The organism is Pseudoalteromonas sp. QJM3NY_22, from assembly GCF_056173065.1.
This window is the reverse complement of the sequence record NZ_CM149655.1, coordinates 1,038,089-1,095,759: the sequence shown is the minus strand read 5'-3', so window position 1 is coordinate 1,095,759 and position 57,671 is coordinate 1,038,089. Positions and strand designations below refer to the sequence as shown.

52 protein-coding genes, 1 tRNA gene and 2 pseudogenes (2 of these 55 running past the window's edge) are annotated in these 57,671 nt (G+C 39.4%); 17 read left to right on the top strand and 38 right to left on the bottom strand.

The genetic code is table 11. From position 1 onward, the window contains the following. The 11 genes from rpoS to AC0VZ4_RS04840 form a co-directional block, all read right to left on the bottom strand. Positions 1–134, bottom strand: the beginning of a protein-coding gene (gene rpoS, locus AC0VZ4_RS04890; RefSeq protein WP_475441078.1) for an RNA polymerase sigma factor RpoS. Its footprint begins 841 nt before the window's first position; only the first 134 of its 975 coding nucleotides appear in the window; it begins with the start codon at positions 132–134; the stop codon falls past the left edge of the window. 35 nt (positions 135–169) lie between these two features. Continuing rightward, positions 170–994 carry a peptidoglycan DD-metalloendopeptidase family protein gene (locus AC0VZ4_RS04885; RefSeq protein WP_475441077.1) on the bottom strand — a complete coding sequence of 275 codons (825 nt, stop codon included), beginning with the start codon at positions 992–994 and terminating at the stop codon, positions 170–172. 40 nt (positions 995–1,034) lie between these two features. Then, positions 1,035–1,613 (bottom strand): YqaA family protein, encoded by a 579-nt coding sequence (locus AC0VZ4_RS04880; RefSeq protein WP_033028947.1) that lies wholly within the window; start codon positions 1,611–1,613, stop codon positions 1,035–1,037. 9 nt (positions 1,614–1,622) lie between these two features. Continuing rightward, on the bottom strand, positions 1,623–2,261 hold the full coding sequence (locus AC0VZ4_RS04875; protein WP_033028946.1) for a protein-L-isoaspartate(D-aspartate) O-methyltransferase: 639 nt from the start codon (positions 2,259–2,261) through the stop codon (positions 1,623–1,625). After that, positions 2,251–3,015, bottom strand: coding sequence for a 5'/3'-nucleotidase SurE (surE, locus tag AC0VZ4_RS04870; RefSeq protein WP_007376071.1), 765 nt, complete (start codon positions 3,013–3,015; stop codon positions 2,251–2,253). Before surE ends, AC0VZ4_RS04875 begins: the two co-directional genes overlap by 11 nt. After that, complete coding sequence (truD, locus tag AC0VZ4_RS04865; protein WP_475441076.1) at positions 2,996–4,048, bottom strand: tRNA pseudouridine(13) synthase TruD; 1,053 nt, start codon at positions 4,046–4,048, stop codon at positions 2,996–2,998. The genes surE and truD overlap by 20 nt, the downstream gene beginning before the upstream one ends. After that, positions 4,045–4,542 (bottom strand): 2-C-methyl-D-erythritol 2,4-cyclodiphosphate synthase, encoded by a 498-nt coding sequence (gene ispF / locus AC0VZ4_RS04860; protein ID WP_007376069.1) that lies wholly within the window; start codon positions 4,540–4,542, stop codon positions 4,045–4,047. Before ispF ends, truD begins: the two co-directional genes overlap by 4 nt. Beyond that, positions 4,539–5,240, bottom strand: a complete 702-nt coding sequence (gene ispD / locus AC0VZ4_RS04855) for a 2-C-methyl-D-erythritol 4-phosphate cytidylyltransferase (protein ID WP_475441075.1) — start codon at positions 5,238–5,240, stop codon at positions 4,539–4,541. Before ispD ends, ispF begins: the two co-directional genes overlap by 4 nt. Next, positions 5,230–5,517 (bottom strand): cell division protein FtsB, encoded by a 288-nt coding sequence (ftsB, locus tag AC0VZ4_RS04850; protein WP_007376067.1) that lies wholly within the window; start codon positions 5,515–5,517, stop codon positions 5,230–5,232. Before ftsB ends, ispD begins: the two co-directional genes overlap by 11 nt. 40 nt (positions 5,518–5,557) lie before the next feature. Further along, the gene (locus AC0VZ4_RS04845; protein ID WP_475441074.1) at positions 5,558–6,190 is read right to left on the bottom strand and encodes a hypothetical protein; all 633 of its coding nucleotides are present in this window, start codon (positions 6,188–6,190) and stop codon (positions 5,558–5,560) included. Between the two features lie 74 nt (positions 6,191–6,264). Continuing rightward, positions 6,265–6,744: a DUF2947 domain-containing protein gene (locus tag AC0VZ4_RS04840; RefSeq protein WP_002958965.1), complete on the bottom strand. Its 480-nt coding sequence runs from the start codon at positions 6,742–6,744 to the stop codon at positions 6,265–6,267. Positions 6,745–6,804: 60 nt separating this feature from the next. Here AC0VZ4_RS04840 and AC0VZ4_RS04835 point away from each other — a divergent pair, with 60 nt between their 5' ends. The 5 genes from AC0VZ4_RS04835 (at position 6,805) to AC0VZ4_RS04815 (ending at position 12,202) form a co-directional block, all read left to right on the top strand. Then, complete coding sequence (locus AC0VZ4_RS04835; RefSeq protein WP_475441073.1) at positions 6,805–7,044, top strand: DUF1653 domain-containing protein; 240 nt, start codon at positions 6,805–6,807, stop codon at positions 7,042–7,044. Between the two features lie 52 nt (positions 7,045–7,096). Further along, complete coding sequence (locus AC0VZ4_RS04830) at positions 7,097–7,945, top strand: AAA family ATPase (RefSeq protein WP_475441072.1); 849 nt, start codon at positions 7,097–7,099, stop codon at positions 7,943–7,945. Position 7,946: 1 nt separating this feature from the next. Further along, positions 7,947–9,134, top strand: a complete 1,188-nt coding sequence (locus tag AC0VZ4_RS04825; RefSeq protein ID WP_475441071.1) for a vWA domain-containing protein — start codon at positions 7,947–7,949, stop codon at positions 9,132–9,134. Position 9,135: 1 nt separating this feature from the next. Beyond that, the gene (locus AC0VZ4_RS04820; protein ID WP_475441070.1) at positions 9,136–9,558 is read left to right on the top strand and encodes a hypothetical protein; all 423 of its coding nucleotides are present in this window, start codon (positions 9,136–9,138) and stop codon (positions 9,556–9,558) included. 343 nt (positions 9,559–9,901) lie between these two features. Beyond that, entirely contained in the window at positions 9,902–12,202 is a 2,301-nt protein-coding gene (locus AC0VZ4_RS04815; protein WP_475441069.1) for a methyl-accepting chemotaxis protein, read from the top strand. Between the two features lie 136 nt (positions 12,203–12,338). On the opposite strand, the gene AC0VZ4_RS04810 is transcribed toward AC0VZ4_RS04815, so the two are convergent. The 9 genes from AC0VZ4_RS04810 to tkt form a co-directional block, all read right to left on the bottom strand. Next, a complete protein-coding gene (locus AC0VZ4_RS04810) occupies positions 12,339–12,794 on the bottom strand; it encodes a GNAT family N-acetyltransferase (RefSeq protein ID WP_007376060.1) in 456 nt (151 codons plus the stop codon). A 71-nt stretch (positions 12,795–12,865) separates the two neighbouring features. Continuing rightward, the gene (locus AC0VZ4_RS04805) at positions 12,866–14,041 is read right to left on the bottom strand and encodes an NRAMP family divalent metal transporter (RefSeq protein ID WP_475441617.1); all 1,176 of its coding nucleotides are present in this window, start codon (positions 14,039–14,041) and stop codon (positions 12,866–12,868) included. Positions 14,042–14,243: 202 nt separating this feature from the next. Next, the gene (gene hpf, locus AC0VZ4_RS04800; protein ID WP_007584763.1) at positions 14,244–14,600 is read right to left on the bottom strand and encodes a ribosome hibernation-promoting factor, HPF/YfiA family; all 357 of its coding nucleotides are present in this window, start codon (positions 14,598–14,600) and stop codon (positions 14,244–14,246) included. 177 nt (positions 14,601–14,777) lie between these two features. Then, entirely contained in the window at positions 14,778–15,092 is a 315-nt protein-coding gene (ppnP, locus tag AC0VZ4_RS04795; protein ID WP_002958974.1) for a pyrimidine/purine nucleoside phosphorylase, read from the bottom strand. 379 nt (positions 15,093–15,471) lie between these two features. Next, a complete protein-coding gene (locus AC0VZ4_RS04790; RefSeq protein ID WP_475441068.1) occupies positions 15,472–16,296 on the bottom strand; it encodes a hypothetical protein in 825 nt (274 codons plus the stop codon). Continuing rightward, on the bottom strand, positions 16,271–17,095 hold the full coding sequence (locus AC0VZ4_RS04785) for a hypothetical protein (protein WP_475441067.1): 825 nt from the start codon (positions 17,093–17,095) through the stop codon (positions 16,271–16,273). The genes AC0VZ4_RS04790 and AC0VZ4_RS04785 overlap by 26 nt, the downstream gene beginning before the upstream one ends. Next, positions 17,070–17,876 (bottom strand): hypothetical protein, encoded by an 807-nt coding sequence (locus AC0VZ4_RS04780; protein ID WP_475441066.1) that lies wholly within the window; start codon positions 17,874–17,876, stop codon positions 17,070–17,072. The genes AC0VZ4_RS04785 and AC0VZ4_RS04780 overlap by 26 nt, the downstream gene beginning before the upstream one ends. Next, a complete protein-coding gene (locus AC0VZ4_RS04775) occupies positions 17,873–19,063 on the bottom strand; it encodes a hypothetical protein (RefSeq protein WP_475441065.1) in 1,191 nt (396 codons plus the stop codon). The genes AC0VZ4_RS04780 and AC0VZ4_RS04775 overlap by 4 nt, the downstream gene beginning before the upstream one ends. Before the next feature lie 395 nt (positions 19,064–19,458). Then, positions 19,459–21,450, bottom strand: a complete 1,992-nt coding sequence (gene tkt, locus AC0VZ4_RS04770) for a transketolase (protein WP_475441064.1) — start codon at positions 21,448–21,450, stop codon at positions 19,459–19,461. A 302-nt stretch (positions 21,451–21,752) separates the two neighbouring features. Here tkt and metK point away from each other — a divergent pair, with 302 nt between their 5' ends. Then, positions 21,753–22,904, top strand: a complete 1,152-nt coding sequence (gene metK, locus AC0VZ4_RS04765) for a methionine adenosyltransferase (protein ID WP_138586947.1) — start codon at positions 21,753–21,755, stop codon at positions 22,902–22,904. A gap of 163 nt (positions 22,905–23,067) precedes the next feature. On the opposite strand, the gene AC0VZ4_RS04760 is transcribed toward metK, so the two are convergent. Further along, the gene (locus AC0VZ4_RS04760) at positions 23,068–25,059 is read right to left on the bottom strand and encodes an LTA synthase family protein (RefSeq protein WP_475441063.1); all 1,992 of its coding nucleotides are present in this window, start codon (positions 25,057–25,059) and stop codon (positions 23,068–23,070) included. 181 nt (positions 25,060–25,240) lie between these two features. Between AC0VZ4_RS04760 and AC0VZ4_RS04755 the strand changes: the two genes are divergently transcribed. Genes AC0VZ4_RS04755 through serA form a run of 4 tightly spaced genes read left to right on the top strand, consistent with a single transcriptional unit; the run spans position 25,241 to position 28,351 of the window. Continuing rightward, positions 25,241–25,789, top strand: a complete 549-nt coding sequence (locus AC0VZ4_RS04755; RefSeq protein ID WP_475441062.1) for a hypothetical protein — start codon at positions 25,241–25,243, stop codon at positions 25,787–25,789. A gap of 19 nt (positions 25,790–25,808) precedes the next feature. After that, on the top strand, positions 25,809–26,405 hold the full coding sequence (locus tag AC0VZ4_RS04750; RefSeq protein ID WP_475441061.1) for a 5-formyltetrahydrofolate cyclo-ligase: 597 nt from the start codon (positions 25,809–25,811) through the stop codon (positions 26,403–26,405). A gap of 53 nt (positions 26,406–26,458) precedes the next feature. Then, positions 26,459–27,112, top strand: a complete 654-nt coding sequence (gene rpiA, locus AC0VZ4_RS04745; protein WP_475441060.1) for a ribose-5-phosphate isomerase RpiA — start codon at positions 26,459–26,461, stop codon at positions 27,110–27,112. Positions 27,113–27,121: 9 nt separating this feature from the next. Further along, positions 27,122–28,351 (top strand): phosphoglycerate dehydrogenase, encoded by a 1,230-nt coding sequence (gene serA, locus AC0VZ4_RS04740; protein WP_007377804.1) that lies wholly within the window; start codon positions 27,122–27,124, stop codon positions 28,349–28,351. A 603-nt stretch (positions 28,352–28,954) separates the two neighbouring features. Here the strand turns inward: serA and AC0VZ4_RS04735 are convergent. Together AC0VZ4_RS04735 and radA are read right to left on the bottom strand one after the other, a co-directional pair. Further along, positions 28,955–29,887: a YbhB/YbcL family Raf kinase inhibitor-like protein gene (locus AC0VZ4_RS04735; protein WP_475441059.1), complete on the bottom strand. Its 933-nt coding sequence runs from the start codon at positions 29,885–29,887 to the stop codon at positions 28,955–28,957. Positions 29,888–29,974: 87 nt separating this feature from the next. Next, entirely contained in the window at positions 29,975–31,360 is a 1,386-nt protein-coding gene (radA, locus tag AC0VZ4_RS04730) for a DNA repair protein RadA (protein ID WP_457934803.1), read from the bottom strand. 356 nt (positions 31,361–31,716) lie between these two features. Between radA and AC0VZ4_RS04725 the strand changes: the two genes are divergently transcribed. Continuing rightward, on the top strand, positions 31,717–34,194 hold the full coding sequence (locus AC0VZ4_RS04725; RefSeq protein ID WP_475441058.1) for a PilZ domain-containing protein: 2,478 nt from the start codon (positions 31,717–31,719) through the stop codon (positions 34,192–34,194). A 19-nt stretch (positions 34,195–34,213) separates the two neighbouring features. On the opposite strand, the gene serB is transcribed toward AC0VZ4_RS04725, so the two are convergent. After that, positions 34,214–35,242, bottom strand: a complete 1,029-nt coding sequence (serB, locus tag AC0VZ4_RS04720) for a phosphoserine phosphatase SerB (protein WP_342863480.1) — start codon at positions 35,240–35,242, stop codon at positions 34,214–34,216. A 148-nt stretch (positions 35,243–35,390) separates the two neighbouring features. Here serB and AC0VZ4_RS04715 point away from each other — a divergent pair, with 148 nt between their 5' ends. Beyond that, positions 35,391–36,011 (top strand): AhpA/YtjB family protein, encoded by a 621-nt coding sequence (locus tag AC0VZ4_RS04715; protein WP_008137440.1) that lies wholly within the window; start codon positions 35,391–35,393, stop codon positions 36,009–36,011. Here AC0VZ4_RS04715 and AC0VZ4_RS04710 read toward each other — a convergent pair. The 4 genes from AC0VZ4_RS04710 to prfC all read right to left on the bottom strand — a co-directional run bounded on the left by AC0VZ4_RS04710 (position 35,978) and on the right by prfC (position 41,130). Next, entirely contained in the window at positions 35,978–36,745 is a 768-nt protein-coding gene (locus tag AC0VZ4_RS04710) for a TatD family hydrolase (RefSeq protein WP_475441057.1), read from the bottom strand. The genes AC0VZ4_RS04715 and AC0VZ4_RS04710 overlap by 34 nt on opposite strands. Positions 36,746–36,766: 21 nt before the next feature. Continuing rightward, a complete protein-coding gene (gene pdxH / locus AC0VZ4_RS04705; RefSeq protein WP_475441056.1) occupies positions 36,767–37,405 on the bottom strand; it encodes a pyridoxamine 5'-phosphate oxidase in 639 nt (212 codons plus the stop codon). Between the two features lie 332 nt (positions 37,406–37,737). Then, positions 37,738–39,480 (bottom strand): arginine--tRNA ligase, encoded by a 1,743-nt coding sequence (gene argS / locus AC0VZ4_RS04700; protein WP_475441055.1) that lies wholly within the window; start codon positions 39,478–39,480, stop codon positions 37,738–37,740. A gap of 60 nt (positions 39,481–39,540) precedes the next feature. Continuing rightward, positions 39,541–41,130, bottom strand: coding sequence for a peptide chain release factor 3 (gene prfC / locus AC0VZ4_RS04695; RefSeq protein ID WP_007377813.1), 1,590 nt, complete (start codon positions 41,128–41,130; stop codon positions 39,541–39,543). A 559-nt stretch (positions 41,131–41,689) separates the two neighbouring features. Here prfC and AC0VZ4_RS04690 point away from each other — a divergent pair. Further along, entirely contained in the window at positions 41,690–44,362 is a 2,673-nt protein-coding gene (locus tag AC0VZ4_RS04690; protein ID WP_475441054.1) for a hybrid sensor histidine kinase/response regulator, read from the top strand. Between the two features lie 13 nt (positions 44,363–44,375). Here the strand turns inward: AC0VZ4_RS04690 and rimI are convergent, their stop codons facing one another. The 5 genes from rimI to guaB all read right to left on the bottom strand — a co-directional run bounded on the left by rimI (position 44,376) and on the right by guaB (position 48,808). After that, on the bottom strand, positions 44,376–44,843 hold the full coding sequence (rimI, locus tag AC0VZ4_RS04685) for a ribosomal protein S18-alanine N-acetyltransferase (RefSeq protein ID WP_475441616.1): 468 nt from the start codon (positions 44,841–44,843) through the stop codon (positions 44,376–44,378). Continuing rightward, positions 44,830–45,195, bottom strand: coding sequence for a hypothetical protein (locus tag AC0VZ4_RS04680; protein ID WP_475441053.1), 366 nt, complete (start codon positions 45,193–45,195; stop codon positions 44,830–44,832). The genes rimI and AC0VZ4_RS04680 overlap by 14 nt, the downstream gene beginning before the upstream one ends. A gap of 65 nt (positions 45,196–45,260) precedes the next feature. Further along, a tRNA-Trp gene (locus AC0VZ4_RS04675) sits at positions 45,261–45,337 on the bottom strand. A gap of 154 nt (positions 45,338–45,491) precedes the next feature. Beyond that, entirely contained in the window at positions 45,492–47,069 is a 1,578-nt protein-coding gene (gene guaA, locus AC0VZ4_RS04670; RefSeq protein ID WP_033028923.1) for a glutamine-hydrolyzing GMP synthase, read from the bottom strand. A 269-nt stretch (positions 47,070–47,338) separates the two neighbouring features. Further along, positions 47,339–48,808, bottom strand: a complete 1,470-nt coding sequence (guaB, locus tag AC0VZ4_RS04665; protein ID WP_475441052.1) for an IMP dehydrogenase — start codon at positions 48,806–48,808, stop codon at positions 47,339–47,341. Between the two features lie 147 nt (positions 48,809–48,955). On the opposite strand from guaB, the gene xseA reads away from it, so the two are divergent. Further along, positions 48,956–50,290 (top strand): exodeoxyribonuclease VII large subunit, encoded by a 1,335-nt coding sequence (gene xseA, locus AC0VZ4_RS04660; RefSeq protein WP_475441051.1) that lies wholly within the window; start codon positions 48,956–48,958, stop codon positions 50,288–50,290. A gap of 24 nt (positions 50,291–50,314) precedes the next feature. Here xseA and AC0VZ4_RS04655 read toward each other — a convergent pair whose 3' ends face one another. The 4 genes from AC0VZ4_RS04655 to AC0VZ4_RS04640 all read right to left on the bottom strand — a co-directional run bounded on the left by AC0VZ4_RS04655 (position 50,315) and on the right by AC0VZ4_RS04640 (position 54,375). Further along, positions 50,315–50,959 carry a hypothetical protein gene (locus tag AC0VZ4_RS04655; RefSeq protein ID WP_475441050.1) on the bottom strand — a complete coding sequence of 215 codons (645 nt, stop codon included), beginning with the start codon at positions 50,957–50,959 and terminating at the stop codon, positions 50,315–50,317. 16 nt (positions 50,960–50,975) lie between these two features. Continuing rightward, entirely contained in the window at positions 50,976–51,794 is an 819-nt protein-coding gene (gene cysE / locus AC0VZ4_RS04650) for a serine O-acetyltransferase (RefSeq protein ID WP_475441049.1), read from the bottom strand. A gap of 123 nt (positions 51,795–51,917) precedes the next feature. Then, complete coding sequence (locus AC0VZ4_RS04645; protein ID WP_475441048.1) at positions 51,918–52,844, bottom strand: sensor domain-containing diguanylate cyclase; 927 nt, start codon at positions 52,842–52,844, stop codon at positions 51,918–51,920. A 313-nt stretch (positions 52,845–53,157) separates the two neighbouring features. After that, positions 53,158–54,375 carry an IS4 family transposase gene (locus tag AC0VZ4_RS04640; RefSeq protein ID WP_475441047.1) on the bottom strand — a complete coding sequence of 406 codons (1,218 nt, stop codon included), beginning with the start codon at positions 54,373–54,375 and terminating at the stop codon, positions 53,158–53,160. A gap of 120 nt (positions 54,376–54,495) precedes the next feature. Here AC0VZ4_RS04640 and AC0VZ4_RS04635 point away from each other — a divergent pair. Both AC0VZ4_RS04635 and AC0VZ4_RS04630 read left to right on the top strand, forming a co-directional pair. Further along, positions 54,496–54,902: pseudogene (locus tag AC0VZ4_RS04635) on the top strand (hypothetical protein). 1 nt (position 54,903) lies between these two features. Then, entirely contained in the window at positions 54,904–55,218 is a 315-nt protein-coding gene (locus tag AC0VZ4_RS04630) for a helix-turn-helix transcriptional regulator (RefSeq protein WP_475441046.1), read from the top strand. A gap of 81 nt (positions 55,219–55,299) precedes the next feature. On the opposite strand, the pseudogene AC0VZ4_RS04625 reads toward AC0VZ4_RS04630, so the two are convergent. Next, a pseudogene (locus AC0VZ4_RS04625) lies at positions 55,300–57,204 on the bottom strand (M16 family metallopeptidase); the annotation flags it as partial. Between the two features lie 86 nt (positions 57,205–57,290). Between AC0VZ4_RS04625 and AC0VZ4_RS04620 the strand changes: the two are divergent. Further along, positions 57,291–57,671 carry the beginning of an IS5 family transposase gene (locus AC0VZ4_RS04620; protein WP_475439680.1) on the top strand. The gene runs 381 nt beyond the window's last position, so only the first 381 of its 762 coding nucleotides appear in the window; its start codon is at positions 57,291–57,293; its stop codon lies off the right edge, out of view.

Genomic DNA, 57,671 nt, shown 5'->3' with positions numbered 1-57,671 from the left:
TTAGTGACTTCTTCTTTGGCAAAAATATCTTCTTCGTCTACCTTTTCAAGTAGTGATGTGGTTTCTTCAACGGCGGTGTCATCAAACTTTTCGTCATTCGTATTATTTGTGTCAAGTTTTGCAGTGTTAGCCATAAGCCTTCTCCAGAGCAATTATCAATACCTAAAAATTAGGGTAGGTATTTAGCAGGATTGACAGCTTGCCCTCGGTAGCGAATTTCAAAACGAAGTGCCGTAACCGAAGATTCTGAATTACCAATTTCTGCTATTTTTTGTCCAGCCTTAATTTTCTGCTTTTCTTTAACAAGTAATTTCGAGTTATGTGCATAAGCACTTAGGTAATCATCATTATGTTTCAATATGATTAAACTACCATAACCTCGAAGTGCGTTACCCGCGTACACCACCGTTCCTTGTGCCGCGGCTAATACTGAAGCCCCTTTTTTATTAGTAATCTGTAAGCCTTTGTATCCGTTTTCCTTATTAGAAAAGCGTTTAGTAATTTTACCTTTTGCTGGCCAAAACCACTTCACCTTACTACTCGACAAATACTTTTTATTACTAACTTTGTTACTGGCTTGTTTTTGAACATACTCTCGTTGTTTTGGCTGATCAAGCTCTTTCTTTAATTTTTTGTTATTTTTTTGTGTGCTTTTTCTAGACTTTTTACTCGAATTCGTATATTTTTTCGACTTTTTATTTTCTGACTGCAATGGTATTAAAGAGATATCTTGTCCAGGATATATTACATAAGGTGATGAAATAGAATTGTTTTTTGCTAATTTACGAAAATCTTGACCTGCACTAAAAGCAATTGAATATAAAGTATCTCCTTTTTGAACTTTATACTTATTACCACTAATGTTAATTTTATGATCTAAATAGTTAACATTATTATTTAGGCTGCTGACTGGTGCTGGAACATGACGAGACGAGCAGCCAAAAAGCAAAATACTAATAAATAAAGCAACATAACGCATAAATTGTTTATTCATTGTATTTAGCTCCTTATGTAAAAAAGTTATTTTATAAAGCTTAACGCAACAAAAAGTACGCTACTGCAATTAATACTACTAATCCCCAACCAAGTATTTCAATATATTGACGTAATTTTTGCTCCATCTTAGCTCCGCCCCACTTCATTAAAGCTGAAACTAAAAAGAATCGCGCACCGCGCCCGATGGCAGATGCAATTAAAAAAGGCAAAAAGGCCATTTGTAAAACACCCGCGCCAATCGTAAATACTTTATAAGGTATAGGTGAAAAACCAGCTAAAAAAACAACCCAAACACCGTAATCTTTAAACCAGTTTAATGCGACATCAAACTTTTCTTGCCAGTGCATTTGTGCAATTAATGGCTCAACAACGGGTTCAAATAACCAAAAGCCGAGTAAATACCCAATTATTCCGCCAACAACCGATGCGATTGTGGCAAAACTTGCAAAGCGCCATGCTTTTTTAGGTTGAGCAAGCGACATAGGCGCAAGCATAACATCAGGTGGGATTGGGAAAAAAACAGACTCAGCAAAGCTCATTGCAGCCAAATAACGCTCGGCATGGCGATGCTTGGCCCATACAAGGGCCATATCATATAACTTAGTAAACAACTTCAAAATGAATTCCTATTCAATATCGCCAGGTACCAGTGGTACAAACCTAACTGGTGCAATAACATGTTCTGTGTAATCGTCGCCGTTGCGAATAACCATTATTAATTTTTGATCACTTTCACCAATTGGGGCTAATAACACGCCACCATCAGCCAATTGAGCAAGTAAATCTTTTGGCACTTTAGAGGCCGCAGCCGTCACTATAATACCGTCAAACGGCGCTTGTGACTGCCAACCTTGCCAGCCATCACCATGCTTCATCGACACATTATATAAATCGAGTTGATGTAACCGGCGTTTGGCTTGCCATTGCAAGGCTTTGATACGCTCAACTGAATAAATTTTAGTGAACGTTTTAGCTAAAATTGCAGTTTGGTAACCAGACCCAGTACCAATTTCCAGTACTTTATTGCGAACACCCGCAAGGCGAAGTAGCTCAGTCATACGGGCAACAATATAAGGTTGCGATATAGTTTGCCCCTGCCCGATGGGTAACGCTGTATTCTCATACGCTTTATGTTGCAACACGTCATCAATAAAAACATGGCGCGGAATATTCGCAATAGCACTAAGCACTTGGGTATCTTCTACGCCTTCGCGCTGTAGTAAATCAGATAACGCTTTGGCGCTGCGCGTATAATTAGCGAGCACGGTTTATCTCCAAATCGGCAAGCCAGTCTCCTACCGCTTCTAAGCTATCTTTAGCGGTCATATCAACACTTAATGGCGTAACTGAGGCATAGCCATTATTGATTGCGTAAAAGTCGGTGCCTTCACCTGCATCACTTTCGGTGCCAAGCGATCCATACCAATAAATATCACGACCCCAGGGATCCGTTTGTTTGGTCATGGTTTCGGCTTTATGACGAGCGCCTAAACGTGTTACTTGCACCCCTTTTAATTCACTTAGTGGAATATCTGGCACATTAATATTTATTATTTGATCTTTTGGAAGCGGATGCGAAGCCAAGCCCTTAATAATATTTACGGTAACAGCAGCGGCTGTTTCAAAATGCTCGCCTTTATGTGAGCAAAGCGATACCGCAATTGCAGGTAAGCCCAAATGACGTCCTTCAGTCGCGGCAGCCACTGTGCCAGAATACAGCGTGTCGTCACCTAAGTTGGCACCATGATTAATACCAGCAACAACTAGATCTGGTTTTTCATCAACCAACTGATTTACACCTAAATGTACACAATCTGTAGGCGTGCCATTAACCGACATAAAACCATTTTCGAGTGTCGTCGCTCGTAGTGGGTTCATTAATGTTAAAGAATTACTTGCGCCACTGCAGTTACGATCGGGCGCAACAAGAGTTACCTCTGCAATTTGTATAAGCGCCTGATATAAAACCGCAATGCCTTTGGCATTTACGCCATCATCGTTACTTAACAGTATCTTCATTTATGCCATTATCCTTTTCTTTGCGCTCTCGTGGGCTTGCATCTGTATAATCCACCAGCTCGCGTAATAATGCGGTTGCAAAACATCCTTTAGGCAAACCAAAACTCAGCTTTAAACTCGTTTCATCTATGGTCTCAACCGTTAAGTTTTGCGGAATTAAACGCAGCATTCTGCGCTCATTTTTAAGGCCGAGTTCACCCAAGCCATCGCACCATGCTTGGTAAGGTACAAGCCATACTTTTTCTTGCTCGGTTAAGCCTTTTTCACTTTTACCCACCATAGGTGCCGACATCATAATATCGCCAGTGGCTAATCGCTCAATGTTTTCATCGTTAATCGCATCTTCAAAAAATGCATTACTGCCGCTGAGCATAAATACTTCACGGTGCATTGTTTTAGCTAAACCATGCTCTTTTACACGCAGGCTCACTAACTGATTAAATACATGCGATCGTGCTGCTGAAATAATAATACCGCGCAACTTTTTATCGCGAATACGCTCACCGGCAAACATTTTTTCAGCCATAACTAAGTTATGACCACCATGACCAAAGCGCTGCTCGCCAAAGTAATTAGGCACGCCTGCGCGTACTGCGTTAATACGGCATAGAATATCAAGAGGCTTGGTTACATTACGAAGCGTAATAGTAAATTTATTACCTTTGTGGCAGCCCGTACGTAACTTACGGTCGTGGCGCTGTTGCGAAACAATAAAAATACTCTCGCTATTCAAGTCGCTAAAATCGATAGGCTTTTTAATCGGTACTTTTACACTAAACCACTGCGAGCACACACCGTGGCGATCTTTCATGCCTGCGTAACTTACGTCTCGCGGTGAAACACCCGCACGCTGCGCAATTAGCTTTGCAACGTATTGCGTGTTTTCGCCTTTTTTAACCACCTGCAAACACACGTGTTCGCCACTGCCGGTAAATTCTATACCTAAGTCTTCATCAACCATAAAGTCTTCAGCAGTGGTTTTAAAATCAGCTTTAGAAAGCGGTGCACCGTATAAATAATTTAAATCGCTCATGCGTTTTTTGTACTCGCAAGCTCTTTACTCATAATAACCACCGCATGGCTCGAAATACCTTCTTTGCGCCCTTCAAAGCCTAGCTTTTCAGTGGTAGTGGCTTTAACGTTAATTTGGCAAAGGTCACAATTTAAATCACTGGCTAAATTAGCACGCATAGCTTGAATATGTGGCAGCATTTTTGGCGCTTGCGCAACAATAGTCACATCGCCATTGCCAAGTACATAACCTTGCTCTTTAGCTAAGCCCACCACATGGCGAAGTAAAATACGACTGTCGATATTTTCATACTCACTAGCTGTATCGGGAAAGTGCTTACCAATATCACCCATAGCAAGGGAGCCTAAAATAGCATCACATAATGCATGAATAGCAACATCGCCATCGGAGTGCGCTAAAAAGCCCTGTGGGTAATCAATTTTTTCACCACAAATAGTTAACGGGCCTTCGCCGCCAAATTTATGTACGTCAAAACCATGGCCAATTCGTATCATAATGCACTCTCGTTTTGTTGTTTATGTAATAAAAACCCAGCCAAATCTAAATCCTCTGGTGTGGTTATTTTAATATTGTCGCTGCGCCCTGCCACAAGCTTTACCGGTTTGCCCGCCCATTCAATAGCACTGGCTTCATCGGTAATAGTTGCCCCACTTGCTAATGCGTTTTGAAGTGCATTTTTAAGCTCGTCATATTTAAAAAATTGTGGGGTAAGTGCTTGCCATAAATCGTCTCGTGGCACAGTTTGTAGGGCATGTGTGTGGCCACGCTTTATGGTGTCTTTTACTTTACTAGCTAAAATACCACCTTCGTCAGCACACATGCATTCATCAATTAAGCGTTCTATATCACTAATATTAACTAACGGGCGTGCAGCATCATGTACCAGCACCCATGCTGGAGGATTGGGCGCTAAAAAAAGTAAGCTATTGAGCACTGAATCGGCACGTTCATTTCCGCCACTGGCGCGAACAATGCGTTTATCAACGAATGAAAGCTCGTCAAAATAGGGGTCGCTGTCGCTAAGAGCAACAACAATAGTGCTTAATTTAGGTAATTGAGAAAGTTTAGCTAAGGTGTGTTCTAAAATGGTTTTACCCGCTAATTGTATGTATTGCTTAGGCGCATTGTGCTGCATTCTACTGCCAACACCTGCAGCAGGTACAATTGCTGCAATAGTCTGTTTATTTGTCATATTGTTTGCCCGGTAAAACACGAATAAATGTTTCGTCCGGTTTAATCATTCCCAATTCGTTGCGTGCACGCTCTTCAATACCTTCTTGGCCAAGCTTTAAATCTTCTATATCAGCTGTAAGCACTTTATTTCGTTTAATAAGCTTTTCGTTAGTGTGTTGGTGTGATGCGACAGCACCTTTTAATCGCGTGTAGTCTTGTACGCCATTATGACCAAACCATAATCTATATTGCACAAACAGTGCTAAGCACAATAAGCAAGCTTGAAAAAATCGCATTTAACACTCCTTATTTTAAATCCCGAATACCTTAACTTTATTAAGCTAAAGGACGCTTTAAATTGCGCCAATTAATACTACCCGCTAAAAGCATTTCGCGTAGTGATAAGAGCCGTGGTGAGCAGCGCTTTGAAAACTGCCATTGATGCCCACAACAAGCTGCGGTAAAACTTACCTTACTTGGCTTTATTAACTGAGCGTTTTGCTGCTCAAGCCCATTACCTAAAAAATCAAACCAACCTAGCTCGTTACAATGCAGCTTATTTTCGTCTAACTGATCGATACTGTCTATTCTCAGGCGCACCTGATCGTAGCCATGCAATATAACAGGCACTATTAACCCCACTTTGGCATGTGTTTGATAAAAAAGTTCATTAGCTTGAACATTCACATCGGGTGGTGTCGGTTTTTGTTTTTCAAGCCAAGACCCATTTTGCGAGTCCAACGTAAAAGGTGTGTCACCATTGGCAACTAACGTTGCCGCTCGCTCAATATAATAGGGTAGGCTTTTTAACTGCCAACGTAGCTTATCAGCATTAGGCTCTGCGACTAAACGCAAAACCTCACGCTGATAAAATGCATTGCACAATTGTGCATATAACACTTTTTGCGCATCAGTTTGCCAAATTTCAACTTGTTGCAGAGCACCAAGTGACTGATTTTTCGCTACCAATAGCTCTACTCAAAACATTTAGGTTAATGTTTTATAGCACAGTACTGAATGCTTTTTAAGCATTACATACTAATTTAAGCGCTTGGCTTTTCACCTAATTTAGCTTTACCTGATTCTAAAAATTGCACAACCGTATTACGCTTTTTACCAATTAATAAACTGCCATCAGCTAAAAACATAAAGTTTTGCCAATTGCGTTTAAATACATCAAACGTCGTTTCGATAATATTATCGCGTGCCATACAAAAATAAACCGTGGTGTTAGCTTCCCAATCTAAAAACGTTAAGATTGCTTCTGGTGGTAGCGCATCGCCATTTTCCCACGCATCTTGCCAATCTACTTCTTGGCTAAAGCTTTTTTCTTGGCCACACCAATCGGTGTCTTCAAAAAAATCAGGGTGATCAAACTCACGGCTCACCATGGTTGTCCAAAGTACGGCTGCGCGCTCGTCGCTCATAGGCTTTATTTTTGCTGCGTCTTCATCAGATACAGGTAAATCTTTGTGGCGAAAAACCCACGCCTTTTTGTAATCATCTAAAGAAATATAGTTCATAGTATTGGCAAATTAGTTAACATTAAAAGTGCAAAGCCAAATTATACAAGAGATCAAAACATGACTACAGCAATAAAACCACTTTCCCTAAAACCAGGCATATATCAACACTACAAAGGCCCGCAATACAAAGTTATTCATGTTGCCACCCATAGCGAAACCGAGGAACAACTTGTGATTTACCAAGCACTTTATGGTGAATTTGGTATATGGGCGCGCCCACTTAGTATGTTTTTAGAAACTGTTGAAAAAGAAGGTGAGGTCATACCGCGTTTTGCCTACCTTGGACCTGCTGCTTAACTATGGCATTATAACAAAATAACTAACTGCTCAGACCAGACAAGGGTACACCGTGCAATTTAATTCAACTGACAATTACATAGCGAGTAGCGCGCTTAAACAAGCTGTAAATGCTGCCATTATGCTCGAAAAACCACTTTTAATTAAAGGCGAACCTGGCACAGGTAAAACCATGCTGGCTGAGGAGTTAGCTAAAAGTTTAGATACCACACTTATTCAGTGGCATATAAAATCGACCACTAAAGCGCAGCAAGGCTTATACGAGTACGACGCGGTTTCGCGCCTGCGCGACAGCCAATTAGGTGACGAGCGCGTACACAACATTAGTAACTACATCGTTAAAGGTAAGCTTTGGCAGGCATTTACATATGCAGAGCTCAACGGTAAACGCCCAGTGCTTTTAATTGATGAAATAGACAAAGCCGACATAGAGTTCCCAAACGATTTACTACTTGAGCTTGATAAAATGGAGTTTCATGTTTATGAGACTAACGAGCGCATTGTCGCTAAAGAGCGCCCTATTGTAATCATCACCTCTAATAACGAAAAAGAATTGCCGGACGCATTTTTACGCCGCTGCTTTTTTCATTACATTGATTTTCCTAGCAGCGACGAAATGCAGCAAATTATTGACGTGCACTACCCTAACGTTAAACAAGATTTAGTACGCCAAGCACTCGAAGTGTTTTTTAACCTGCGCGAAGCAAGCGGCCTTAAAAAGAAACCTTCCACCAGCGAATTACTCGACTGGTTAAAGCTTTTAATGGCTGAAGACATAGACGCTAAAACACTGCACGATAAAGCTAAAAAAAGCGGTTTAATGCCCATGTTTGGCGCATTACTTAAAAATGAGCAAGACATAAGCCTAATCGAAAAGCTCGCGTTTATGAGCCGTCGCTAACATGTTAGTACAGTTTTTTTTCACGCTACGTAAATACCGTTTACCTGTAAGCCTGCGCGAGTTACTCGATTTAATAAACGCATTAAAAAAAGGCGTTATATTTGCCGACGTAGATGCATTTTACCATTTGGCTCGCACTATAATGGTAAAAGACGAAACGCACTTTGATCGCTTCGACAAAGCCTTTAGCGACTACTTTAGTGGTATTGCCGACCTTGATTTGCTCGAGAGATTAAAGCAACAGTACAACTTACCTGAAGATTGGCTACGTAAAGAGTTTGAAAAAAACCTAAGCGATGAAGAAAAAGCTCAACTTAAGGCCATGGGCGGACTCGACGAGCTTATGAAAACCCTAAAAGAGCGTTTAGAAGAGCAACAAAAACGCCACGCAGGCGGCAATAAATGGGTGGGCACTGGCGGCACATCACCTTTTGGTGCATACGGCTATAACCCAGAAGGCGTGCGTATAGGACAAAACGGCAACCGTAACCGCCAAGCAGTAAAAGTGTGGGATAAACGAGAATACAAAAACCTCGACACCGACAGAGAAATTGGCTCGCGCACAATTAAACTCGCCCTTAAAAAGTTACGAAAGTTTGCCCGCACTGGCGCAAGCGACACGCTTGATTTAAACGAGACTATTCGCGCTACTGCAAAACAAGGCGGCATGCTTGATGTAAAAATGGCGCCCGAGCGCCACAATGCAGTAAAAGTACTCATGCTGTTTGATATTGGTGGCTCAATGGATGACTACATTCACACCTGCGAAGAATTATTTAGCGCCGCCCACAGCGAATTTAAACACCTAGAGTTTTACTACTTTCACAACTGTTTATACGAGCATATATGGCAAGATAACGCGCGCCGCCATTCAAACGTAATAGACACCATGACGCTGATTAATAAATTTACCAGCGACTATAAAGTAATATTTGTTGGCGATGCTACTATGGGCCCATACGAAATAGCTTATGCTGGCGGCTCGGTAGAACACTACAATGAAGAGCCCTGCAGTGCATGGTTACAACGTATAACAAACCACTTTGATAAAGTCGCCTGGCTCAACCCACAACCCGTTGAACACTGGCCGTACTATCAATCAATTGGCTTTATAAAAGAGTTAATGAACAATCGCATGTATGCGCTGAGTTTAGATGGAATAAGTAGAGCGATAAAAGAGCTGAGTTAAAATGAATAATAGGAATATATTAAAATTAGTTTTGTTTGCATCACTTATTATAAATTTGGTTTTTATTACTATCTTTATAAGTGACTCTAAAAAGGATAAAAGCATTTATTTATTAGCAAGCAATGTTGAAGCTAAATGCTTGAATGATTGGAAATCACAAGACTCTAGGGTGCCTTTTATTACCTCTCATCAAATTTTAGGACCAGATCCTTTTACTGAGTATAACCTTTTAGAGCTGGGAGGTTATGATCAGTCAACATCTTTCACATACGAATTCTCAGCATGTTTTAAAGATAAATTTTCTACAGTAAGAACAATTGCAGAGATGAAATATGCTATTGATTTCATGGGTAAGCAATCAAAAAATGTTGGATTTTATAAATTACCAAATTCTGATGAAATTATTGTTTACTCAAATGAGTAACAATTAGGCTAGATTGGCTAAACTCACAACTCGTTGAGCATTGGCTGCACTATCAATCAATTGGCTTTATAAAAAAGCTAATGAACGACCGTATATATGCGCTGAGCTTAGATGGGATAAGTAGAGCGATAAAAGAGCTGAGTTGATAGTTAATATCAATGACAGCTCAGTGCCATGAGCAGTCATTCATGATTAACTCGTTTCTGCCCCAAAATTATTTTACGTAAATGCTCTAAATTTGCGATGTGCTGTTTACCATGACAATTTAATTGAAATTTTAATCCGCTAATGTTTTACTATATATTAGTAATGCATTTTATTTGGCACTTTATTGGACAACCTTATGTCATTAAAAAAGAAACTACTTTTTGTCATTTCCATAGTCGCTATTATTTCTTCAATCGTTTCTTTATTTGCTATATCTCAACTTTCATTAACTGAAATGAAAAAAGATGCGTTGACTAAAGCGCAGTTTGATTTGACAGCAAAACGCACACTTATAACCTCTGAGCTTGCTAACTATTTAGAAACGATTGAAAAGCAAGCGGTAGTTATGGCAAGTGGCGTATCTATAAAAGAAGCAACTCAGCAATTTGTACAAGCATTTTTTGAATATGATGAATCAAACTATAACTTAGCTAGTTTAGGCGCTTATTACACCGGTCAGTTTAAACCAACTTACGACCAGCAAAATTCAACGCCTATTAATACTTCAAACTTATATAGGTCATTACCCAGCATTTCTAAAGCGATGCAATCTCAATTTATTTCATTGAACCCAAACCCTCTTGGTGAAAAAGACAATTTAGATTCAATTAACGATAATAGTGAATATGATTTAACCCACAAAAGATATCACTCTGGTGTTAGAACTTTTTTAAAAGAATTTGGCTATTACGACGTATTTATTGTAGAGCCCACACAAGGTTATATTGTTTACAGTGTTTTCAAAGAACTAGACTTTGCCACTAGCCTAAAATTTGGACCATATAAAAATACAGGAATAGCCGAAGCGTTTAACGAAGGTTTAAATCTTAATAAAGGCGAAACCTACTTAACTGATTTTGAGGCCTATTTACCTTCTTATAATAATGCAGCGAGCTTTATTTCGACTCCAATATATGAAGGTAATAAGCTTTTAGGTGTTTTGATATTCCAAATGCCGATAGACCGTCTTAATAATTTAATGACGCAAAAAGAGAAGTGGGCTGAATCAGGTTTTGGAGAAAGCGGCGAGATTTATTTGGTCGGCCAAGATAAAACCTTAAGAAACGAAAGTCGTTTTTTTGTTGAAGACAAAGAGGGGTATCTTTCCTTAATAAAAAGAGTTGGTATGACGCAAACTGACCAAATTGCCAATAAAGATACAACAATAGCAATTCAACCAGTTGAAACTGTGGGGGTTAGAGATGCATTGTCTGGAAATGTTGGTTTTGCAATTTTTAATGATTATAGAGAAGTCCCTGTTTTAAGCTCATACGGCCCAGTAGAGTTTGGTAATAATCGCTGGGCGATTATGTCAGAAATAGATGAAGAGGAAGCCCTCAAGGCGGTAAATACTCTTTCGAATTATATCTGGGGTACTGCACTAACTATAATTACAGTAATTGCAATTATTGCAGTATTTATAGCATTGCAATTATCCAATTCATTAGTTAAACCATTGACGATACTTGCAAGTCGCTTCGAGTCTTTATCTCAAGGGGAAGCTGATTTAACAGTAAGGTTGGATAAATCTAATACTCCAGAAATAAACAAAATAGTCTTAGGTTTTAATGCATTTATTGGGCAAATCTCTGAGGCATTTAGTTCGGTGCAAGAGGCGGTATCAAGAATTGCATCTAGTGGCACCGAATTAGGGGTGACAACAGAGCAAACTAACGTAACACTGAATGAGCAGGAAAATTCAATTAAGCAAGTGCATGAGTCTATAGAGCAATTTAGTGTTTCTGTATCTGAAATAAATAATCAGACACAAACGGCTCTCACTGACGCAAACGAAGCAAAAGATAAAACTGAAGAAAATGCCGAAAGGGCAACCTTAGCGGCTGACAACATTAAGCAATTAGTTACTGAAGTGAATAAGTCATCTAAAACAATTAAACAACTTCAAGACAGTGTCAAAGGTATTGGCGATGTATTAGGTGTAATAAACGCCATTGCTGAACAGACAAACTTGTTAGCCTTAAATGCGGCTATTGAAGCAGCCAGAGCTGGTGAACAGGGACGAGGGTTTGCAGTAGTAGCTGATGAAGTTAGAAGCTTAGCCTCTCGAACTCAAGAAAGTACAGTAACAATTCAAACTCAAATTACTCAGCTAACCGATATAGCTCAACAATCTTTTGAGTCTATGGAAAGAGCAAGCATTTCAGCCGAAGGTGGCATTCATCTTGTTGACGACGTAAATGAAGCACTCCATGAATTAAAAGAGACGATAGTTAAACTAAGCAGCATGAGTTCAGAAATATCGTCAGCCACACAAATGCAAGGTTATTCAATTGAATATATAACGGAGAGCATGACGGAATTGAATAATCGAGCAAAAGAAATAACGGAGGCATCGGCAAATATAACTGGAGTCGCAAGCGAGTTATCATCGGTAGCTGAAGAATTAAAAGAAGAGACTAAAAGGTACAAAGTTTAGCTTTGTGTTTAGTTGTCTCTCAATTGTTTTTGTCCAAAAATGAGTTTGATCGACCGTCTGCTTCTCGCTCTGAGCAGCCATGCAGATAATATTTAAATCATACAACTACAAAACGTTACTTCTCGTTCATTTTAGTTTAAATCGATTTACTCATAAACAAGCTGTACGGATCTACCTCATAATCACCAAATGGTTCGCATTCTTTAAAACCAAATTGAGCATAAAGCTTTTGTGCGGGTAAAAATGCCTCTGCAGTGCCGGTCTCTAAACTTAACTTTTTGTAACCTCGCAAAGTTGATTGCTCAATAATATGCGTAAGTAACTTAGCAGCGATGCCTTGGCGTAAATAGTTGCTTGATGTGCGCATTGATTTAATTTCGCCATGCGTTGTATTTAGTGCTTTTAAAGCGCCAACACCCGCTAAATTATTATCAATCCATAAGCTATAAAAAGTTATATCGGGCTGAGTGAGTTTACTCACATCAAGTGCATGTACGCTCTCAACGGGCGAGTGTTTTAACATATCGTTATGATGCGCTTGTAGTAACTTTATAACGTGTGGGTTTGAAAGCTCACCTATTCTAACATCCATTTATACCTCGTTTAATCCTAGAATTTAATGCTTTAGGGCTTTAATTAAAACCCTAAAGTAAGTGGCTCTATTTAGGCTGCTAGTTTCCATACTACAAAAGCGACAGCAAACCCAACTAAGTACACCAAACCTAACCACGTTAAACTACGTAGTAAAACGCTATGCCTTATAGCAGGCTCTGATCGCACGAGGCTAAAGTTGAGCCATGCAAATACAGGCGTTGTAACAAATGAAAGTGTCATTGCAAACGTAAGCATGGGGCCAAGGGCTGATTTAAAAAATAAAATAACGGCCATACCGGCAAGTGCTTGTAGTATTAACCAAATATTTAGGCTGTGTTTTGATTGCTTAAAGCCAAGTAGTTTATGAGATTCGTTAAGCGTACGGGCGTAGCCGTCTAGCACGGTGAGTGTAGTGCCAAACATACATAAAAAAGCGATTGCTGATACAAGCGGCCTTGCCCACTCGCCTATTGTTAATGCGTACATATCAATAAGCTGCTTGGCAAACGCGACACCGCCGAGCTCTATACTACTGGTTTGCCCGTACTGCACTAATACACCTAAGCTAAAAAATACCAAGGCTAAGCCAGCTGTAAGCCAGTAACCTACGTTAAAATCGAACAAGCCTTGGCTTTTAGAAACTGTTTGCTGCGCTTGTTTTTCTTTTAGCCAAAGCGAGCTAAGAGCTGATATTTCTATTGGGGCAGGCATCCAGCCCATTAAAGCCACCATAAAGCTAAGCATGGCAAGTTCATATGGTGAAGGCCCAACATAGTCAGCAGGCGCCATTGGGCCATTACTAAACGCGATAACTAACGCAATAACGGTAGCCAGTGTTAATAATCCCATTATGCCTTTGGCCACACTGTCGAGCGCTTTAAAGTGTCCTAACAATAATATGGCTAAACACACTCCTAATAATATCCAACATAGCAGTGTTACCTCTATTACTACAGGCAGTGCGTAATGCAGTAAGCTTGCGGTAAGCAGTAATACGCCGGCGGTATTAACAACAGCGGCAACAATGTTTAAACCGATAAAGCTGTAAAAATAAAACGGGCCTTGACTCTTATAGCCCTCCACTAGGCTATTTTTAGTCGCGAGTGTGTATTCCATACCAAAGCGAAAAAACGGGTACTTTAAAACATTAACAACAAGGATTAGCCAAAATAGTTGCCAACCAAATATTGCTCCAGCTTGCGTAGAGGCAACTAAGTGAGAACCGCCAATAGCGGCTGTTGCCATGAGTATTCCAGGTCCAAGCGCACCTAGTCGAGACTTCCATACTGCTTTTGTTGTGTGCATTAATTTCTCAAAATATGTGTGTTGTACGCTGCTTTTATTAATTTTTTTGATTAATAAACTGCAAGAGCGCATAACTTACCTAAATTACAGGCAATAAAAAAGAGCCATACGGCTCTTTTTTATAATACTTTGGAACTAAATTTTATTTAAGATCCATCTCTTGGATGATCTCGTGTGCGATTTCAGGTGTCGTGCTAACAGGCTTTTCGTGTAGGTTTGCTTTTATCTGCCCTTTTCGATGTTTTAGTGCCGCATCGAGTTTTTTAGCTGCACTTGCAATGGCAGGGTACATAACTTCGTTTTCCCCTTTTACCGATATGCGCGTGCCTTCATAATTAGTGCTAATTTCAGCTTGGATTTTATGATGTTCTTTAGACAAAATAATTTCGAGTGCAATAAGCGATGGGAAATGGCTCTCGATTTTTGAAAATTTTTCGTTGATGTGCTCTCTAATAGAGTCAGTAACTTCAACATGGTGACCAGAAAGATTAATTTTCATAGGGTATCCTTTTATTTGTTACCTCATAAATAGTATTGGGGGCTATTTAGATTAACACAAGGAAAAAAGAGAGATATTTGAGGTTTATTTGCGGTTTTTGGTGATTTAAATCATGCGTTGCGCAAAGTTTATGCAAAGCCCATAGTGCATGGGCTTTCAGACGTCTAGCTGTACTGATTAATCTGTGTACGAACAACAGTAGTCAGCAAAATCAGATACTTTTACTTTAAAGCTTACATTTGCATCAACATTAAACGACTCACCCGCGTTAAATGTTTTCCACTCACTTGCACCTGGTAATAAAATATCCCATTGGCCAGCTAAAAGCTCCATGCATTCTTTTTGGTTTGTATCAAAAACAAACTCACCAGGTTGCATAAAGCCTAAAGTTTTCGCTTCGCCATCACCTAAAATAACGGTACGACTTGACACTTTTCCGTCAAAATATACATTGGCTTTTTTTACTACACTTACGTTATCGAACTTTGGCATTTTTAGCTCCTGCTAATTTTTATATTTAATTGCGGTCACATTGCCTGATACATAATGAGCTTGCAAGGAAGTGGAGCGAAAAACATTAAGTCAAAATATCATGACGGCAAACAACAACTTATTTTTATTGAATATTAGCTTTTAGAGGATATGTTAAATAATTAGAAGCTACGCTTCTCACGTGAGCAAGCTCTACGTCTACAAATAACGCTCCTTAACTTTTGGTGCAACTTTTTGTAAAGCTAGCTTTTCTTGTTTTAAAAGTAACTCTTTTACAAAATTTTAAACCAGCGAGATCGCGCAACAGAACTTATAATTTATTACAAGGAGGAATAAGAGACACTGCGCTTTCAAAAAAAGAGATAAGGCTTTGAGAAAGTTAAACGCCCTGCGAGTTATCAGTAATTAAATTATCGTGGTCGGGGGGTAACTCAGTAAGCTTTATTGATTCCATAATCCGCTGTTGTGATTCAAGTGCATGCTTAGTCCATTTTTTATGTTTATGGGAAAGATCAACACGGTGATTAAATTCAACCTCTAAAAATGCATGCTCACTTAATGGTAAGCAATAAAAATCTTGGCGAGAACGCTTATTACTTTTTTTTATTTGATAAAACACCCATTGGCGATCATTAATAATTACCTCTTTAGCCGCAGGCAGTGGCGGATAACCATAAGATTCAACGCGCCCTAAAATTTCCTTTTTAAGTGCCTCACCTTGCCATGGGTTTGCTCTTTTATTCGACTCTAGCTTGGTATCATTTTGAAGCTTAGTGTTATAACCATCTGACCCCCAATGATAATTATCATACTCATCAATCACAAAGCGTTTTAATTGCATAGTATCAAGAACATTGATTTTATTGGTTTGCTTAATTCTTAGTTGGCAACTAAGCATGCCATACTCACTGCTTGGTAAATAACTTACTGGTGGCAAATACATCCAATTTTCAGTGAGCATATGTACGTATTCATGGTGTAAATAGTTTTTTTTATGTTGTTTAAACCAGCTGGTCGAATTATAGGGAAATGAGACATCAATTGTAGAAGGTACAGCAGCAACATTACTACTAGGCATATCAAGGGTTAATAGCTTACCTTCTAAAATAAGACGATGGTGAACACAATTTTCAAAATTGGGCCCGCCAATAAAACCACGATAAAACGCCTTGGCTAAATTAAACACTTTTAGAATTGTCAGCAATTAAATTATCGTGTTCTGGAGGTAAATCACTAAGCTTTATTGATTCCATAATCCGCTGTTGTGATTCAAGCGCATGCTTAGCCCATTTTTTATGCTTGTCAGAGCGATCAACACGATGGTTAAACTTTACTTCTAAAAAAGCATGCTCACTTAATGGCAAACAATAAAAATCGTGACGAGAGCGCCTATTACTTTTTTTTACTTGGTAAAATACCCATTGGCGATTATTAATCATAACCTCTTTAGCGGCAGGTAATGGCGGCTTTCCATAAGATTCAATACGACCTATAATTTCTTCTTTTAAAGCTTCCCCCTGCCAAGGATTTGCTCTTTTTCTCGATTCTAAGGTGGTATCATTTTTGATTTTAGTGTTTTTTCCATCTGGGGCCCAATGAAAGTCATCGTACTCATCAATTACAAAATGTTTTAATTGGCTGATATCAAGCACATTGATTTTATTGGTTTGTTTAATCCGTAACTGACTACTGAGCATGCCATACTCACTACTGGGCAAATAACTAACTGGTGGTAAATACATCCAATTTTCAGTGAGCATATGCACGTATTCATGATGTAAATAGTTTTTTTTATGTTGTTTAAACCAGCTGGTCGAATTATAGGGAAATGAGACATCAATTGTAGAAGGTACAGCAGCAACATTACTACTAGGCATATCAAGGGTTAATAGCTTACCTTCTAAAATAAGGCGATGGTGAACACAATTTTCAAAATTGGGCCCGCCAATAAAACCACGATAAAACGCCTTGGCTAAATTAAACACTTTTAGAATTGTCAGCAATTAAATTATCGTGTTCTGGAGGTAAATCACTGAGCTTTATTGATTCCATAATCCGCTGTTGTGATTCAAGCGCATGCTTAGCCCATTTTTTATGCTTATCAGAGCGATCAATACGATGATTAAATTCAACCTCTAAAAAAGCATGTTCACTTAATGGCAAACAATAAAAATCTTGACGAGAGAGGCTATTATTTCTTTTTACTTGGTAGAACACCCACTGGCAATTGTTAAATATAACTTCTTTGGCTGCTGGTAGTGGTGGATATCCTCGAGTCTCAATACGCCCTAAAATTTCTTCCTCTAACTCATCAGGCTCAAAAGGGACGGCCATTTTACTTGATTCTAATGTAGTATCATTTTTAACTTCGGTATTTCTGCCATCAGGTCCCCAATGGAAGTTATCGTATGATTCAATCACAAAACGCTTTAATTGCACGGTATCCAGTACATTGATTTCATTAGTTTGTTTAATCCTTAGTTGGCAACTAAGCATGCCATACTCACTACTTGGTAAATAGCTTACTGGTGGCAAGTACATCCAGTTTTTAGTAAGCATATGTACATATACGTGGTGGAAATAATCTTCCTTGTGCTGATTAAACCAACTTGTTGAATTATAGGGAAATGAGACATCAATTGTAGAAGGTACAGCAGCAACATTACTACTAGGCATATCAAGGGTTAATAGCTTACCTTCTAAAATAAAGCGATAGTAGATGCAATTTTCAAAATTGGATCCGCCGACAAAACCACGGTAAAAAGCCTTGGCTAATTTGATCATAATCGCGCATCCGTAGGCGGTAGAGTTTTAATAAACTTTCTTACTATGTCGGCCTTTTCATTATTACCTAGCATTTCTAGCTGAGCTGCATAGGTGACTAAGCCTAAAAACGGTAAAGTGTGTGGGCTTTCGCCAACAGAGCCATCTGTAACCAGGCCTTTAAATTTCAGCGAACGTACTAAACTACTGGATGATATTTTACTGCGGTCAGCTAAATTAGGCACTAAATCATAAGGGTTATTACGCACTGAGACAACTTTTACACCTACGCTGTGGGCAATGCGTTTTAAACGTTCGACATTTGAGCCTGAACCATGCACAGCAAGTTGTTGGCCTGTAAGAGGCTTACCATAATAAATACGATAGTGCTCCAGAGCCGCGCAAAAAATTATCGCGCCTTGGCTGTGCGCCAGCCATTTTACCTGTTTACCTTGTTGGCTATTTTGTGCCAGCACAGCCGCTAAATGCTGAGCATTATGGGATTTAGTCCCTGAACGCTTATCAAACGCGCACTCAATTAAGTCAAGCTTTGTATAATCAGTGGGATTATGAAACAAGGTATAAGCTTTTATACCGTCGCCCTCGTAAGCTCTATCAAGGTGAGTGCCCATTAACCATGTGGCTTTGGTAAGCTCATTTTGCATACCATTGACCGCCGCATGCTGCGTTTTTATTTGTGTGGTTGGAGTTGGAATTGGCTCCCAAGCACCTTGTACTTTCTTTATTTCTTCTTCGTTCATTGCTTTGTCGTATGTATCACTGCTGCGCCTTTTCACCTCATATAACATAGTCCGCTCCGCAGAAAAGTTACTTTTAGCTCCCTCTAATTGCTTATCAAATAATATATCGGTTATGGATATATTACTTGCTTCTAAGCTATAACGTATTAAAAAGTGATAATTACGAAATGGGTATTTTGTCCGCCATAAACGGCGCAGCGGGTTACGGCTATGCTTAATTGAGTTTGTAGCATTAGGGTTCGCGCATATTTGAATAATATCGGCGCATACCATTTTTAAATCATAATCATTGAGCTGCGATAGCATAGCGAGAGCTTGGCAGGTAAATTTAGCTTTACTAAATGGGAAGTTAATAGGGAGTTTAACACCAAAATCTCGACAGCTAAGCGCGTCAAGAGGGATTACAGAATGAGCATTGATAGTTTTATTGAGTTTAGACCAAGACATATTTCTTCCTTGTAAATGAGTCTGGGTTAAAATACTGCGTTAAATTATTTATTAGAGCAAAAATAATTTAACGCAGTATTTTAATGTTGAATTACATCTTTCTGGCTCCATTGTAGGTCGTCATTTATGGCGTCATATTTTTGATTTACCTTTAACACCAACCTGCATAAATCTTTGATCAATTTAACGAATTAAATTGCACTATTACGTCGTTAAAAATTTTTATTTAGAACAACTAGATACAAAAAATTTTGCCTAGTTCTAGCGTAATTTTCTTAATGTTAAATAGACCCCATATATAAGCAGATTGGTATAACGCGCTAAAGCACGACCTACAAACAAAAAAGCCCGTCCTGTTTTAAACAGAGCGGGCTTTTAATCTTTAAAGCAATCGATTAAAAAAGCTCGTTTGCTTTGCTTACAATGTTTGCCACTGTAAAACCAAAGTGCTCAAACAACTCATTAGCTGGTGCTGACTCACCAAAGGTAGTCATACCTACTACTGCGCCGTTTAGGCCTACGTACTTGTACCAGTAATCAGCAATACCCGCTTCTACTGCTACGCGGCGTGAAACAGATGCCGGTAATACGCTTTCTTTGTATGCTGCGCTTTGATCTTCAAAGGCATCAGTACATGGCATAGATACAACACGTACCTTTTTACCTTGGCTGCGTAGCTCAGTTGCTGAATCTTGTGCTAGTTGCACTTCAGAGCCCGTCGCAATAAAGATAATCTCTGGATTGCCGTCACAGCTAAGGATGTAACCACCCTTTTTAACATCTGCTAATTGCTGTGCGTCACGCGCTTGTTGCTCAAGACCTTGGCGAGTAAAGATTAACGATGTAGGACCGTCTTTACGCTCAATAGCTTGTTGCCATGCAATTGCCGACTCAACTTGGTCACATGGACGCCAGTTGTATAAGTTAGGCGTTAAACGCATGCTTGCAATTTGCTCTACTGGTTGGTGAGTTGGACCATCTTCACCTAAACCAATTGAATCGTGCGTGTATACAAAAATGCTTGGTTGCTTCATTAATGCAGCCATACGTACAGCATTTTTTGCATATTCAACAAACATTAAGAACGTAGCACCGTAAGGAATAAAGCCTTTATGAAGGGCAATACCATTCATAATTGCCGACATACCAAACTCACGTACACCGTAGTAAATGTAGTTACCGCTTGCATCGTCGTGTGTTAAACCTTTAGAACCATCCCAAATTGTTAAGTTTGAGCCTGCTAAATCGGCTGAGCCACCCATAAATTCTGGTAATAACGGACCAAACGCATTTAATGCATTTTGCGATGCTTTACGAGACGCTGGGTTTGCAGGGTTTGCTTGTAATTGCTCAATGTAAGCTTGAGATTTTTCAGCCCAATCGCCAGGCAGTTCGTTATTAATACGACGCTTATATTCAGCCGCAAGCTCTGGGTATGCTTTTGCGTATGCTGCAAATTTTTCGTCCCAGCTTGATTCAAGCTGTTGACCTTTTTCTTTACTATCCCATTGTGCGTAAATATCATCAGGAATTTCGAACGCATCGCCAGTCCAACCTAAGAATTCGCGAGACGCTTTAATTTCGTCATCACCTAGTGGTGCACCGTGACAATCGTGGCTACCAGATTTATTAGGTGAGCCGTAACCAATAATTGTTTTACAACAAATTAGTGAAGGTTTGTCGGTAACGCTTTTTGCTTCTGCAATTGCAGCACTTACAGCATCGCTGTCGTGGCCATCAACACCACTAATTACATGCCAACCGTATGCTTTAAAGCGAGCTGGCGTATCATCAGTAAACCAACCTTCTACTTCGCCATCGATTGAGATGCCGTTGTCATCCCAAAATGCAACAAGTTTACCTAGGCCTAATGTGCCTGCAAGTGAACCTGCTTCATGAGAAATACCTTCCATAAGGCAGCCATCGCCCATAAATGCATAGGTAAAATGATCAACTATATCGTGACCTTCACGGTTAAACTGTGCAGCGAGTGCTTTTTCAGCAATTGCCATACCTACGGCATTTGTGATCCCTTGACCTAATGGGCCCGTAGTAGTTTCGATTCCTGGTGCATAGCCATATTCAGGGTGACCTGGTGTTTTAGAATGCATTTGACGGAAGTTTTTAATTTCGTCTAGTGGTAAGTCATAACCACTTAGGTGCAATAGAGAATAGATAAGCATTGAACCGTGGCCGTTTGAAAGAATAAATCTGTCACGGTCAGCCCACTCTGGATTCGTTGGGTTATGTTTTAGATAATCGCGCCATAATACTTCTGCGATATCGGCCATGCCCATTGGGGCTCCAGGGTGGCCAGATTTGGCCTTTTGTACTGCGTCCATTGACAAGACGCGAATAGCATTTGCAAGTTCTTTGCGAGATGGCATGAATTCTCCTACCTTTATGTGTATTTGCACGGGTATTAATGTATTCGTTTATGTATCCAAGTAACTTGGACACTGTAATACATCTATTCTTACTTATTGTGGGGGCTGTGTGCAATTAAAAACCCTATAAAAGGAGCTATTATGAATATTTTTTAAGACCATAATGATATTAGTTATTTTATTTAGACGTCTAGGCGTAAAAACACTATGCAAGGTGTTTTGTTTTCGATAAAATACGCCCCTTAATTTTTTAGCGCTAATACCGACGTTTGTGAAGCGCAATATTTGTGAGCGGAAATACAATGGCAAAACATTTATTTACTTCTGAATCAGTTTCTGAAGGTCATCCGGATAAAATCGCCGATCAAATCTCTGATGCGGTACTTGATGCTATCCTAGAGCAAGACTCTCATGCCCGCGTAGCGTGTGAAACTTACGTGAAAACCGGTATGGTTATGGTTGGTGGTGAAATCACTACTAGCGCATGGGTTGATATCGAAGAAATTACACGTAAAACAATTCGTGACATTGGCTACACAAATTCAGACATGGGTTTTGATGCAGACTCATGTGCAATTTTAAACACTATTGGTAAGCAGTCTCCAGACATTAACCAAGGTGTTGACCGTACTAGCCCAGAAGAGCAAGGCGCTGGTGACCAAGGCTTAATGTTTGGTTACGCATGTAACGAAACAGAAGTACTAATGCCTGCTCCAATTACTTACTCACACCGCTTAGTACAACGCCAAGCTGAGGTTCGTAAAAGCGGCGAGCTTAACTGGTTACGTCCAGATGCAAAATCTCAAGTTACTTTTGCATACGAAAACGGCAAGCCAGTAGGTATTGATGCTGTAGTGCTTTCTACTCAGCACAGCGAAGACATTTCTCAAGCTGATTTAGTAGAAGCTGTAATGGAAACAATCATCAAGCCAGTACTTCCTGCAGAGCTTATTACAAGCGCGACTAAGTTTTTCATTAACCCAACAGGTCGCTTTGTAATTGGCGGACCAATGGGCGATTGTGGTTTAACAGGTCGTAAAATCATTGTAGATACATACGGTGGTATGGCTCGTCACGGTGGTGGGGCTTTCTCTGGTAAAGATCCATCAAAAGTTGACCGTAGTGCTGCATACGCTGCACGTTATGTTGCTAAAAATATTGTTGCTGCTGGTCTTGCTGACAAATGTGAGCTACAAGTTTCTTATGCAATTGGTGTTGCAGAGCCTACTTCTATCAGCGTTGAAACGTTTGGTACAAGCAAGCTAGAAGAAAGCCGTTTAATCGAGCTTATTCGTGAACACTTTGACTTACGTCCTTACGGCTTAATTCAAATGCTTGATTTAGAGCGCCCTATCTACCTTCCTACAGCGGCTTATGGCCACTTTGGTCGTGACGAATTCCCTTGGGAACGTACAGATAAAGCTGACGCACTTCGCGCAGCAGCTGGCCTTTAATTGGTTAAGTAACTATCTAAATAACTTGAACCCTGGATAATAAGTTAGTAAATCTCTTAACCAGAGTTCAGGTTAAATACAAAAAAAGCGCCAATTGGCGCTTTTTTTATGCATAATTAAAGTATCAAAAATTAAATAAAGGCAGCCTGTAAAAACTGCTTTTTTAATCCATCCCTCTGGTAAGCAAATGCCACGCTGTAGCCATATATTGATTATATGCTTGCTCTGTTTGGCTATCGACGGCTTTAAATTCAGGTTTATGGTTTGGTGATAAACGTGTTTTATCAAGTGGATCTATTTTTTGATATTCATAGACCGAAGATAAATCACCACGCCAAAGCTCTGTTTCAGTTCGTATTGTTTGAAAGCCAAATACAGTGCGCTCTTTTTCTGGCATATTTAGTAATGATTGCCCCATACTATAAAATTCAGTATTTTTTGGCGCTATTAGGTTTAATAAAGTCGGTGCAATATCCATGTGGCTTGCTAGTTGATCTTTAGCGACCCAATTTGAATTAACCCCTTTACCATAAATTACAATCGGGACATGAGTTAGCTCATACAGATCAGGCTGGTGATGAAGGTAACGACGACCATAATGATCCCCCGTTATTATGAATAAAGCATCTGGGTATCGCTGCTCCATTTTACGAACAAACTGACCTAACATTTTGTCTGAGTACCAAAGGTGCCCCAACACATAAGGGTCTAGCAAGTCATCACCTAAGGCTTGGATTTCTTTTGGATAATCTGCCAAAGATTTAAAAGGGTAACCATATTGATCTAAATCTAGGTTAAATGGACCATGGTAGCTGCCGCTCATAATGAGATTAAAACTTTTATCGTTTGTTGTCTTATCAACTAAATCAAATAATTGCCCATCGTCAATTCCCCACACACCAGCACTGCCTTTTCCTCCAGCATCAACTGCTGAAAATACTTTATCGACACCTTGTGAAAGTGCATATTCTCCGACATTTTGCCATGATAATAAGCCACCATAATAAAATCGACTTTTGTAACCAAGCTGCTCTAATTGGCTAAATATTGACATTTTACTGGTCGGCTTTTGAGGCCCAATACGGCTCATATTCACACCAGCATACGCAATACCCGACATAAGGCTTGATAACGAATTCATTGTGCTACTTGCGGCAGGCAAAACATTATCTAAATAGATGCCTTTACTCGCCAAGTTACTTAGTTCGTTAGTTAAGTTAAGTGATGCATATTTTTGTTGTAATGGCCAAGCATCGTAACTTTCCATTACGATAAAAAATACCTGTGATGGAGCTGCCAATAATGGAGCATTTGTTTCTTGCTCAAAAGCGGCTAGAGGATTTTCTATCGTTGGTGAGTTTTTTCCTAGATAAGGGTTGTGGCCATTTAAACCAAAGCTCTGTAAGTCGTTATAGTCTTTAATCGCATAAATAAAGCTTCTAAACGGGTTTATGACTAGGTTATTTACAAATGCATCGGCTGTTACTGCTGACCATTTTCTTGACGCTGGACGTGTTTCAAAAGATCCTCGTATTGCGCATATAAATAACACAACAATTAATACAATTAGTATTGTGCGCTTATAAATACAAGTAGTGAAAAGGCGATTAATAAATGTATAGTGTTTTTGATCAACCACTTTATTTATTTTAAACGTTAGCGCTAATAAAATAACTAAACTAAGAAGACTACCCCATGGTTTATATTGCTCAACAACTGTTAAAGCAATAGCCTGTTGATCGTCTTTCAACCCTTCTAGCATAAAGTAGTTAAATTGGCTGCCGTACTCTGTTATATAAGTAACACTCACAATGCATAGTAACGTGGTGACTATAAAAAATATTCTTCCCGTATACAGACGAGCCTTACTTACCCAGTGCCCTAAATGCATAGGTTGTAAAATACAGTTTAAAAGAAATGCGATGCTAAAGCATACACCGGTAGCTGCTGAATCAAATGCAAAACCCGCTTTTAACGTTGCAAAAATAGCATCTGCATCTAACTGTGCTGTTATTCTGTCTTTAAAATAGATCAAAAAGAAAACGCGAAAACTCATAAAAAGTAAAACGCCGGCAAACCATAGTGTTGCAATACGTCCACTTTCTTTTACAAACTGTAGCCAACGACTCGCAGGAGCCATGTGAGAATCAAACAAAGGTGTGTCCTTAAATGAAATATCCTTGGGCGCGCAATTTTACTGAATAAATAAAAGCTAACAACAAAACAAATGTAATTATTTGTAATTAATTAAATAACTTTAATTTATAGGTAGGACTGCATTTCTAAATGAGTTAGGTTTATACTCGTTAAATAATAAAAGCTTTAAGGGTAGTTAGATGGCCGACAATTTTCGCGTTATATTTGCAGGGTTAGCTGATGGCACTAACGCTAAAACAGCATGTACAAACCTAGCAGAAAAATTAAAAACCTCTGAAGAAAAAGTAACTGCTTTTTTTAAGGGTAAATCACTCTTCGCACCGAGCAATAAAGATAAAGCCTTAAAACAGGCTAAATTACTTGCTAGTTTAGGGATCCAAAGCAAACTACAAGCCGTTTCGAGTAACACCCAAAGCACTTCTGCTCTAGCAAATAATGAACGACGTGATGAACGAATTTTTGATGCGCTAGATTACATCACAAGTAGCTTAATTCGCCTTGAAGAAAAACTAGAAGAGCTAGAGCAACGTCTTCCTGAAATTGAATCAAAAACCCCCGTTTCAAATAGTGAAGAATGGCAGGACGACGATCTTATGCTTGATGAAGAGCTTATTAGCCCGCCTAATGAGCGCAGTAATATCGTTTTATATTCACTTATAGCAACAGTAATCACACTGCTCATAGTGTTAGCTGCATATTTAGCATTTCCTAATTTATTCTCTTTTTAATTATGTTCTGGGAACGAAAATGAGCAATAAACGTTCACAGATAAGAGAATATATCCGTAAAACCCGTAATAACTTATCAAAAAGTCAACAGGGTACAGCGGCTCAGCAAGTAAACATGAATTTTATTCAATATTTAAAAGATAAAAAAACAACTAAAAAAGAGCATATTGCAATTTATTTAACTAATGACGGAGAGTTAGACACTTCATTGTTAATTAAGAGTTTATGGGATTTAAATCACCACATCTACCTCCCTGTAATACACCCCTTCAATGGCGCTAATTTACTATTTCAGCGTTATGAAAAAAACTCACCCATGAGGGCAAACCGCTATGGTATCTTTGAACCTAAGCTCAACTGCTCTCAAATATGCCCATTACCAGCGCTTGATTACCTCCTTATGCCGTTAGTTGCATTTGATAAACAAGGTAATCGCCTAGGAATGGGAGGCGGGTTTTATGATAGAACACTGGCGCGTTTACACGAACAAAATTGGCAAAAACCACAACTTATTGGCTTAGCACATGAATGTCAAAAAGTAGACGTGTTACCCATTGAGTCGTGGGATGTACCACTTAAAACTATTATCACTCCAGATAAAACCTACTGCTGGTAACACGTTAATTTGTATACTAGCAGCATACTTTTGATATAGATGAGCACACATTAATGACACAAGATGAATTAAAAAAAGCAGCTGCCTGGGCTGCACTCGAGTTTGTAAAAAAAGACACCATAGTAGGCGTAGGTACAGGCTCAACAGTTAACCATTTTATTGATGCACTTGGCTCAGTAAAAGACACTATTGCAGGCGCTGTATCAAGCTCTGAAGCCTCTACCGTTCGTTTAAAAGAATTAGGTATTGAAGTATTTGAGCTCAATAACATTGATGTTTTGGATGTCTACGTTGATGGCGCTGATGAAATTAACGCTCAAAATGAAATGATTAAAGGTGGCGGTGCAGCCCTTACTCGCGAAAAAATAGTAGCCGCAGTAGCTAAACAATTTGTGTGTATTGTAGATGACACCAAATTAGTAGAAACGTTAGGTGACTTTCCGCTTCCGGTAGAAGTTATCCCTATGGCGCGCAGCTACGTTGCACGAGAATTATTAAAACTTGGTGGTGACCCTGTTTACCGTCAAGGCGTAGTTACCGATAATGGTAACGTTATATTAGATGTATTTAACTTAAAAATTACCAATGCCAAACAACTTGAAACACAAATAAATTCAATTGTTGGCGTAGTTACCAACGGCCTATTTGCGATGCGTGGTGCTGATAAAGTGATTATCGGCACTAAAAATGGGCCTCAAATTAAATAGGATGAGGTTATGAGTAAGGTATCGTTAGCAAAAGACAAAATTAAAATTCTCTTGCTTGAAGGTGTTCACCAAAGCGCTGTTGAAACGCTAAAACGTAACGGTTACAGCAACATCGATTACGTTAAAACATCCTTACCTGAGGACGAACTAAAAGAACGCATTAAAGATGTACACTTTGTAGGCCTTCGTTCTCGCACTCATATAAGCGAAGCGGTATTAGATGCCGCTGAAAAGCTCGTTGCAGTTGGTTGTTTTTGTATTGGCACAAACCAAGTTGACCTAGACAGCGCACGCGAACGTGGTATTGCTGTATTTAACGCACCGTTTTCTAACACTCGTTCTGTTGCAGAGCTTGTGCTCGGCGAAATCCTGCTTTTATTACGTGGTATTCCAGAGCGTAATGCAGCGGCTCATCGTGGTGGCTGGTTAAAAACAGCAAATGGTTCGTTTGAAGCACGTGGTAAAACATTAGGTATTATTGGCTACGGTCACATTGGTACTCAGCTGGGTATTATGGCTGAAAATATCGGTATGAACGTGGAGTTTTACGATATCGAAGATAAGTTATCACTGGGTAATGCAAAACAAGTTCATAACCTAACTCAGCTATTACAACGCTCTGATATTATTAGCTTACACGTACCAGAAACGCCGCAAACTAAAAACCTAATCGGCACAGCTGAACTTGCTGTTATGAAGCAGGGATCTATTTTGATCAATGCTTCTCGCGGAACTGTTGTTGATATTGATGCACTTGCAGAAGCGCTTACCGAGAAAAAGCTAAGTGGTGCAGCAATCGATGTGTTCCCTACTGAGCCTAAATCTAACGATGAAGAATTTGTATCTCCACTGCGTCAATTCGACAATGTTATTTTAACACCACACATTGGTGGTTCGACACAAGAAGCACAAGAGAATATTGGCATTGAAGTAGCAGGTAAACTGGCTAAATACTCAGATAACGGCTCAACCATTACTGCGGTTAACTTCCCCGAGGTATCGCTACCAGAGCTTGCTAATCGTAGCCGTTTATTACACGTGCACCACAATCGCCCTGGCGTACTAACGCAAATTAACCAAGCGTTTGCACAGCACGGTATTAATATTGCCGCGCAATATCTGCAAACAGATTCAGCAATTGGTTATGTTGTTATTGATGTAGATACTGATCACTCTGAAGTTGCACTTAAAGAGCTAAGCGCTGTTGAGGGTACAATTAGAGCACGTATTCTTCATTAATAATGAGATTGGCTCTTTGAGCAATAACTACAGTTTTATAAAAACACCGCACTTAATTTAAGCGCGGTGTTTTTTTATAAGCTGTGTATTTCTCATAAGTTACATGTGCGCGATGTAAAATCGCACCTACCGCTTGGATATATATAATTTTGTAGGTGAGGTTTTATACCTCGCTGTTTAAAAATTTAAGCGATAATGCACAAGCGCGAAATAAATTCGCACCTACCGCTTGGGTATATATAATTTGTAGGTGAGGTTTTATACCTCGCTTTTGCATATTAAAAACACGCGTTACATGTGCGCGATGTAAAATCGCACCTACTGCTTGGGTATATATAATTTTGTAGGTGAGGTTTTATACCTCGCTTGTACATATTAAAAACACGCGTTACATGTGCGCGATGTAAAATCGCACCGACCGCTTGGGTATATATAATTTGTAGGTGAGGTTTTATACCTCGCTTTACATATCTAAATATATTAAATAACACCGTTTAAAATAAAAACCTCAAGGCACAAAAAAGCGCGAGTAAAACTCACGCTTAAATTATTTAAATTGAACTATCAACACCTTTTCGGCTCACTGACAGCTCAACGCGATTATTAATCACCTTTTACTTCTAAATTAATAAACTTAACGAGTTCTTCAGGTTGCCCTACTAGCATCATAATGTGTTGATTAACTTCCATCATGGTTTTACCTTCAGGTAATTTTGCAGATACGCTAAATGAATTCAAACCTTTAGCAAAGCTAGTTAAAGCCTCAGCTATGTCTTGCGTTACGGGAGCTTGTTGTAACTGCTGCTGTAGCATAAGTTCCATTTGCTCTAACGTCATACCTTGCTTTTCAAGCTCACTTGATAATAAATCTTTTAGCTTACCTTGATTATTTAAGGCAAAACTAACATTGCGCGGCTCCAGTTTGCCCATTGCTTGCATAACAAGTGTTTGCTGCTGTAACTCTTGCTCGTAAGTTAGAGGTTGATTACCGGCTTCTTGTTGCGCCTTACTAATAGCCAATGACGCATCCATTAGTGCTTTTGAATTAGCTAAGCCCATATTCATATTAAAACTAACAATATCTTTTGCATCTAATTTAACAACCACATCACTGTTGCCCGACTGTTCGTCGTAATCAAGCGATGAGTGTAAGTCATAGCTTGCCGATGCTAACATTTCGTTCGTATCTGCTGGTAATTTTGCGGCAAAGTCTTTATCAAACTGGAAGCTTTTTACATCAAACGATGTATGAGGCGAAATATTATCCGGATCGTAACCCGTTATTTCAATACTTTGAATCTTAGCAACATTGTCACCCTCAGGGCTTATTACTTCCATATTTGTTATTTCTACGCTTTTTGAAATAACACTTGCTGATAAACCAGCATATTTAAATATAGCGCCCGTTTGCTCACTTACTAAAGCAAGTTGCTTATCTACTTCTGCACGTACTTCTTGTGTTGCTACATAATTTGCATAACTTACACCACCAACACCTGCTGCAACAATAGCGGCAACTATAACTAATTTTTTCATGTTATCTCCTTATTTAATTCTTAATATAAAATGGTCTTAACTCAAGAGTAACACTGATGAACATTACCGGTTAAGCGTTTTTGCTGGCTAGTTAATTAAACTAAGTAACTCATGCACTGTTTTTACTGGGGTGATTTTAGCACCCAACCCTTCCATGGATTTATGATAATTACGAAATGGAATAAATATTTCAGTAAAACCATGTTGTGCTGCTTCTTTAACGCGCGGTACACCACTATCAATTGGGCGTACATCGCCATTTAAGCTAAGCTCACCCATAATACATGTGGTACGAGGTACAACAAATTCATTTAAACTACTAAGTAATGCGGTAACTAACGCCAAATCAATACAGGTTTCTGATTCATCAATTCTTAAACCACCTACTATATTGAAAAACGTATCGTGAAATATTTTAGTTTTAGTGTGCTTGCGCAATATACCGGTCAGCATTTTTATACGATTCATATTTAAACCAACGCAAACACGCTGCGGAAATTCCGCCTCAGTTTCGGTGGTTAAACATTGAATTTCGAGTAATAAATTACGATTTCCTTTACGAATACAAGTAATTGTAGACCCAGGTGAATCGGTGGTTGAACCCGATAAAAATATTTCGCTTGGGTTATCAACACTTAACATACCGCGTTCGCACATTTTAAAAATGCCCACAGTATCAATATCACCAAAGCGATTTTTATTGGCTCGCAAAGTACGAATTTGCCCATCGTTGGTGTCAATATGTAAAAGCGCATCCACTATATGCACCAAGGTCTGCGGGCCAGCTATTTCGTTATTCTTATTTACATGAGCAATAATGAACATGGTTACATCATTTTGCTTACAATATTGAGTCAATGCTTGTGCGGCACTTTTTACTTGCGAAGGCGAGCCTGGGCTACCATTAGCGGTATCGGTTACAACAGCTTGAATAGAGTCGATTACAGCAAACTTAATTTTATTCTTCTCAAGCTCATCAATAATTGTTTCAACGCTTGTTTCTGAAAGTAAATAAAGTTCATCAGGATTGTAGTTTAACTTTAAACGGTTAACCCTGTTTTTAAACTGTGATAAAGATTCCTCTGCCGTACAGTAAAGTGATGGCATACGCTGTGACATCCTAGCCACTAAATCCGACAGCAATGTAGTTTTACCAGCGCCAGGATCGCCAGAGATTATATTAACCGACCCTGTTGTGACACCACCGCTTAGCACACGATCGAGTTCGCCGATTTCAGTTAGCTGTTTTTCAGCCTCTGTTGTAGTAATGTCATTAATTTTTTTAGAGCCGCCACCAATACCACCAGCATAACCGCCTACACTTGCTCGGACTGCCGCTTTTTTACTTTGCCCTGCTGAAGGTTTAAATTCTGCTAATGTGTTCCATGCACCGCAGCGGCATTGACCTTGCCAACGTTGGTAGTTCATGCCACATTCAGTACAAACAAACTCTACTTTTGCCGCTTTTGCCATTAATAACCTTACCTACTATTCTTTAATTTTTAAAATGCTTACCATTAAATGATTATCTTGCCATTCCACGCTTTTTCTCAGCAACGATTTTTACCTGTGAAAAACCTAGCATCACAATCATTAAATACAATTCTGTTTTTATTCCCTGTAATTTAGGGCATACTTTTTGCTTTGAAATAATTTAAAGTAACTTGCCAACAAAATGGCATTTAACAAATAATAACAAGAGCTAAACTGTAGTTACTCAAATAACCGTACCTATATTAACAACATAGAATGGTTTAACGTTTATTTTTTCTAATAAATAGACTCAACAGTATACCTACTTTTTCAATTAGACGGTGATGGTTTTATAAATGGCTGATGACATAATGCTCAAACACGAAGACCTCGTGAATGAGCTAAAACAATATTTAGGTAACACCAAGTTTGACATGATTTTCAAATCAAAAACGGCAGAGCTTACAAAGCCTGAACAATTTTTGATGAAAATGGAGATGTCACGCTTATCTCAGCCTGTTGCCCGATTTGTTGATTTACGCGGTTTAGTTACCGGACATGTAAAGCCCTATGAACACAATGGCAAACAGCACTTTATGGATGATACTGCCATTGAGGTTTTTGAAAAAGCTTTAGAACAACATGGTGAGTACACGTTAGCCGTGTACGAAGCAGTAATGAATACTGAGAATAATCATCGTGTGTTACAAAAAAAGGCTATAGAAAAGGCTGAACTACCAGAACTAGATGACTCGTTAGATACCGATGTCATTAAATTTGCCTCTTATGAGAGTCGCCGTGAAGAGCGGATGAACTACTCAATAAAAGTCACTATTGCCTACGATGACAAGAAAAACATTGCGGCAAGTACCTCTGACATTTCTCTTAGTGGCTGTAAAGTAAAGCTCGTTACCCGCCATATTTTAAAGAAAGGTCAACTCATCGCAATGCGTTTAGTCGGGCTTGAGCAAGACTTTGAGCTAGGCTTAAAAAACGGTATTCAATACGAAGTAGTGGCTGTGGAAAATATATCTCGTGAATACAACCACATTCGTTTAAAGCGTACTTATGTAGAAAATAATGAAGCATTTGATCGCTTTTTAAAAAGCTTTATTCATGGCAATAAACGCCGTTATAAAGTCAACCTTGATAACACACTTGATGCTGTCGTTTCAAAAGGCTATGAGCAATATTACATTCCGCGAGTAACTTCTTTATATGTATTTTTAAGCAAAAAAGATGATCACTATTACCCAAGCTTGAGCTTAACAACAGAAAATAATATTTTTATTCAGCGCTATTTTACTGACGAAAGAGCAATCCCTTGTTTGTACAATGTACTCAATCACCAGCGTATAACCCAATTGCTAACGCAAACAACGGCCGTTAAAGAGGATTATCTCTATACTTTTACGCATGTATCCTCAGGTAAAATTTACTATTATTCTGCAACACGTAGTGAACTTGAAAAAACGCCTGAGTTGAGCAGTTTATTTTTAAGTTTTGGCAGTCAAAAAGAAAGTTGGCAATGTTTTAAACTTCAAATCATGCCTACTCACCCAGACGATTCGTACATTCCACTTTCTTTACCTAATAGTGCTGGTGAAAACATTGAAAAGCTCAATAAGCCGCCTTCGCCTCGCGTTGAAGGGCTAGTAAAAGATGTAAAGTACATTGTTGTTTTAACAAGTATTGGTAATGCTGTAGAACAAGAGCAGTATAAAAAATTAAATTATGATAAAGCACTTGTAAATCAGCTTAAACATTTTGGTCATGCTAAACATCAAACACCACCTTATTTAGATATTGTTGCACTTGAATATGTAAATTTACGTTCGCATAAGCGCTACCTATATAAAACAGCAGCAAAAGTAACCTTAGGTGACATTACCTTTAGTGGCTACACGCGTGACTTTTCTGTAATGGGCTTACAACTTGAGTGCGAGCAACCCATCACCTTTAAAAAAGGTGACATTATTTTATTATCATTTCCTGACTTGCAAAAAATAACTAAAAAGCACCAACTTAGTGAATTAAAATATGAAGTAATGGCAATTGGTAAATCGTTTACTACCATTAACTTAAAAGCAAGTCGGGTATCTGACTTCCCTCATGCTGGCGTTACCTTTTTCACTCAGTTAATTGAAAACAACAAAGACAAACTTAAAGTATCTGAAGAAGCACCTAAAGTGGAAGGCTTATCTACCGCGCTTAGAAATATGGTTACAAAAAGCGTATGTCAATTTCCATTATACTTACATAAAGAAGCTGCTCATTTTAAAACGGGAGCCATTGGTTTTGGTTTATACGCTAGCCCGTTACATGTAATTTTACAAAACTTTGGGCTGCTGAGTAATAAAACAGACTTATCTAGTATATTGACCGATGAGCAAATAATTAATGTAATTTCGCCGCATATTAAAGATAGAAGCCGCCAAGACCCTCCTCTGGCATTTACAATCGCTATTAACTTTGATCCCCGCAAAGGAGATATCAAAGAGGCTATTACAAGCCAATGTGTACTAGGTGAAGACTACAGCGGCTTTGAGAAACAAATTAGCCAAGGTATTAAATCGGATCTAATTTTTGTGATGCGTTTATATTTATCACGTACGGGACGTCCTGATACCGATTACTTATCTAACGAATTAAAATATGTAAGCCAATACGCTATGCATAAAGCAAAGGATTTGGAAAAAGCATTATGGTCTGTAGCAGGCGTAGGTGACGTAGTAGATATTACTGAAGAAGCGCTTAGCCACCTAGACCTCAATCAACAACAAATTGAGCAAATGGGACGTCGTAAACTTATTTGGTTAAACCGCTTACGTTAACCGGTTTAACCTAATCTATTTAAAAAGTAGGCTCTTCTCCTAACGGAATAGCCAACATATACAACAATTGCAATAATGATCCTTGGCAAATAGCAGCTTGTGCCTGCTCAACTACTTTAGGTTTACCATGTACGGCAACACCTAGGCCTGCTTTAGCCATCATGACTAAATCATTTGCACCATCACCGATAGCAACCGTTTGTATTTTTTCAAGTCCTAGCTTTTGTTGAAGCATCTCTAAAACAACCGCTTTTTGCTGTGCATCGACAATTGTACCCAGTACTTTACCCGTTAGTTTATCGCCTTCAAATTCAAGTACATTAGCATGAACTTCATCTAAATGAATAAGCGCTTGTACACGTTCTGCAAACGGTACAAAACCACCTGATGCGATAGCTAAGTACCAGTTATGTTGTTTTAAAATTTGGCAAAGCACTTTAATACCTGGCATGAGTGGTAATGTATTTTTAAGCTCTTCAATCAAGCTTTTTTCAATACCAGCCAGTTTAGCGACACGTTGATTTAAGCTTTCGCTAAAGTCGAGTTTACCTGCCATCGCGAGTGCTGTAACCGACGCTACTTCGTCATACACATTGGCCAAACGCGCTATTTCATCAATACATTCAATGGTAATCGCCGTTGAGTCCATATCCATAACCAACAAACCAGGCTCATAAAGGTTAGGAGGTGTGGCTACTTGTACTAACTGGCAATCAAGCGTACTTGAAAACGTTTGAAGCTCTAACGGGTTTATAGCTTGCTCTGCATTTTGCATATAAAAGCACAGTGCGGGGGCTAGCCCTAAATCAGGTTGATACTGGCATATAGCTGTAACTATTTGGTTATGCTTAGCTAAAAAATCAATAATGCTAGTCACATGGCTTGTGTTAAAGTCACCTGCAAATGCGATACTAAATAATCCCAGCTGTTTATTTGGAACATTATTAAGCGGTAAAAAAGTACAATCCTGATAACTAAACCATTGATTTAAAGTTAACATTGATAATGATTGATCAGTATTAAGCTGTGCCATGCTCGTTTGCGCCATGAGATCTCCGTATTTATTTTTATTTTCCTGATATAAACTAATTGATGTAGGTATTATTAGCGCTAAATTCGCCATCAGGTGAGGTTTAAGGTTATAGTGCTAGTTGTAACATCAAATCAAAATCCTGTCAGCAGCATATACGGTGACTATGAAAAATAACCATCTTAAAAATCCTATATCGGCTTCTCAAAGAAAGCGGCTTGTGCGCCTGTTACTTGCGGCTGCCTGTTTTGTGTTGCTAAGTTGGGTTGCTGTTAGTAGCAGTTTCCAAAGCCACCAACTGCTTTATGATAGTGCCGATAGCACTGCAAAAAGTTTGACTAAGTTTATGGCTTTGAATGTAAAAACACCTTTAATCGAAAAAAACAAACCACAGCTAAATACAATTTGTAACGATATAAGCAAAGATGAATTTGTACTTTCGGCAACTATTTACGATCAACAAGGTATTTTAATAGCCAGTAGCGATAACTGGCAATCGCATCATATTTTTGGCCAACTTCCTGATTCAACACCAGGTATTAGCAAATTAAAAACCCCCTTTGTAGAGCCTGTGATAAGTGATGATGATCGTCCACTTGGGTTTGTGTCAGTTACGTATTTAACACGAGCAGCAATTGCCGACAGTCATAATCATTTTCATGATTTAGGTCGCCAAGTACTTTTAATGCTAGTGATTGCCTGCATTTTCACGTGGCAATTAGGGCGAGGCTTAAAACGTTGGCAGGTTAATCGCTACATGCAAAAAACATCTGAGCAAGAATCATAAAGTAGCTTAGCAAGCGTCTCTCTCTTACTGTGTGGCTTTAAATCACACAATGCATTAAATACATCGGGTATATGCAATGGCGTGTTAACTTCACCTTGATAGCCGCTTAAAGGCATTGAGGGAGAATCTGTTTCTAGCACTAAATTTTCTGGCTCGATAGCAGCAATAACGGCGCGTGTTTTAACTGCGCGCTCATAGGTAATAACACCACCTACTCCTAGCTTAAAGCCCTGTTTGATATAGTACTGCGCTTGTTGGATTGAACCTGAAAATGCATGAATTACCCCCCCATTTTTTGGCTTACAACGTTTAAACGATTGCGCAATTAAATCATGGCTTTGCCTATGATGCACAATGAGCGGCAAGTTAAGCTTGTTTGATAGCTCTATTTGCTGTTCAAATAAATAAGTTTGTTTGCAGAGGTTTTCAATACTTCTATCAAGTCCACACTCACCAATGGCCACCAGCTGATGCTTATTTGTAGTTGCAAACTCAAACAACGCTTCAATATGAGATTCTTCATGCTGTTTTAAAAAATAAGGGTGTAGCCCTGCCGCTATTTTTATACTTGGATAGGTTGTTTTGAGCTCTATGAGGGCATGCGATTGAGCAAGGGTAATGCCTGGCACAATAAACTGATTAACTCCCTTTGCTACACACTCTCTTATGAGAGATTCACGATTTGAATCAAACTCACTAAAATCGAGATGGCAATGAGAGTCAATAAATTGCACAGTTACTTACTCATCTATTTATTAAGGATTTAAGCGCGTAATTTTCCAGCTATTATCTGCTTGGCGCTGATATATAAAGCGGTCATGCAAACGATGTGCTCCACCTTGCCAGAACTCAATTTTAGTGGGCACTACACAATATCCGCCCCAAAAATCGGGAAGTGGAATTTCACCTTTAGCAAACTTGTTTTTCATATTGGCAAAGGTTTCCATGAGTACTTTACGTGATGACACCGGACGACTTTGCGCTGATGCCCACGCGGCTAATTGGCTTTCTTTAGGGCGTGATAAGAAGTACTTAGCCACTGCAGAAGTTGGTAATGGTTTAGCCTCGCCATATACAATAACTTGGCGCTCCATGTGATGCCACGGAAAGTGCAAGGAAATTTTATTATTACCTTTAAGCTCTTGCGCTTTACGCGAACCTGTATTGGTAAAAAACACAAAGCCGTTATCATCCAAATGCTTTAAAAGCACTATACGCTGTGAAGGCTGACCGGTTTCATCAACAGTTGCTACAACCATCGCTGTTGGATCGGGTAATTGGCTTGCTACAGCATGCTCAAGCCATGTTTCAAACTGCTTGAATGGGTCATCTTGCAAGTTATCTTCGCTTAACGCGTCTTGCAGGTATTCACGGCGGATATCTTCGAGTTTCATAACAAATCCTTTAAATAAAGCCTTAGAAAAGAGCTTAGAGTAGCGAGCTTAAAACATTAGATGTTGAGCAGTAACAAATATTAAGATTCAGGTGTATCGATAGCAATAAACATAGAGTCTCAGGTGCATTCGATAGCAATAAGCATAGAGTCTCAGGCGTATCGTTGGGTTTCGTTTCACTCAACCCAACCTACAATGTAAAACATTACATCTGCAAGTGTAGAAGTGCTGACAAGGCGGAATACTTTTTTATGCCAAGGAGCATACATTTAGTATGTGACTTAGGCTAAAAAAGCACGACAACGCAGTCAAAGCGAACTACACGCAGCAGATTACATTTGCTCCATGACTTCAATGCCTAACAGATCTAATCCCGTTTCTAATGTTCTTGAAACCAAATTACACAACACTAAACGGCTATCGCGCACGCTCGGCTCTACGCCTTCTTTAAGTACTGGGCAGGTTTCGTAAAATGTCATGTATAAGCTTGCAAGCTCATATAAGTAACCACATAGTACGTGCGGTGTTGCTTCGCTGATCATTAAATCAAGGACTTCTTCAAGCTGTAGTAGCTTAAGTGCTAGTGCTTTTTCTTGAGGCTCAATAATTGCAACATCTGAATTTAATGTAGCTGCATCAACGCCTGATTTACGAAAAATACTGCGTATACGTGTATAAGCATATTGTAAGTAAGGAGCGGTTGCGCCTTCAAAGCTTAGCATGCTGTCCCAGTTAAAAATGTAATCGCTGGTGCGATGCTTAGAAAGATCGGCGTATTTAACTGCGCCAATACCGACTTTACGGGCAATCTCGCTGCGATCGTTATCACTTAAATCAGACTCACGTTCAGCTAGTTTTGCGGCTGCACGGTTAATTGACTCTTCTAATAAATCAGCAAGTTTTACTGTGCCGCCAGTACGTGTTTTAAATGGTTTGTTATCGGCGCCCATCATGGTGCCAAACGGGCAAAACTCGTAACTTGTTTCGTCTCGTAATAAACCAGCTTTACGCGCTGTTAGCTCTACTTGGTTAAAGTGTAGGTTTTGACGTGCATCTACAAAAATTAAGATACGATCGGCACCTAATTTATTTGAACGGTAATCACATGCTGCTAAATCGGTTGTTGCATATAAAAAGCCACCGCCAGATTTTTGTACGATGAACGCTGATGGCTCGCCATCTTTGTTGGCAAGCTCATCTAAAAACACCACTTGCGCGCCTTGCGACTCTACGGCAATATTTTTATCTTTAAGTAGGCTAATAATATCGTTAAGCTCTGCGTTGTATGCGCTTTCAGCCATAATATCGGCTTGAGTAAGCGTTACATTTAAACGCTTGTATACTTCTTCAGAGTGTTTAACTGAGGTGGCTATAAATAGTTTCCAAAGTTTTTCACAGTGCGTATCGCCGCCTTGTAGTTTAACAACGTAATTACGTGCTTTATCTGCAAAGCCTTCTTCATCGTCAAAACGCTTTTTAGCATCGCGATAAAAGGTTTCTAAATCAGCAAGCGCTACAGAATCTAAATCAACACCTTGGCTAATTTGATCTTCTAAATGCGCGATTAACATACCAAATTGCGTGCCCCAATCACCCATGTGATTTTGACGTACAACCGTATCGCCTCTAAATTCAAGCGCACGCACAATTGAGTCACCAATAATGGTTGAACGTAAATGGCCTACGTGCATTTCTTTAGCTAGGTTTGGTGATGAGTAATCAACAACCACTTTTTGTGGATTAGCATGCTCATTTACAGCAAGCTTTGCATCACTGTTAGCGGCTTGTACGCTTTGCGCTAAAAACTCAGGCTTTAAATGAATATTAATAAAACCTGGGCCTGCAATTTCAGTCTTTTGAGCAATATCGCTTACATCAAGGTTATCTATAATTTTTTGCGCAAGCTCACGTGGGTTGCTTTTCATTTTTTTAGCCGCGCCCATTGCTGCATTAATTTGGTAATCACCAAATTGTGGACGCGTGCTTTGCGTTACTGCCGGGTTTGTATCTTCAGGTAAGCCTGCACCAACCATAGCTGCAACGGCTTTTTCGATTAAAATAGTACGAATATTCATATTTTTTTACCTTTGTAAGCCCGCCAAAGCAGGCTTTCAGTTAACTGTAGTCAGTCGATTCTAGTTTTCGCGTGTATGGCTAAACGTTACTTCAGGGTAGCGCTCTACCGATAAGTTAAGATTTACACGGCTCGGCGCAATGTAAGTTAAGTTATCACCGCCATCGAGTGCTAAATTACTTTCGCACTTGCGCTTAAAGTCTTCAAACTTTTTCACATCGTCGCTGCTTACCCAACGCGCTGTATTTACGTTTACACCTTCGTAAATAGCATCTACGTTATATTCGGCTTTTAAGCGCGCTACAACCACATCAAACTGAAGTACACCTACCGCGCCCACAATTAAATCGTTGTTTATAAGCGGTCTAAATACTTGCACAGCACCTTCTTCAGAAAGCTGTACTAAGCCTTTTAATAATTGCTTTTGCTTAAGCGGATCGCGAAGACGAATACGGCGGAATAATTCAGGCGCAAAGTTAGGAATACCACTAAATTTAAGTTTTTCGCCTTGCGTGAATGTATCACCAATTTGAATAGTTCCGTGGTTATGCAAACCAATAATGTCGCCGGCGTAAGCGTCAGCTGCGCGCTCGCGGTCGCCCGCCATAAAGGTTACCGCATCAGAAATGCTCACTTGCTTGCCAATTCGCACGTGATTCATTTTCATGCCTTGGCTGTACTTACCCGATACAATACGCATAAATGCAATACGGTCACGGTGCTTTGGATCCATATTGGCCTGAATTTTAAATACAAAACCAGTAAAGTTTTCTTCAGTTGCAACAATAAGTCTGTCTTCGGTTTCGCGTGGTAATGGCGTTGGCGCCCATTTAGTTAAACCATCTAACACGTGGTCAACACCAAAGTTACCAAGTGCTGTACCGTAATAAACTGGCGAAAGCTCACCGGCTAAAAACAGATCTAAATCAAATTCGTTTGATGCGCCAATAACAAGCTCAAGCTCATCGCGTAATTGCGCAGCTAAATCTTCACCAATGGCAATATCAAGCTCTGGGTTATCAAGACCTTTAATGGTACGAACTTCTTGAATTTTATGACCCTGACCTGTTTTGTATAAAACAGCTTCGTCATTATGAATGTGGTAAACACCTTTGAACTCTTTACCACAGCCAATTGGCCAAGTGATGGGGGCACAGGCAATATTTAGCTCTGTTTCAACTTCGTCCAGCACTTCCATTGGGTCGCGAATATCACGATCACATTTGTTCATAAAGGTAACAATAGGTGTGGTACGCAGGCGTGTAACTTCCATTAACTTGCGGGTACGGTCTTCTACACCTTTTGCTGCATCAATAACCATTAAACACGAATCTACCGCTGTTAATGTGCGGTAAGTATCTTCAGAGAAGTCTTCGTGCCCTGGAGTATCAAGTAAGTTAACAAGTGCGTTGTTATATGGAAACTGCATTACAGAGGTAGTAACAGATATACCACGCTCTTTTTCCATTTCCATCCAGTCAGACTTAGCATGCTGGTTAGAACCACGGCCTTTTACAGTACCAGCTCGTTGAATAGCTTGTCCGAATAACAATACTTTTTCGGTGATGGTTGTTTTACCAGCATCTGGGTGAGAGATGATAGCAAAGGTTCGTCGTTTATTAATTTCGCTAAGGAGATTTTGATCTGCCATTAAAAAGTTCTTTTAGTTTGTATACGGATATTATCCACTTTAAGTATGCTGAGCTTTCAAGGCTTAAATAATAACAATTGCATTAAATTAGTGATCTATTATAGCGATAAGTAAATAGTGTAATAACAAGGCGAAAATTATCACATAGAGTTGTTCTCTATGAATAATTTTTTAACGTAGTTAGTGAGTTATTCAATACGCTAGAATGATCATGTTTTTAATAAAATTGGTATAAAGCAACCTCGAAAGCTCAACACACCATCAGAAAAGCCCTAAATTGGCTCTTCACATGCGATCCGTTATGTTAATCGTAATTGAAGACTATTTTCGCTGATCTTGGCCTTATAAACAATCAATGGTTAGTTATTAACTGATCTTTTTATTAAAGGCCGTTGAGTTCTAAAATAAAATGCAAAGCTCGCCTCCCCATCCCCTTATTATTTTGCGTAAGTTTCTTTGGTTGGTTACAGAAATTAGCCATCAAGACACCTACAGGCTTGTGTAATATAGCGGTTACGCATATTATTGATAAATTGCATGGAGGATAAGTAGTTTGGTCATGAAAACCAGTAAGTTAAGCATTCGATTATTATGGTATATAACGCCGCTTGTTATATTGCCTCTATTATTTTTAGGGGGCTTCACGCTCACGAATGTAACTAACTCCACTCAAAAACAAGCCGATCTAATAATGAGTCGTTTTGTTGAGCAACAACAACAAAAAGTATTTAACTATATAGACTCTTTTCACTCAACTACAAAGCTGCTCTCGACTTCTCCCGTACTGAGTGACTTTTTAGCAAATGATGTACGAGCTAATGGCAGTTATACACGCCAACTAGGTGCCTTAATGGATGTATTTGCCAGTTATAGCGAAGCCTATCCAGATATAGTCAGTATTAATTTAGTCTCTGCAAGCGGAAAAAGCGACGCTTATTATTCAAACAATCTGACTACAGCCCCTAAAAGTTATCCCTTTTTAAATAAAGTACTGCAAAGTAATTTAAGCCAGCAACAGTTCATGGATCAAAAATCAGACGGAACAACCAGTTTGTATTTTATTCAGCGAATTTATAGTGTTGACTACTATTTAAAACGCCCTCAACAGTTAGGCTTTATCGTTGTCCATGTTGAGCCTTCAATACTCAATACCAGTATTTTAGAGGCGCCTTATAACAATACACTTAATTTACTACTCACCAAAGATGGTAAAATTTTATTTAGTTCCGATTACAGTATGCGCGGCCAATACATTAGCGAATACGAACTAAACCGAATACATGATTTAGCTGATATTGGCACCTTGTCAACTATCGAACTATCAAGTATAGATAAAATAGAGCGCATGATTTTTGCGGTACAAATGAGTGGCGGTTATTATTATGTTTCTACTATTCCTAAAGCTGTACTTTATCAATCTGGTAAGGCTATTAGTTTAATAACAGGCTTAATTGTTCTTATTTCGGTGATCACCCTGCCTATATTAATTTTTGTGGTTGTGCGTAACTTACTACTCAACCCTATCGAGTTATTAGGTGCAGCAAGCCACCGCGTTGGGGATGGTGATTTATCGGTGAATTTACCTGCGCATACAAATGATGAAGTAGGCATTTTATTTAACGATTTTAATCACATGGTTAACCAGATAAGACACTACCAACAACAGCTGGAAGATTATAAACATCACTTAGAAGATAAAGTAGAAAGCCGTACCAAAGCACTTGAAGCAATGAACAGCCAACTAGAGCTGGCGATTGCTCAAGCTGAACAAGCGAATCAACTTAAAAGTCGTTTTTTAGCAAATATGAGTCACGAAATACGTACACCGCTCACTGCTATTATGGGCTTTACAGAACAATTACTACACAACGATAAAATAGCGAACGATAAACAGCACCTCAGTACTATTTTACGAAATTCAAAACACTTGCTAGAACTAATCAATAACATTTTGGACTTATCTAAAATTGAGGCCGAAAAGCTTGCAGTAGATCAAGCGCCTATCAATGTAGTACAGCTCGTACATGATATTGAATCTATTATTGAACCCTTAGCAAAAGAGAAACAGCTTACTTTAAATATAAACTATGAATTACCACTGCCTCGTACCATATACAGTGATATTACGCGTTTAAAACAAATATTAATTAACGTTGCGAATAATGCAGTTAAATTTACAGAGCAAGGCAGCGTTTCTATTTGCGTACACTTTCATCAAAAAAGAAAAATGCTTGAATTTGTTGTCACAGACACCGGCATCGGAATGTCTGAAAATCAAATAAAGCGTGTATTTAAACCATTTGAGCAAGCTGATGCAACGACTACCCGTCGATTTGGCGGTACAGGGCTTGGTTTATGTATTTCCAAAAACTTGGCGCAACTACTCGGTGGTGATGTAGTACTAAAAAGTGAAATAGGTAAAGGAAGTAAGTTTTCTATTAGCGTGTCGTGTCATTTAACAGGCAGAAAACCCGCACTACAATTACTTACAGATAAAAGCCAACTAACGCCAGAAAGAGATCCACTACTATCGTTTGCAACCAACCACTTTGATGCCAATATTTTAGTGGCTGAAGACAACCCTGATAATCAATTACTAATAAAACTGCTTCTGCAAACGTGGGGCCTAGAACCCGATATAGCAAGTAATGGCGCACAAGCAGTAGAAATGGCGCTAGTTAACGACTATCAGTTAATTATTATGGATATGCAAATGCCGGTTATGGGCGGATTAGAAGCCACTAAAATGCTGCGCCATGCCGCTTATGATGGCCCTATCATCGCGTTAACTGCAAATGTAATGAACCATGATATAGACACTTATTTAAATGCAGGCTGCGATAAAGCCCTAGGTAAACCCATAGACAAAGACGCACTAGAGAGCGTATTGGTAAGCTACCTACATCTTGAAAAAGATAACCAAAACAAATGGGATAGTTTATTAAAAAGTGAAAAATTTCAACAAATTGCAGATAACTATTTAGCTAACTTGCCAACCTATTTAAATGAAGTAAAAGCACTGCAACACTCTGATGACTGGGAAGCACTACGCAGCGTTGCGCATAGTATTAAAGGCAGTGCGGGGTGTTTTAATTTTGACGACATCTATCAAACTGCAGGGGCGCTCGAGGATAACCTTAAAAGCAATAACAAGGTCCCTCGAAATGAGTTAGTTAATAATTTAATAGCCGCAATAGAGCATTCAATAGATACAAATAACAAGCTGGTGTAAGCCAAAAAGAGTATTATTGGAAACCTAAACTTAATGCCATCCCCATTAAAATAGCATCTTCAAAGCCATTTTTAGCTAGGTTGTCGCTTGGGTAGTAATTTTTACGCACTGACATTTCTATAAAGCCTGCGTACTCATACAGCGCAATTGCTCGCGTGTTAGATTCGCGTACCTCTAAAAATAAGTTTTCAGCGTTTTGTTGCTCACCGTATTCAATAAACTGAGCTAACAACAGCTTAGCAATGCCCTTGCCTTGATAACTTGGTGTTACGCAAATATCCATAAGCGTATAATCAGGACCTGCTTTTTCACCAATATAAAAACCAACCATATTCTCATTTTCAAACGCGGCTACATTAAAATAGCGCCCACCTAAACACGAACTCATTGTATTTAACGTCCACGGATGGCTATGGCATGCTGTTTCTATTGCTATTAATTGAGGTATTGCGGTTTCGTCTACTGGTTTAAAGTTTATCAAGGTGTTCACTCATTAAAGCCCATAAAGCGCGCTTATCGGCCTTGCTGAGCTGTGGTTTTGTAAGTACTAGCTGATCGTCATTTAATTGCATCTCAGCGCTTTGTACAACGCTGTTAATAACAATTGGTAATGCTGCACGTTTAATATCTGCAAATAATTGCTCACAAAGCACTATAGGCTCAAGTACATTGTTTTTTGGTGCAGTATCAGGTGCATGACTACTTGCCGCAACACTATCTATTAAAAGATTATCTGCAGGAAGGCTATCCGCTGGAAATTTATCGGCTGGTTTAAAGTGTTTATTTAATTCGAGGTTTTCAATACCAAAAACAGCTGCGTACCGTGAATGCATAACGACTCGATGAAATTAGTAAGTAAGGTAATATAAGAATTAATAAATACGATGTAAAGAAGAAATGGCAGGGGCGGAGAGACTCGAACTCCCAACCATCGGTTTTGGAGACCGCTGTTCTACCAATTGGAACTACGCCCCTGCAATGACGACGAATTATAGAGAAGTTTCGCTAAAGGTAAAGAGAAAAATCACACTTTTAGTTCAACTGCTTTTTAAATAAACAAAACGGCGAATTAGCATGCTAATCCGCCGTTTTTAATCACTTTATTTTATCTGACTAAAACTAAAATTAATTATTCCCATTCGATAGTTGCAGGTGGTTTACCTGAAATATCGTAAACAACACGAGAAATACCATCAATTTCGTTAATGATGCGGTTTGAAACCACACCTAAGAACTCATACGGTAAATGTGACCAGCGCGCTGTCATAAAGTCGATTGTTTCCACACAACGAAGTGATACAACCCAATCGTACTTACGTGCATCGCCCATAACCCCTACCGATTTAACCGGTAAGAATACAGTAAACGCTTGGCTTACTTTATGGTAAAGCTCTGCTTTGTGTAGCTCTTCGATGAAAATCGCATCGGCGCGGCGTAATAAATCACAGTATTCTTTTTTGATTTCGCCAAGTACACGCACACCTAAACCTGGTCCAGGGAAAGGATGACGGTAAAGCATGTCGTACGGTAAACCTAGTTCTAGGCCAATTTTACGTACTTCATCTTTGAATAATTCACGTAATGGCTCAACAAGGCCCATTTTCATGTCATCTGGTAATCCGCCCACATTGTGGTGAGATTTAATAACATGCGCTTTGCCTGTAGCAGATGCCGCTGATTCAATTACATCTGGGTAAATTGTACCTTGCGCTAACCATTTTGCATTTTTAAGCTTTTTGGCTTGCTCATCAAACACATTAATAAACGTGTGACCAATGGCTTTACGTTTATCTTCTGGGTCTGATTTACCAGCTAAATCATTTAAAAACTGCTCTTCAGCTTCAACTTTAACAATGTTTAAGCCAAATTTATTACCAAACATGTCCATTACTTGTTGGCCTTCGTTTAAACGAAGTAACCCATTATCAACAAATACACATGTTAGTCTTTCGCCAATTGCACGGTGAATAAGCATAGCCACAACTGATGAATCAACACCACCAGAGAGGCCTAGAATAACTTCGTCATCGCCAACTGTTTCTTTAATTCGTTCGATAGCATCATCGATAATTTTTGCAGCAGTCCATAATTTTTCACAGCCACAAATATCAATAGCAAAACGCTCTAATAAGCGCTGACCTTGATGTGTATGTGTCACTTCTGGGTGAAACTGTACGCCGTAGAAACGTTTTTCTTCGTTAGACATTGCAGCATGTGGGCAAGTAGATGTTTTAGCTGTTGTAGTAAAACCAGCTGGAATATCCATTACTTTGTCGCCATGGCTCATCCAAACGTCAAGTACGCCGTTGCCACCATCAGTGATGTGGTCTTCAATTGCATCAAACAATGCACAGTTGCCTGCTTTTTCAACTTGTGCGTAACCAAACTCTTTTTTATCAGAGCTATGAACACTACCACCTAGTTGAGCTGCCATTGTTTGCATACCGTAGCAAATACCTAGTACAGGCACGCCTGCATTAAATACATACTCAGGAGCGCGCGGGCTGTTTTCAAGTGTTGTTGATTCTGGGCCACCAGAAAGAATGATACCTTGTGGGTTAAACTCGCGGATTTGCTCTTCAGTCACATCCCATGCCCACAGTTCACAGTAAACACCAATTTCGCGTATACGGCGCGCGATTAGTTGAGTGTATTGTGAACCAAAGTCTAAAATGAGAATTCGTGAATCGTGAATATCTTTGCTCATGGAGTATCTCGTAAAGTAGATGCTAATGCTAAATGCCGCTTTGAATACCAATTTTATTAAACATTACTAATTCTTGCAGGCTAAATAACTCTCTAACCACGTTAAAAACTTCTTATTTAGAAGAAATAAAAGTCGAAGTTTTTGCCTCGTTATTGAGCCATTTATCTGTCGCAATAATTGACCACTTTATTAATGCAATTGGTATTTATATAAACGACTAAAAAGAGGGCTTGCAAAGCAAGCCCAGTATATTAAATTAATTACGCTGCTTAACCTAAGCGGTAATTTGGTGCTTCTTTAGTGATTTGCACATCATGAACGTGCGACTCACCCATACCTGCTGAAGTAACACGTACAAATTGTGGTTTTGTATTTAGCTCTTCAATTGTTGCACAACCCGTTAAGCCCATAGCGCTTCGTAGGCCGCCCACTTGCTGATGAATAATCGTTGCAATAGGACCTTTGTAAGCTACGCGACCTTCAATACCTTCAGGTACTAACTTGTCTGCTTCGTTTGATTTTTGGAAGTAACGATCTGATGAACCTTCTTTTTGATCCATCGCGCCCAATGAGCCCATACCACGGTAAGATTTGTAATAACGGCCTTGGTACAATTCAACTTCACCTGGTGCTTCTTCAGTACCTGCAAGCAGTGAACCCACCATTACACACGATGCACCAGCAACAAGAGCTTTAACAATATCGCCAGAAAAACGAATGCCACCATCAGCAATAACAGGAATGTCGCGACCTTTTAAGCCTTCAACAGCATCTGAAATAGCTGTAATTTGTGGAACGCCACAACCGGTAACAATACGTGTAGTACAGATAGAACCTGGGCCGATACCTACTTTAACTGCATCCGCTCCCGCATCAGCAAGTGCAATCGCACCTTCAGCTGTTGCAATGTTGCCTGCAATAATTTGTAGGTCTGGATACTCTTTGCGAGTTTTAGTTACACGGTCAATAACGCCTTGAGAGTGACCATGTGATGTATCGATAAGTAAAACATCAATACCCGCTTCTACTAATGCAGCAATACGCTCATCAGTACCCGCGCCAACACTTACAGCAGCACCTACACGTAAACGACCTTGGTCGTCTTTACATGCGTCAGGTTTGTCTTGGGCTTTTTGGTAATCTTTTACTGTGATCATGCCTTTGAGTTTAAATTCATCATCAACAACAAGGATTTTTTCAATGCGGTGTTCGTGCATTAAGCCTAAAATTTCTTCGCGTGCTGCGCCTTCTTTAACGGTAACAAGCTTTTCTTTTTTAGTCATAACGGTAGAAACAGGCTGTTCAAGCTTAGTTTCAAAACGCATATCACGGCTAGTAACAATGCCTACAAGTACATTATTGTTGTCGGTAACCGGAAAGCCTGAAAAACCTTTTTCGTGCGAAAGCTCAACTGCATCAGCAATTGTTAAATCAGCAGTCACCGTTACAGGGTATGAAACAATACCTGCTTCGTAGGTTTTAACTTTACGTACGTTTTTCGCTTGTTCTTCGATAGTCATGTTTTTATGAATAAAACCAAGACCACCCTCTTGCGCAAGGGCAATAGCTAAACGAGCTTCTGTAACAGTATCCATAGATGCTGAAATAAGCGGCAAGTTAAGTTTGATACCACGCGTTAAGCGAGTTGAAATGTTTGCCGTGTGTGGCAAAACAGTAGAATGACCAGGTACTAAAAGTACGTCATCAAAGGTAAGAGCTTCTTTAGCGATTCTAAGCATTTTGGCAACTTCTCACATGTGGAACTACGATAAGGAATTGCGGCCAAATTTTAACAGCGTTGTTGGCATGAGTAAATAATATTTCGTAAATATTTATGATAAACTTACCTTATAACTTGCCTCATAAATAGTTTTAGGTTGTTTTTTATGTTTTCGAAGCCTTCGCAGACGGTTTACACCGTGTCACGCCTTAATAGAGAAATTCGCACACTGCTTGAGCAAGGCTTTGCCTCATTAGTATTAACAGGCGAAATTTCTAATTTCATTACCCCTGCATCCGGTCATTGGTATTTTTCGCTAAAAGACGATAAAGCACAAATTAAAGCCGCAATGTGGCGCGGCAACAACCGCAACCAAAGCTACCGCCCTGTAAATGGCGCACAAGTCACAGTAAAAGCGCGTGTATCACTTTATGAACCTCGCGGTGACTACCAGCTTATTGTTGAGCATATGGAGCCGGCCGGCGAAGGTCAGCTAAAGCAAGAGTTTGATGCGCTTAAAATGCGTTTGGCCGCCGAAGGATTATTTAGCTCTGCTCACAAGCAGCCATTACCGCAAAATATTAATCGTATTGGTGTTATTACCTCAGCAACCGGCGCTGCTATAAAAGATATTTTAACGGTACTTAAACGCCGTGCGCCGCAATTAGAAGTCATTATTTACCCTGCGATGGTGCAAGGCAAAGAAGCACACCTGCATTTAATTAATCAAATTGAATTAGCTAATGCTCGTGATGAAATAGACGTACTTATTTTAGGACGAGGCGGCGGATCACTTGAAGATTTATGGTGTTTTAATCACGAACAGCTCGCCCGCGCTATTTTCAAAAGTGAATTACCCATAGTAAGTGCGGTAGGCCATGAAATAGATACAACCATTAGCGATTACGTTGCTGATGTTCGTGCAGCGACTCCATCAGCCGCAGCTGAGCTTGTAAGCCCAAATACGCAAGAGTTACACAACAAAGTAACACAATTAGTTAATCGTTTATCTAACGCGTTTAAGCACGGTATTGCCGATAAACGCGCATTAGCAACGCAGTTACAACACCGCCTTAATTTGTGTCATCCACGTAATCAGCTTAATCAAAAAACGCAACGTTTGGATGAGCTAAGCATTGCACTGCAACAAGCTATGCGTAATCGCTTATACCAGCAAGAACGCACACTTAATAACTTAACGCCGCGTTTAATGCGCCAATCGCCTGACAAAAAACTCGCTACAGCAAACCATATACTCACGCAATTACACGCAAGACTAAACCAAGCTATACAGCATCAATTGCAGCAAGCAAATAACAACTTGGCACTACAGGCAAGTAAATTAGATTCGGTAAGTCCGCTAAATGTTTTAGCACGCGGTTACAGCATTACAAAAAATGAAAAAAATAAAGTGGTTAAGTCAGTAAGTGATGTGAAAACCGGTGATGCACTTATTACCGAACTTGTTGATGGTGTTATACATTCTAAAGTAGTGAGCTAGCACGCTTAACTAAAATAGGAGCACTTACTCTTTGGTGCTCACTATAAATTCTATTCGCTCGTCGTTTGAGCTTGATGAGGTGATTTTAAACTGTTGCCACCAAGGTGTCGTTGCCAACTTATCATTAAGTTCACGCCACTGTGCATGGCCTTGTTCATTATTCTTATCGGCTAGTAATTCAAATTTACAGATAGTTTGTTTACAAGTTAAATAGCTTAGCTGCGCCGTATTACTTAAATCACTGATGATTAAAAAGTCAGTAAGTGCCGTTTCTATTTCGAAGCTCCACTGCGTATTTTCACTTTCACTATCAAATTTTTCATCAAGCTGCTTAGCAAAATCAGTGCCTTCTAAGCGAGTTCGCTTTAACTGCTGCTGAGCAACTTTCAGCTGTTTTGTAGCTACTGACAATTCGTTATTTAGCGCACTTATTTTCGTAATGTACTCTTTTTCCAACGGTTGTTGAAGTGCTTTAGTTGTAGTGTTTATAGGTGATTTTTGAACTGATTTATTACCGCTTACTTCAATAATAACATCTTGACTAGCATGTATAAATTGAGCCGTTTTATCGTTAAGCGGTTCATACAAATGCAAAAAGTAACCACTTGTTAATCCTACCCCCACAAAAAAGCTGAGTATCATTGCAAATAAGTTACTTTTATATGGCATTTATTTTCGCCTACTTTTATAGCATTGCACTTGTATGTGAAGCATTTTCAGGCTCAGGATTTGCTAAAAAGTTTTGGTTCATACTTTGCGCCGGACACTCACAATCCGGCCGACCAATAATTTTAGCGGGTACGCCAACAGCGGTTGTGTGTGGTGGAACATTGCTAAGTACAACAGAGCCTGCACCAATTCGTGCGCCCTCGCCCACTTCAATATTACCAAGTACTTTAGCACCAGCGCCTATTAACACACCGGCTCTAATTTTAGGATGACGATCCCCCTGCTCATTACCCGTACCGCCAAGCGTTACAGATTGCAAAATTGATACGTTATCTTCAATGACTGCTGTTTCACCAATAACAATACCGGTTGCGTGGTCAAACATAATGCCTTTACCCACTTTACATGCTGGGTGAATATCAACCCCAAACACTTCAGATGTTCGGCTTTGTACAAAGCGCGCTAACTCTTTACGGTTTTGTTGCCATAAGCAATTTGCTAAACGGTGCGCTTGAATAGCATGAAAACCCTTTAAGTTTAATATCACCGTAAGGTAAGTTTCGGCTGCGGGATCTCTGTCTTTTACCGCTTTAATATCCTCAGCTACATAAGTAAGCATACGATCGCACTTTACAAATGCTTGATCGAACAACTCACGAATAGTAAACGCAGATACCACCGCGTCCGCCAATTTATTAGCAACAATAAAGCTCAATGCTGAACCCAAACACTCATGATTCAAAATACATGAATACACATGACTCGCTAAAAGAGGTTCACGGGTTACGACTTCATTTGCTTCGCTACGAAGCTGTTGCCAAATTTCATGACGCATAATACTGCACTGCCTTAAATTGATATAAAAGAGCCTTTTGCCAAGTCTAACGGATTTAAAGCCTAAGGTGTTAACCCCTTAGTTATTTGTTCTGGTTATTAGGTATAACTAAGAGTAAAAAAATTATATGAGCGCTAAATCACTTACACATAAAGCATCTTTTCCTTTATCTTTTGCTTTATAAAGTAAATCGTCTGCTTCTTTGATTAAATGAGCACATGTAAAGTCACTATTTGGTGTGATAGTCGTGAGCCCTACACTAACAGTAAGGGTTCTGCTGGGTAAAGAATGCTTATTTTCAATGTTTAAATGTTTTAATTTTTCTAAAATATCGCTCAATACTAACAAGGCCTGATCTGAGCTTGTATTTCCATAAACTAATACAAATTCTTCACCACCAAAACGAGCACATAAGTCACCTGGGCGTTTAGTATATTCATTGAGTACTTTAGCCACCTTTTTTAAGCATGTATCGCCTTGTTGGTGTCCGTAAGTGTCATTGAGTAATTTAAAATCATCAATGTCGATTATAGCCAACGACAGCGGCATACCTAAACGTTGACAACGATTCCACTCTTGCTCTAAAAAGGTATCAAAAAAACCTCGGTTAGCAATATCAGTTAAGCCATCAATGGCTGCTAGTTTTTGTACTTGCTCTTCGGCTAGTTTGCGCTCGGTAATATTTTGATGGCTAATAACATAATATTTTTTATCACTTAGTTCAAAAGGCACAACACGCATCATAAACCAGCGTTTTTCGTTTTCGCTATGACAAGGATACTCTAAATAAAAATCACTTTGCTGTTGCTCTATTATCGCTAAAATACCTTGATACGCATTTAAGCCAAACTCATCGCCATTATCTGCGGCTTTCTTGCATTCTGCTAAGTAATTTTTTTGCTCCCAATCATAACAAGTACAGTCGTTTTGCTCACCAAAGTTTTGCCAGCTCTTATTTACAAAAACAATCTCCCCTGAGTCATTAATCACGACGACCTGATCCGGTGTGGTGTCTAAAACTTGCTTTAAAAACATTTTATCGTCTAACACGTGCTTTCCATTTTTATTTTTCTGTTTATCTGTATAGTCATTAACATTTTTTTAATGAAAAAATTATTAAGCAGCATAACTCTAGGTATTATTTTGCTCAGTATGCTTGAATCAAAGTATATACTATATGACAGCCGGTTAAATTCACTCAAATTTAAATTTTTTATTTTTACAATAAAAATCAAAAGGTAAGACGTATGACAGGCTTTATGTCATACGTCAAAACAAGTACTGGCATACTACTGACGGCGTAAAAAGTAATAATTACCGCTAAATTAGCATCGTCAACCTAAGGGATCCCCAAAAATAATCATTAAGTTTCAATTACATCACTCACATCCATATTTTTCCAATTGAGTTGCACTACCACTTGTGCGAAATAGGCGAGCCCTTCTAAATAATCTCGCCGTCGCAGTTTAATGGACTGTTTTTTGAAGTATCGCAACCCAACAAATGCCCATGACACTACTCGCCTGCTTTTGGTTGAGTTAGCTTGAAAAGATCCTGTCTTTCCTGCTTTGTCTATCACTGCACCCAGCATCATTGAGAACCAATGCGCCAGTGTTGCGAGCAGTAAAAGTATGTCTAATCGGTAGAGTTTGTTCGTTCTGTGTAGATCTGAGCCTAAGCCGAACCTAACACTTTTTTGATCTCGAAATCCGGCTTCTATTTGCATTCTCATACCATATAATTTGAGCACTTTTTCGAGAAAGTGGTGCCTTTTTGGAAGTGAAGAAACGAGTAGCCAAGGCTCCTTATAACCACGTTTTTTATCTCTTTTTAATAACTTATGCCCCTTGCCAACCAGCACTGCATGCGTTTGATATTTTGCACTTTTGGTCAACTCGGTCGCGCCAAGATACTGCCTCTTACGTTGATTGCTCTTGAATAGTGACTGGCATGGAACAAACTCATCGCTGCCCTGCGTTTTCAAGTGTGCCGTACCTCGAACTCGGCTAATATAATGCCAGCCATTGTTTCGCACGGCTTTGAGCCAAGGAACTTTAAAGCCCGCATCCGTCACAATGACGGGCCGGCAATCACTCGGCAAGATCAGTTTGAGCATCTTCAAGAACCGTTTTTGTACTTTTGGGCAATGACATTGAAAGCTGAGTGCACTTTCCTGATACAGGGTTAAAGAGCGACCTTCACTGACAATGCTGGCACGCAGAATACAATATTTGGTTTGTGTATCGGCATGACTCCAATCAACCAAAATGACGGGATGCTTTTCAGTGACCACAAAACGGCTTAAGTGAACATAAACCGTTGTTGATTCACGTAAAAGCTCGTGGTTACTGAGCAGTCGATCAATACGTTTAATATCATGTTTTTCAGTTGTTTTTGAATTCAAATTGCGACCAATAGACGTCAAGGTGCATTGCTGACAGTGCAAAAGAGATTTAACGGCAGCGACTAGAGTATTAAATCTGGCTTTATGAATTGATTTAGGGGTGACGGCGCGGAGCATATTGTGCAAAATAGTAAAAGCATTCATGGTGTTTAGCTCTGTTGTTTGTAAGTGATTCATAAGATCACAAAACACCATGAATGTTCCCTCGCTTCCCACATTTTTTAATGCTGTTAGTTTATTGATATATAAAGGCTAATTCTGGGGATACTTTAGATCGTCAACTCAACAAGGATAACGATGATGAAAAACGATGTATTGAATACTAAAAAGCTTGGTTATAAATTTTACTTTCAAGATGGCGACAATCAAATAGCCTGTTTTGGAACCTACTTTACTGGTAAAGAAGAAGTATTTATAAACGATGACTTATTCAGTAGAAAACGAAGTATCAACCGTGCAAACACTCATTCTTTTGATTTTGAGAGCTCTCATTACCAAGTAAAATTTGACATGCTCAACATACTCACAGGGCGTCTGGAGTGCACTCTATATAAAAACGGTAACGTGATAGACAAACAAGTTCAAAGTAGCCTACCGGACGATCCTAAAAAGGCAGCATTTTTTCTTGCTGGCGTACATTAGGTGGAGCGGTGTTTGGCTATACAACTGTAACCATTGTTGAACTATTTGTAGGGAAGCTTTAACGTGCAATTAAACCCTACAACAGTTAAATCACTTAGAAGTAAGTTAGACTGGACGCAGCAACAGCTCGCAGATGCCTGCGATGTAAGCTTACGAACCATTCAACGGGTAGAAAAAGAAGGCGCCGCTTCTAAAGAAACCACTATGGCGCTTTGCGCAGTACTTGAAGTACGCCAAGGCGAGCTAATTAAACTTGATGAGCCTATAAATGACGAAGTTAAAAGCAAGCCTACTAAAAGCTTTTTAGCGGGAGTTGTTATGAGCTCCTTAATAAGCTTTGCTCTAGGGGCAGGCTCAGTGCTTTTAGCGACTAACTAATGCCCTAATAACGCTAATTAATAAAAATGCCCCAGGCTATAAGCACTGGGGCATTTTTTATATATTTAAAAAGAGTTTAAATTACTGAAATACTTTATCTACGGCCATTACTTCAATGTTTTTAGCCTCAATGGCTAATGTGTAATCGGCAATGACTTTATCCTCTGCAACAAGCTCTGCTGGTTTTTCTGTGTTGTAAACCATTGGCGAGGTTTGCTCTGACGCTAAACGTTTTTTCATGTCTTCGCCGTCACCGGTAATAAACACATACTGCACGTTATCTGTTTGCAGGTTATCTTTAATTACGCGATTCACATCTGCAAGCGTTAGCTTTTCAAGCTTACTTGTCACGTATTTTACAAACGACTCTGTGTTGTAAAATTCGCTATCAAGCGCGTAACCTAATTGGCGATTTTGACTTGCAACCATTTGCGGCACAAAGTTAATTAAAAAGTTACGCGTTGCTTCAAAGTCATCTTCGCTCATACCATTTTTAATTAGCTTATCAAGCTCAAATAAGGCGGTACGAGTTGCAAAATGCGCATCGTTATTAGAGCGAAGTGGGCGTAACCACACTTGAAATATTTGCTCTGAGCGCCCTAGGTTTGCATCTGGCTTGGTTTGAAACATACCACGTGGAAAGTATTCAATGTATGCGTAATCGCCATAGTTCATGCCGCGAGTTTCACGAATGCGCTCATATAAAAAGCTGTTAGAACTACGGTGCTCACCAAAGTACGAACGCACAAGCCAAAGGGCTGTCCAGTCTTCGCTACTTCTTATTGTATCAATAGGGAAACCAAACGATACCGCCGTCGATTGCGCTGACTTTTCTACAATAGTTGCATGATGACCTTTAAGCGCTGGCGCATCAGGAATACTTAAACGGCTTTGATCACCTTTTGGTAGCGTTGCAAAATCGCTCATCATTTTAGCTTTAAGGTTTGCAGGCACAGCCCCAATTAAGCCAACCGTGAGTTTAGATTGCGTAAGCTCGCTGTTATAAAACGCTTTAACATCATCTAGCGTCAACGCTTCTAAATCCGAAATATCACCGTAGTTGTAACTTTCGTAAGGGTGATTTTTGTAAAGTGCACTGTAGAGCACTTCTTTACCAAGCTCTTCATCGTTAGATGCTTTTAAGCCTGACTTAATGCCATCTAGCATTTCTTTTTTAAGGCGTTTAAAGTCGTCATCTCTAAAACCTGGATTTAGTAATTGATCGCTCACAAATGTATACCACTGCGCCGCATTATCTTTGTGAATGCGCCCTTGAAACGACAGCATTTCTTTATCTATTTGATAGCCAAAGCTACCCGCAAGCGGATAAAGTGCTTTTTGAATATCTTTGTAGCTTGTCGCCTCTGAGCCACCTTGTGCAAGCATAGCCGCAGTTAACGCAGCAACACCTTTTTTGCCTTGTGGGTCGGCAGCCGCACCGGTATTGAATAAAAAGTTAACATCAATTAATGGCGAGCTATTGGTTTTATCAAGTACTTTAAATACAGGAGCCGCAGGTGCTTGTTCAAGCTTTGCAGTAAGCGCATTTAAATCAACTTCTTGCTCAAAACTTGGCGCTTTATCAAGTGCCGACATTGTTAATGTGGTACGTGCGTTATCAGTAAAGTATTTATTAGCAACGGCTTTAATATCTGCGCTGGTGATGTTATCTGCCGATTTATACAGCTGGTTTATAACCTCAGGATCGCGCTCAAAATGCATGTAGCTGGCAAGGGTTGATGCAATCGCTTGCGATGAATCCAAGCCATTAATAAAGCTGTACTTAAGGTTCGATTTTAAATCACTGAGCTTTTGCTCATCAACAAGCTGAGTGCGTGCTTTTGCATAAGTTCGGTTAATGGCATCGCGTGCAGTGGCTAAATCATCTGCGTTTTCTACTTTAACAAATACGTGTAATAAACCCGGATCTTTAGTCTCTGGGTTATAGGTAAACATTTGGCTGGCAATTTGTTTGTCGACCACTAGGGCGTGTTGATCTTTGCGGTATAAAAAACAAACAGCATAAGGATAAGGTATAATTGAATTCGCTAAAAAACATTACACGAACCCTCATGCCAAGATTAATGTTAACAGACGCGACATGGAATGTCTTATCAAAAGTAATGCACTTAAGTGGTCGAATTTATAATAAGCCTGAGCATAGAAAAACGCTCGAAGGCATACTCTATAGGATGCGTACCGGTATTCCTTGGCGAGATTTACCGTCTTATTTCGGCTCGTGGAGTGCTATTTATAGACGATTTAATTTATGGTCCAAAAAAGATATTTTGAATGAATTATTTCGAGTGTTATCCCACTATGCTGATATGGATTGGATCTTTATTGATGGCAGTATTGTCAGGGCTCACCAGCATAGTTGCGGTGCAAGAACCGCTGACAATGAATCAATCGGTAAGAGTCGAGGTGGTAATTCGACTAAAATTCATCTTGCA

Bases quoted from the DNA above. Each gene is read 5' to 3' on its own strand.
- AC0VZ4_RS04885 (WP_475441077.1), bottom strand. From the start codon at position 994: ATGAATAAACAATTTATGCGTTATGTTGCTTTATTTATTAGTATTTTG.
- surE (WP_007376071.1), bottom strand. From the start codon at position 3,015: ATGAAGATACTGTTAAGTAACGATGATGGCGTAAATGCCAAAGGCATT.
- truD (WP_475441076.1), bottom strand. From the start codon at position 4,048: ATGAGCGATTTAAATTATTTATACGGTGCACCGCTTTCTAAAGCTGAT.
- ispF (WP_007376069.1), bottom strand. From the start codon at position 4,542: ATGATACGAATTGGCCATGGTTTTGACGTACATAAATTTGGCGGCGAA.
- ispD (WP_475441075.1), bottom strand. From the start codon at position 5,240: ATGACAAATAAACAGACTATTGCAGCAATTGTACCTGCTGCAGGTGTT.
- ftsB (WP_007376067.1), bottom strand. From the start codon at position 5,517: ATGCGATTTTTTCAAGCTTGCTTATTGTGCTTAGCACTGTTTGTGCAA.
- AC0VZ4_RS04840 (WP_002958965.1), bottom strand. From the start codon at position 6,744: ATGAACTATATTTCTTTAGATGATTACAAAAAGGCGTGGGTTTTTCGC.
- AC0VZ4_RS04835 (WP_475441073.1), top strand. From the start codon at position 6,805: ATGACTACAGCAATAAAACCACTTTCCCTAAAACCAGGCATATATCAA.
- AC0VZ4_RS04825 (WP_475441071.1), top strand. From the start codon at position 7,947: ATGTTAGTACAGTTTTTTTTCACGCTACGTAAATACCGTTTACCTGTA.
- AC0VZ4_RS04820 (WP_475441070.1), top strand. From the start codon at position 9,136: ATGAATAATAGGAATATATTAAAATTAGTTTTGTTTGCATCACTTATT.
- AC0VZ4_RS04815 (WP_475441069.1), top strand. From the start codon at position 9,902: ATGTCATTAAAAAAGAAACTACTTTTTGTCATTTCCATAGTCGCTATT.
- AC0VZ4_RS04810 (WP_007376060.1), bottom strand. From the start codon at position 12,794: ATGGATGTTAGAATAGGTGAGCTTTCAAACCCACACGTTATAAAGTTA.
- AC0VZ4_RS04805 (WP_475441617.1), bottom strand. From the start codon at position 14,041: ATGGCAACAGCCGCTATTGGCGGTTCTCACTTAGTTGCCTCTACGCAA.
- hpf (WP_007584763.1), bottom strand. From the start codon at position 14,600: ATGAAAATTAATCTTTCTGGTCACCATGTTGAAGTTACTGACTCTATT.
- ppnP (WP_002958974.1), bottom strand. From the start codon at position 15,092: ATGCCAAAGTTCGATAACGTAAGTGTAGTAAAAAAAGCCAATGTATAT.
- AC0VZ4_RS04780 (WP_475441066.1), bottom strand. From the start codon at position 17,876: ATGATCAAATTAGCCAAGGCTTTTTACCGTGGTTTTGTCGGCGGATCC.
- AC0VZ4_RS04775 (WP_475441065.1), bottom strand. From the start codon at position 19,063: ATGTCTTGGTCTAAACTCAATAAAACTATCAATGCTCATTCTGTAATC.
- tkt (WP_475441064.1), bottom strand. From the start codon at position 21,450: ATGCCATCTCGCAAAGAACTTGCAAATGCTATTCGCGTCTTGTCAATG.
- metK (WP_138586947.1), top strand. From the start codon at position 21,753: ATGGCAAAACATTTATTTACTTCTGAATCAGTTTCTGAAGGTCATCCG.
- AC0VZ4_RS04755 (WP_475441062.1), top strand. From the start codon at position 25,241: ATGGCCGACAATTTTCGCGTTATATTTGCAGGGTTAGCTGATGGCACT.
- AC0VZ4_RS04750 (WP_475441061.1), top strand. From the start codon at position 25,809: ATGAGCAATAAACGTTCACAGATAAGAGAATATATCCGTAAAACCCGT.
- rpiA (WP_475441060.1), top strand. From the start codon at position 26,459: ATGACACAAGATGAATTAAAAAAAGCAGCTGCCTGGGCTGCACTCGAG.
- serA (WP_007377804.1), top strand. From the start codon at position 27,122: ATGAGTAAGGTATCGTTAGCAAAAGACAAAATTAAAATTCTCTTGCTT.
- AC0VZ4_RS04735 (WP_475441059.1), bottom strand. From the start codon at position 29,887: ATGAAAAAATTAGTTATAGTTGCCGCTATTGTTGCAGCAGGTGTTGGT.
- radA (WP_457934803.1), bottom strand. From the start codon at position 31,360: ATGGCAAAAGCGGCAAAAGTAGAGTTTGTTTGTACTGAATGTGGCATG.
- AC0VZ4_RS04725 (WP_475441058.1), top strand. From the start codon at position 31,717: ATGGCTGATGACATAATGCTCAAACACGAAGACCTCGTGAATGAGCTA.
- serB (WP_342863480.1), bottom strand. From the start codon at position 35,242: ATGGCGCAAACGAGCATGGCACAGCTTAATACTGATCAATCATTATCA.
- AC0VZ4_RS04715 (WP_008137440.1), top strand. From the start codon at position 35,391: ATGAAAAATAACCATCTTAAAAATCCTATATCGGCTTCTCAAAGAAAG.
- pdxH (WP_475441056.1), bottom strand. From the start codon at position 37,405: ATGAAACTCGAAGATATCCGCCGTGAATACCTGCAAGACGCGTTAAGC.
- argS (WP_475441055.1), bottom strand. From the start codon at position 39,480: ATGAATATTCGTACTATTTTAATCGAAAAAGCCGTTGCAGCTATGGTT.
- prfC (WP_007377813.1), bottom strand. From the start codon at position 41,130: ATGGCAGATCAAAATCTCCTTAGCGAAATTAATAAACGACGAACCTTT.
- AC0VZ4_RS04690 (WP_475441054.1), top strand. From the start codon at position 41,690: ATGAAAACCAGTAAGTTAAGCATTCGATTATTATGGTATATAACGCCG.
- AC0VZ4_RS04680 (WP_475441053.1), bottom strand. From the start codon at position 45,195: ATGCATTCACGGTACGCAGCTGTTTTTGGTATTGAAAACCTCGAATTA.
- guaA (WP_033028923.1), bottom strand. From the start codon at position 47,069: ATGAGCAAAGATATTCACGATTCACGAATTCTCATTTTAGACTTTGGT.
- guaB (WP_475441052.1), bottom strand. From the start codon at position 48,808: ATGCTTAGAATCGCTAAAGAAGCTCTTACCTTTGATGACGTACTTTTA.
- xseA (WP_475441051.1), top strand. From the start codon at position 48,956: ATGTTTTCGAAGCCTTCGCAGACGGTTTACACCGTGTCACGCCTTAAT.
- AC0VZ4_RS04655 (WP_475441050.1), bottom strand. From the start codon at position 50,959: ATGCCATATAAAAGTAACTTATTTGCAATGATACTCAGCTTTTTTGTG.
- cysE (WP_475441049.1), bottom strand. From the start codon at position 51,794: ATGCGTCATGAAATTTGGCAACAGCTTCGTAGCGAAGCAAATGAAGTC.
- AC0VZ4_RS04640 (WP_475441047.1), bottom strand. From the start codon at position 54,375: ATGAATCACTTACAAACAACAGAGCTAAACACCATGAATGCTTTTACT.